General features: G+C 42.8%; 59 protein-coding genes, 1 tRNA gene and 1 other RNA gene (2 of these 61 only partly in view). 47 read left to right on the top strand and 14 right to left on the bottom strand.

Going from position 1 to position 57,671, the window contains the following annotated elements; translation table 11 throughout:
- Positions 1-169, bottom strand: the 5' end (the start) of a protein-coding gene (locus tag PNK_RS09790; protein WP_059061773.1) for a hypothetical protein. 1,256 nt of this gene lie to the left of the window's left edge; the window shows 169 of its 1,425 coding nt (coding positions 1-169); it begins with the start codon at positions 167-169; the stop codon falls past the left edge of the window.
- A 939-nt stretch (positions 170-1,108) separates the two neighbouring features.
- On the opposite strand from PNK_RS09790, the gene PNK_RS09785 reads away from it, so the two are divergent.
- From PNK_RS09785 to PNK_RS09730, 12 genes are all read left to right on the top strand, one after another.
- Positions 1,109-3,538, top strand: a complete 2,430-nt coding sequence (locus tag PNK_RS09785; RefSeq protein WP_059061771.1) for a D-alanine--D-alanine ligase family protein — start codon at positions 1,109-1,111, stop codon at positions 3,536-3,538.
- A 63-nt stretch (positions 3,539-3,601) separates the two neighbouring features.
- Entirely contained in the window at positions 3,602-5,314 is a 1,713-nt protein-coding gene (lnt, locus tag PNK_RS09780) for an apolipoprotein N-acyltransferase (protein ID WP_158021779.1), read from the top strand.
- Between the two features lie 187 nt (positions 5,315-5,501).
- The gene (gene lpxC, locus PNK_RS09775) at positions 5,502-6,383 is read left to right on the top strand and encodes a UDP-3-O-acyl-N-acetylglucosamine deacetylase (protein WP_032123903.1); all 882 of its coding nucleotides are present in this window, start codon (positions 5,502-5,504) and stop codon (positions 6,381-6,383) included.
- On the top strand, positions 6,383-6,847 hold the full coding sequence (gene fabZ / locus PNK_RS09770; RefSeq protein ID WP_059061770.1) for a 3-hydroxyacyl-ACP dehydratase FabZ: 465 nt from the start codon (positions 6,383-6,385) through the stop codon (positions 6,845-6,847). Before lpxC ends, fabZ begins: the two co-directional genes overlap by 1 nt.
- 46 nt (positions 6,848-6,893) lie before the next feature.
- A complete protein-coding gene (lpxA, locus tag PNK_RS09765) occupies positions 6,894-7,751 on the top strand; it encodes an acyl-ACP--UDP-N-acetylglucosamine O-acyltransferase (protein WP_059061768.1) in 858 nt (285 codons plus the stop codon).
- A 119-nt stretch (positions 7,752-7,870) separates the two neighbouring features.
- A complete protein-coding gene (gene fmt / locus PNK_RS09760; RefSeq protein WP_059062422.1) occupies positions 7,871-8,827 on the top strand; it encodes a methionyl-tRNA formyltransferase in 957 nt (318 codons plus the stop codon).
- Between the two features lie 321 nt (positions 8,828-9,148).
- On the top strand, positions 9,149-10,117 hold the full coding sequence (locus tag PNK_RS09755; RefSeq protein WP_059061766.1) for a hypothetical protein: 969 nt from the start codon (positions 9,149-9,151) through the stop codon (positions 10,115-10,117).
- A gap of 8 nt (positions 10,118-10,125) precedes the next feature.
- On the top strand, positions 10,126-10,812 hold the full coding sequence (locus PNK_RS09750; protein WP_059061765.1) for a hypothetical protein: 687 nt from the start codon (positions 10,126-10,128) through the stop codon (positions 10,810-10,812).
- A 390-nt stretch (positions 10,813-11,202) separates the two neighbouring features.
- Positions 11,203-12,240, top strand: a complete 1,038-nt coding sequence (locus tag PNK_RS09745) for a hypothetical protein (RefSeq protein WP_059061763.1) — start codon at positions 11,203-11,205, stop codon at positions 12,238-12,240.
- A 38-nt stretch (positions 12,241-12,278) separates the two neighbouring features.
- Positions 12,279-13,166, top strand: a complete 888-nt coding sequence (locus tag PNK_RS09740; RefSeq protein ID WP_059061761.1) for a hypothetical protein — start codon at positions 12,279-12,281, stop codon at positions 13,164-13,166.
- Between the two features lie 109 nt (positions 13,167-13,275).
- Positions 13,276-14,295 (top strand): hypothetical protein, encoded by a 1,020-nt coding sequence (locus tag PNK_RS09735; RefSeq protein ID WP_059061759.1) that lies wholly within the window; start codon positions 13,276-13,278, stop codon positions 14,293-14,295.
- A 168-nt stretch (positions 14,296-14,463) separates the two neighbouring features.
- Positions 14,464-15,039, top strand: a complete 576-nt coding sequence (locus tag PNK_RS09730) for a hypothetical protein (RefSeq protein WP_032123911.1) — start codon at positions 14,464-14,466, stop codon at positions 15,037-15,039.
- Between the two features lie 156 nt (positions 15,040-15,195).
- On the opposite strand, the gene PNK_RS09725 is transcribed toward PNK_RS09730, so the two are convergent.
- Entirely contained in the window at positions 15,196-17,343 is a 2,148-nt protein-coding gene (locus PNK_RS09725; RefSeq protein WP_059061757.1) for a RasGEF domain-containing protein, read from the bottom strand.
- Between the two features lie 695 nt (positions 17,344-18,038).
- On the opposite strand from PNK_RS09725, the gene rplC reads away from it, so the two are divergent.
- The 23 genes from rplC to rplQ all read left to right on the top strand — a co-directional run bounded on the left by rplC (position 18,039) and on the right by rplQ (position 31,022).
- Entirely contained in the window at positions 18,039-18,698 is a 660-nt protein-coding gene (gene rplC / locus PNK_RS09720) for a 50S ribosomal protein L3 (RefSeq protein ID WP_032123913.1), read from the top strand.
- A 26-nt stretch (positions 18,699-18,724) separates the two neighbouring features.
- The gene (rplD, locus tag PNK_RS09715; RefSeq protein ID WP_032123914.1) at positions 18,725-19,408 is read left to right on the top strand and encodes a 50S ribosomal protein L4; all 684 of its coding nucleotides are present in this window, start codon (positions 18,725-18,727) and stop codon (positions 19,406-19,408) included.
- Positions 19,409-19,422: 14 nt separating this feature from the next.
- Complete coding sequence (rplW, locus tag PNK_RS09710) at positions 19,423-19,758, top strand: 50S ribosomal protein L23 (protein ID WP_032123915.1); 336 nt, start codon at positions 19,423-19,425, stop codon at positions 19,756-19,758.
- 18 nt (positions 19,759-19,776) lie between these two features.
- Positions 19,777-20,622, top strand: a complete 846-nt coding sequence (gene rplB / locus PNK_RS09705) for a 50S ribosomal protein L2 (protein ID WP_032123916.1) — start codon at positions 19,777-19,779, stop codon at positions 20,620-20,622.
- Positions 20,623-20,624: 2 nt separating this feature from the next.
- The gene (rpsS, locus tag PNK_RS09700) at positions 20,625-20,888 is read left to right on the top strand and encodes a 30S ribosomal protein S19 (protein WP_032123917.1); all 264 of its coding nucleotides are present in this window, start codon (positions 20,625-20,627) and stop codon (positions 20,886-20,888) included.
- An 11-nt stretch (positions 20,889-20,899) separates the two neighbouring features.
- Entirely contained in the window at positions 20,900-21,235 is a 336-nt protein-coding gene (rplV, locus tag PNK_RS09695) for a 50S ribosomal protein L22 (protein ID WP_032123918.1), read from the top strand.
- 11 nt (positions 21,236-21,246) lie between these two features.
- Entirely contained in the window at positions 21,247-21,891 is a 645-nt protein-coding gene (gene rpsC, locus PNK_RS09690; protein WP_032123919.1) for a 30S ribosomal protein S3, read from the top strand.
- A 2-nt stretch (positions 21,892-21,893) separates the two neighbouring features.
- Complete coding sequence (gene rplP, locus PNK_RS09685; RefSeq protein WP_032123920.1) at positions 21,894-22,313, top strand: 50S ribosomal protein L16; 420 nt, start codon at positions 21,894-21,896, stop codon at positions 22,311-22,313.
- A gap of 6 nt (positions 22,314-22,319) precedes the next feature.
- Positions 22,320-22,541: a 50S ribosomal protein L29 gene (gene rpmC, locus PNK_RS09680; protein ID WP_032123921.1), complete on the top strand. Its 222-nt coding sequence runs from the start codon at positions 22,320-22,322 to the stop codon at positions 22,539-22,541.
- A 2-nt stretch (positions 22,542-22,543) separates the two neighbouring features.
- Positions 22,544-22,792, top strand: coding sequence for a 30S ribosomal protein S17 (gene rpsQ, locus PNK_RS09675; protein WP_032123922.1), 249 nt, complete (start codon positions 22,544-22,546; stop codon positions 22,790-22,792).
- Between the two features lie 243 nt (positions 22,793-23,035).
- Complete coding sequence (rplN, locus tag PNK_RS09670) at positions 23,036-23,404, top strand: 50S ribosomal protein L14 (RefSeq protein WP_032123923.1); 369 nt, start codon at positions 23,036-23,038, stop codon at positions 23,402-23,404.
- Positions 23,405-23,423: 19 nt separating this feature from the next.
- Complete coding sequence (gene rplX, locus PNK_RS09665) at positions 23,424-23,774, top strand: 50S ribosomal protein L24 (RefSeq protein ID WP_051981735.1); 351 nt, start codon at positions 23,424-23,426, stop codon at positions 23,772-23,774.
- A 13-nt stretch (positions 23,775-23,787) separates the two neighbouring features.
- Positions 23,788-24,345: a 50S ribosomal protein L5 gene (gene rplE / locus PNK_RS09660; protein ID WP_032123924.1), complete on the top strand. Its 558-nt coding sequence runs from the start codon at positions 23,788-23,790 to the stop codon at positions 24,343-24,345.
- Positions 24,346-24,359: 14 nt separating this feature from the next.
- Entirely contained in the window at positions 24,360-24,761 is a 402-nt protein-coding gene (gene rpsH / locus PNK_RS09655) for a 30S ribosomal protein S8 (protein WP_032123925.1), read from the top strand.
- Between the two features lie 21 nt (positions 24,762-24,782).
- On the top strand, positions 24,783-25,325 hold the full coding sequence (gene rplF / locus PNK_RS09650) for a 50S ribosomal protein L6 (protein ID WP_032123926.1): 543 nt from the start codon (positions 24,783-24,785) through the stop codon (positions 25,323-25,325).
- Between the two features lie 16 nt (positions 25,326-25,341).
- Entirely contained in the window at positions 25,342-25,713 is a 372-nt protein-coding gene (gene rplR / locus PNK_RS09645) for a 50S ribosomal protein L18 (protein ID WP_032123927.1), read from the top strand.
- Positions 25,714-25,747: 34 nt separating this feature from the next.
- Positions 25,748-26,251, top strand: coding sequence for a 30S ribosomal protein S5 (gene rpsE, locus PNK_RS09640; protein ID WP_032124339.1), 504 nt, complete (start codon positions 25,748-25,750; stop codon positions 26,249-26,251).
- A 9-nt stretch (positions 26,252-26,260) separates the two neighbouring features.
- Positions 26,261-26,713 carry a 50S ribosomal protein L15 gene (gene rplO / locus PNK_RS09635; RefSeq protein WP_059061755.1) on the top strand — a complete coding sequence of 151 codons (453 nt, stop codon included), beginning with the start codon at positions 26,261-26,263 and terminating at the stop codon, positions 26,711-26,713.
- A 294-nt stretch (positions 26,714-27,007) separates the two neighbouring features.
- Entirely contained in the window at positions 27,008-28,375 is a 1,368-nt protein-coding gene (secY, locus tag PNK_RS09630; RefSeq protein WP_420885366.1) for a preprotein translocase subunit SecY, read from the top strand.
- A gap of 139 nt (positions 28,376-28,514) precedes the next feature.
- Positions 28,515-28,883, top strand: coding sequence for a 30S ribosomal protein S13 (gene rpsM / locus PNK_RS09625; RefSeq protein WP_032123929.1), 369 nt, complete (start codon positions 28,515-28,517; stop codon positions 28,881-28,883).
- A gap of 18 nt (positions 28,884-28,901) precedes the next feature.
- On the top strand, positions 28,902-29,309 hold the full coding sequence (rpsK, locus tag PNK_RS09620; protein ID WP_032123930.1) for a 30S ribosomal protein S11: 408 nt from the start codon (positions 28,902-28,904) through the stop codon (positions 29,307-29,309).
- Between the two features lie 155 nt (positions 29,310-29,464).
- Complete coding sequence (locus PNK_RS09615) at positions 29,465-30,583, top strand: DNA-directed RNA polymerase subunit alpha (RefSeq protein WP_079992895.1); 1,119 nt, start codon at positions 29,465-29,467, stop codon at positions 30,581-30,583.
- A gap of 10 nt (positions 30,584-30,593) precedes the next feature.
- Positions 30,594-31,022 carry a 50S ribosomal protein L17 gene (gene rplQ, locus PNK_RS09610; protein WP_032123932.1) on the top strand — a complete coding sequence of 143 codons (429 nt, stop codon included), beginning with the start codon at positions 30,594-30,596 and terminating at the stop codon, positions 31,020-31,022.
- Positions 31,023-31,210: 188 nt separating this feature from the next.
- On the opposite strand, the gene PNK_RS09605 is transcribed toward rplQ, so the two are convergent.
- Entirely contained in the window at positions 31,211-31,597 is a 387-nt protein-coding gene (locus tag PNK_RS09605) for a hypothetical protein (RefSeq protein ID WP_059061753.1), read from the bottom strand.
- A gap of 515 nt (positions 31,598-32,112) precedes the next feature.
- Between PNK_RS09605 and gap the strand changes: the two genes are divergently transcribed.
- The 9 genes from gap to PNK_RS13700 all read left to right on the top strand — a co-directional run bounded on the left by gap (position 32,113) and on the right by PNK_RS13700 (position 42,560).
- Positions 32,113-33,138, top strand: coding sequence for a type I glyceraldehyde-3-phosphate dehydrogenase (gap, locus tag PNK_RS09600; RefSeq protein WP_032124341.1), 1,026 nt, complete (start codon positions 32,113-32,115; stop codon positions 33,136-33,138).
- Positions 33,139-34,092: 954 nt separating this feature from the next.
- Positions 34,093-35,307, top strand: a complete 1,215-nt coding sequence (locus PNK_RS09590) for a hypothetical protein (RefSeq protein WP_059061752.1) — start codon at positions 34,093-34,095, stop codon at positions 35,305-35,307.
- Between the two features lie 101 nt (positions 35,308-35,408).
- A tRNA-Leu gene (locus tag PNK_RS09585) sits at positions 35,409-35,492 on the top strand.
- 216 nt (positions 35,493-35,708) lie between these two features.
- Complete coding sequence (locus PNK_RS09580) at positions 35,709-36,176, top strand: GNAT family N-acetyltransferase (protein ID WP_059061750.1); 468 nt, start codon at positions 35,709-35,711, stop codon at positions 36,174-36,176.
- A gap of 137 nt (positions 36,177-36,313) precedes the next feature.
- Entirely contained in the window at positions 36,314-37,126 is an 813-nt protein-coding gene (locus PNK_RS09575) for an alpha/beta hydrolase (RefSeq protein ID WP_059061747.1), read from the top strand.
- 345 nt (positions 37,127-37,471) lie between these two features.
- Complete coding sequence (locus tag PNK_RS09570) at positions 37,472-38,179, top strand: TraB/GumN family protein (protein WP_059061745.1); 708 nt, start codon at positions 37,472-37,474, stop codon at positions 38,177-38,179.
- A gap of 27 nt (positions 38,180-38,206) precedes the next feature.
- Positions 38,207-38,488: a hypothetical protein gene (locus PNK_RS09565; protein ID WP_059061741.1), complete on the top strand. Its 282-nt coding sequence runs from the start codon at positions 38,207-38,209 to the stop codon at positions 38,486-38,488.
- A gap of 277 nt (positions 38,489-38,765) precedes the next feature.
- Positions 38,766-42,065 carry a coiled-coil domain-containing protein gene (locus PNK_RS09560; RefSeq protein ID WP_059061739.1) on the top strand — a complete coding sequence of 1,100 codons (3,300 nt, stop codon included), beginning with the start codon at positions 38,766-38,768 and terminating at the stop codon, positions 42,063-42,065.
- A gap of 96 nt (positions 42,066-42,161) precedes the next feature.
- On the top strand, positions 42,162-42,560 hold the full coding sequence (locus PNK_RS13700; protein ID WP_059061737.1) for a hypothetical protein: 399 nt from the start codon (positions 42,162-42,164) through the stop codon (positions 42,558-42,560).
- Between the two features lie 87 nt (positions 42,561-42,647).
- Here the strand turns inward: PNK_RS13700 and PNK_RS09550 are convergent, their stop codons facing one another.
- Together PNK_RS09550 and PNK_RS09545 are read right to left on the bottom strand one after the other, a co-directional pair.
- Positions 42,648-43,421, bottom strand: a complete 774-nt coding sequence (locus PNK_RS09550; RefSeq protein WP_059062420.1) for a cyclase family protein — start codon at positions 43,419-43,421, stop codon at positions 42,648-42,650.
- Between the two features lie 102 nt (positions 43,422-43,523).
- Positions 43,524-44,435, bottom strand: a complete 912-nt coding sequence (locus PNK_RS09545; protein WP_059061735.1) for a hypothetical protein — start codon at positions 44,433-44,435, stop codon at positions 43,524-43,526.
- A 518-nt stretch (positions 44,436-44,953) separates the two neighbouring features.
- Here PNK_RS09545 and PNK_RS09540 point away from each other — a divergent pair.
- Positions 44,954-45,706, top strand: coding sequence for a CPBP family intramembrane glutamic endopeptidase (locus PNK_RS09540; RefSeq protein WP_059061733.1), 753 nt, complete (start codon positions 44,954-44,956; stop codon positions 45,704-45,706).
- 451 nt (positions 45,707-46,157) lie between these two features.
- On the opposite strand, the gene PNK_RS09535 is transcribed toward PNK_RS09540, so the two are convergent.
- The 5 genes from PNK_RS09535 to PNK_RS09515 all read right to left on the bottom strand — a co-directional run bounded on the left by PNK_RS09535 (position 46,158) and on the right by PNK_RS09515 (position 51,532).
- Complete coding sequence (locus PNK_RS09535) at positions 46,158-47,327, bottom strand: UPF0158 family protein (protein ID WP_059061730.1); 1,170 nt, start codon at positions 47,325-47,327, stop codon at positions 46,158-46,160.
- Positions 47,328-47,707: 380 nt separating this feature from the next.
- Positions 47,708-48,514, bottom strand: coding sequence for a diaminopimelate epimerase (dapF, locus tag PNK_RS09530; RefSeq protein WP_059061728.1), 807 nt, complete (start codon positions 48,512-48,514; stop codon positions 47,708-47,710).
- 5 nt (positions 48,515-48,519) lie between these two features.
- Entirely contained in the window at positions 48,520-49,122 is a 603-nt protein-coding gene (locus PNK_RS09525) for an ATP-dependent Clp protease proteolytic subunit (RefSeq protein ID WP_059061726.1), read from the bottom strand.
- A 213-nt stretch (positions 49,123-49,335) separates the two neighbouring features.
- Positions 49,336-50,811, bottom strand: coding sequence for a glycine hydroxymethyltransferase (locus tag PNK_RS09520; RefSeq protein WP_059061725.1), 1,476 nt, complete (start codon positions 50,809-50,811; stop codon positions 49,336-49,338).
- A gap of 268 nt (positions 50,812-51,079) precedes the next feature.
- Positions 51,080-51,532 carry a CBM20 domain-containing protein gene (locus PNK_RS09515; RefSeq protein ID WP_059061723.1) on the bottom strand — a complete coding sequence of 151 codons (453 nt, stop codon included), beginning with the start codon at positions 51,530-51,532 and terminating at the stop codon, positions 51,080-51,082.
- 819 nt (positions 51,533-52,351) lie between these two features.
- Between PNK_RS09515 and cdsZ the strand changes: the two genes are divergently transcribed.
- Together cdsZ and rnpB are read left to right on the top strand one after the other, a co-directional pair.
- Positions 52,352-53,122: a zinc ribbon domain regulatory protein CdsZ gene (gene cdsZ / locus PNK_RS09510; RefSeq protein WP_032123946.1), complete on the top strand. Its 771-nt coding sequence runs from the start codon at positions 52,352-52,354 to the stop codon at positions 53,120-53,122.
- Between the two features lie 67 nt (positions 53,123-53,189).
- An RNA gene (gene rnpB, locus PNK_RS12210) (RNase P RNA component class A) lies at positions 53,190-53,558 on the top strand.
- A gap of 3 nt (positions 53,559-53,561) precedes the next feature.
- Here rnpB and PNK_RS09505 read toward each other — a convergent pair.
- From PNK_RS09505 to PNK_RS09490, 4 genes are all read right to left on the bottom strand, one after another.
- Positions 53,562-55,775 (bottom strand): leucine-rich repeat domain-containing protein, encoded by a 2,214-nt coding sequence (locus tag PNK_RS09505; protein WP_059061721.1) that lies wholly within the window; start codon positions 55,773-55,775, stop codon positions 53,562-53,564.
- A 292-nt stretch (positions 55,776-56,067) separates the two neighbouring features.
- Positions 56,068-56,760: a GTP cyclohydrolase I FolE gene (gene folE, locus PNK_RS09500; RefSeq protein WP_059061719.1), complete on the bottom strand. Its 693-nt coding sequence runs from the start codon at positions 56,758-56,760 to the stop codon at positions 56,068-56,070.
- A 10-nt stretch (positions 56,761-56,770) separates the two neighbouring features.
- Positions 56,771-57,514 carry a TrmH family RNA methyltransferase gene (locus tag PNK_RS09495; RefSeq protein ID WP_059061717.1) on the bottom strand — a complete coding sequence of 248 codons (744 nt, stop codon included), beginning with the start codon at positions 57,512-57,514 and terminating at the stop codon, positions 56,771-56,773.
- Between the two features lie 10 nt (positions 57,515-57,524).
- Positions 57,525-57,671, bottom strand: the 3' end of a protein-coding gene (locus PNK_RS09490) for an ABC-F family ATP-binding cassette domain-containing protein (protein WP_059061716.1). The gene runs 1,437 nt beyond the window's last position; only the last 147 of its 1,584 coding nucleotides appear in the window; the start codon falls outside the window, past its right edge; it ends in the stop codon at positions 57,525-57,527.

Below are 57,671 nucleotides of genomic sequence, written 5' to 3'. Positions count from 1 at the left end.
CGGATGGAGGAACGAAAGAGAGGATATGCGCAAACAGCTCAAAGGGCAAGTCCTTTCCTTGCCCCGCTAAAAGGGGAGGATACGGAGATCGAGCTGTTTCACAACTGGATGCAGTGTGTGTGCAAATGGGAAAGCATTGCTCTATTAGTGATCGAAAACGGGCAATCATTGTATTCCTATTAATTTTAATTAGTTGCTTTATTTTTAAGTGTCTTGGAAATGTAGTGTTTTATTAATGAAATTTAACTATGTAAAAAATGAATGGCATTTGTTTGCATGGTTAAAATGAAGGATAAGATTTATGTTTTTTGACTTGATCCGATCGGGTTAGGATTTTTTAAACCAGTGGGTTCGCTTGCGTTTTTTCTGTACTGTTAAAGTTTGGGAATTGACATAACAGCTTACGCGCTTATTCATTTTTAGAAGCGGGTCGAATTCGAACGTTCTTGCTCACAGGCCCCATCATGTGACCATTCCTTTTGCCGCAATACAGTTTTCAAATAGTTTGACTTTTTCCCATTTCTTCAATTCTTTGTTTAATTTTTTATTAATTAAAAAGGCATTTATTAGTCCGGCTACGTATTAGATGAAAAGATAATCATGATGAGTTCGCGAGGTAAATCTGGAAACTCCATGCGCTCTCTCGGTTTAAATTCCCTACTCTGATCGCGCAAAGTACGATCTAATTTTATTAAACATTTAAATGATCCTTTATTAAAGTTGAACTGAATGAGTATGGTTACATGTGTGTTTATTTCCAATGATTAAAAATAAAATAGTTCTATTTTAAATAATCTTTTGGGTTTTTTTGATCAAAAAATAGATTGATTGAGCAGTGAAAAGGCAGGAGCAGGCCGCAAAAAAATTAAGATAAAGGCTTATTTTTTCCAATCCAGCCCCTATTACGCGTTGGGGTCTGTGGTAAAGATGCAAAAGGGGTTTGAATGAAAAGAGCAGACACTCTAAGCTTAAATTCTCTTTAAAATGCTATGAAATCGAATTTTAAAACTTTGATTTTAAGCTTAAATGTAAATTTTAGTTGCTGTTTTTGCGAACAGTTATCTTAATACACTCATATTAAAATACATTCGTTGGTTAGGCTTCTCTCATGTTTAAGATTGCACTCATTTGTGGAGGTCCCTCGCAAGAGCGGGGAATTTCTCTCAATTCAGCCCGTTCTGTGTTGGATCATTTATCTTGCGAAGCCATTGAAATCATTCCTGTCTATGTCGACTACAACAAAAATTTTTATGCCTTGTCGTCTGCTCAGCTCTATTCGAATACACCTGCCGATTTCGACTTTAAATTGAATCAGACAGCCAAACGGTTAGATAGGCCGGAATTGGCAGATCTGCTTCGGTCGGTAGACCTTACTTTTCCAGTCATCCATGGCACGTTTGGAGAAGATGGAGAGTTGCAAGCTATTTTAGAAGACATGGGTGTGCCTTTTGTTGGAGCTAGTAGTGCAAGCTGCCGCCAGATGTTTTGCAAATACAGTGCTGGTAAGGTTTTAAAGCAAGCCGGATTCCCAACCCTTCCATCACTGCTTCTTACTTCAAATATGTCTCATGCTCTCGATAGCATTCGCGAATTTTTTGAGATGCATGGCCTGACAAGAGCCATAGTCAAGCCTTCTATTGGGGGATCTTCGATTGGTGTTTCCTCTGTTAGCACACCTGAAGAGGTCCTTCAAAAGAGCCAGGCTCTCTTTGAGAATGGGTTTGCTCAAAAAGTTCTCGTCGAGCCATTTTGCGAAGGACGTGAGTTTACTGTAATGGTCTTTGCCAATCGAGAGGGTTCTCCCGTGGCGCTTGTTCCGACTGAAATCGAAATGAGCTATCAAAACAATCAAATTTTTGACTATCGCAAGAAATACCTTCCAACCAATCAAGCAACCTACCATACACCAGCTCGCTTTGGAGATTCTATTACACAAGCGATCAGGCAACGAGTCGAAGCTATTTTTAAACTCTTCAATATGCGCGAATTTGCCCGCCTAGATGGTTGGCTCATGTCTGATGGAACGCTCTATTTTACCGATATCAATCCCGTAAGCGGCTTGGAGCAAAATAGCTTTTTGTTTAGACAGTCTTCTTTACTAGGGCTTACGCATCAACAAATTTTGTATTACGTCGTGGAACAGGCTTGTCGACGCCACCATCGCAAACCGCCGCTTTTAAAAGAGTCCTCCTCTACTAATCGCTCTGCAGTGCACGTCTTATTCGGGGGAAGCAATGCCGAGAGGCAAGTGTCGTTGATGAGCGGAACGAATGTATGGCTTAAGCTTTTGCGCTCAAGCCGTTTCATGCCAACTCCTTTCTTCTACGATGTGGATGGATTTATTTGGAAGCTTCCTTATGCCTATACCCTCGACCATACGGTAGAAGAAATTCATCAGCATTGTAATGCTGTTACGCAAGGGCGCCGGGACCTTCCTAGTTATCTTGAGGAGATTTTGCAAGCCTTAGGCATCCAATCCGAATTTTCTCAGCAGCCGGAAAAAATGTCCTTACAGAAATTTCTGCAATTTTCTTGCCAGGAAAAAGCGTTTGTTTTTATTGCAATGCATGGAGGAGAAGGGGAAGATGGTACCCTACAAAGTTGTTTAGAGGCCTATGGATTGAAGCACAATGGATCTGATTCTAAAGCCTCAAGACTTTGCATGGATAAGTATTTGACAGGCGAGGTTATCAATCTTCTATCAGATCCTTCTCTTTTATCTATTCCTAAGCAAATCTTGCAAGTTGATGAGTTGATGAGCAATCCAACACTTGATTTTGAGGCATTATGGAAATCTATTTGTCAGGATCTGAAAAGTGAGAGATTTATTATAAAACCTCGCCAAGATGGCTGTTCAGCAGGAATTGTATTGATTCAGTCTCGATTGGATTTAGAGCGTTACTTTCGTTTCGCTAAATCGAAAATCACTTCGATCCCAGCCTATTCTTTTGAGAATCAAAAAGAGGTGATCGAGATGCCATCATGCCAATCTGGTGAGTATTTGATTGAACCGTACATTGAAACAGACCGCATTACGATTGAAAATCAAGTGCTGAGGCATACTCCTAAACAAGGATGGATCGAACTCACGGTGGGAGTGTTGGAATTGAATGGAGTTTACCGGGCGCTTAATCCAAGCATTGCCGTGGCAGAAGGGGCGGTACTCAGTTTGGAAGAAAAGTTTCAAGGGGGAACAGGGGTTAACTTGACACCTCCACCAGAGTCAATTATTTCGGCGCAGGCATCCAAAAAAATTAAGCACTTGATCGAAAAGGCGGCACAGAGACTTGGGATTGCAAACTACGCGCGCATCGATGTGTTTTTTAATATTCAGACCGAAAAAATGATCGTCATCGAAGCTAATACGTTGCCCGGTTTAACGCCGTCGACTGTTTTGTACCATCAGGGGTTAGCCGAAGAGCCTCCTTTAGCTCCCGTTAAGCTATTAGAAACCTTGATTCTTTCCAGAATTGAAAAAAAAGAAGGGTGGAATCTCTCTGATAAAGTTGAAGAAGAATTGCTATCATGTGTGGATTAGAAGTCATTTAAGTGGACGGCTTTTCATGTGATACAGAAAGTCTAAGGGAGTTAGGGTAAAATAGTGATATTCCGAGAAAATCAGTTAGTTGCGAAAGAGTGTTTATTGACCACTTTTCAAAAATATGCCTTGCTGGCCGTCTCTTTTTTGATCGTCGCCTTTGGACAGCCCGTTTGGAGTGTCTGGCTTGGACTCCTTGCGGCTATTTGTGGATTCGCCCTTTTTTGGCGCGTATTGCTGGCCATTCCATCTAGAAAAGAGCGCTTTTATGTCGCAATGGGATGGTACGCGGCTGTGCAAATGGTTCAGCTCGGCTGGTTTGCTTCTCATCCATACGCCTATATTTACGGTGTCTTATTTTTCTGTGCCTGGTTGATGGGGACTCAGTTTGGGCTCTTGGCTTTGGCTATCCATCCTTCCACTTTCAGACGCCTCTCTTACTTGCTTGCCTTGGCTGGTGGCTGGACAGTGCTTGAGTGGTCTCGTTTATTCATTTTGTCGGGCCTGTCTTTCAATCCTGTGGGATTGGCATTATCGGGGGCTGTGTATCCCTTACAGCTCGCATCGGTGGGCGGTATTTATCTGCTCTCTTTTTGGGTCATTCTGACGAATTTGTGCATTTTGCGTGCGTGGCTTTTTCATTGCCGTTTTGCCCAGGTTGCAACAGCGCTTGGCTTGGCCTTTTTTCCTTATTTAGCGGGGGCCATCCATTTTCACTACCATGCAGGGCAAATGGGGCAGGATCCAAGGTCGGTTGCCGTCGTTCTTGTTCAGCCGGCATCGCCGATTGAAGAAAATATGGGGTTTCAAAGCGCTGAAGAAGCGCGTGACTTCGTACTACACGAATGGATCAATATTTTGGCGACAACGCAAAAGCAGCTCGGACGAAAAGTCGATCTCATGGTTCTGCCAGAATACGTTGTTCCCTATGGAACGTTTCATCCTGTTTTCCCCGTCGACAGTATCAAAGGGGTGTGGAGGCAGCTGTTTGGTCCGCAGGCCTTAGAGGCTTTGGCTCCGCTTGAGGAGCCTTATGCGGCCCTTTTGCAGACCGATAATGGAAAAAAATGGCTTGTCTCTAATGCCTTCATCGTACAATCGCTAGCCAATTTATTCCAAGCCTATGTAGTAGTTGGCTTAGAAGATAGCGTCTATGTCGATGAGGAGCAGAGCCGTCATGAGTCTTATAGTGCGGCCTTTCACTTTTCTCCCAACAACTTGCCGGCAGAGCGGTATGAAAAGCGTGTACTGGTTCCTATGGGAGAGTACATTCCTTTCGAGTTTTGCCGCCAATTGGCTGCTCGGTATGGCATCGCTGGCTCTTTCACCTGTGGCAAAGAGGCTAAGATTTTTGAAGGGCCAGTTCCTTATGGCGCCACCATCTGCTATGAGGAAACGTATGGTGATTTGATGAGGGATAATCGACGAAAGGGGGCGGAGCTGTTAGTCAATTTGACCAATGATGGGTGGTATCCTCATTCCCGTTTGCCAAAGCAGCATTTTGACCATGCGCGGTTGCGTACAGTTGAAAGCGGTATTCCCTTAGCAAGAGCGTGCAATACCGGGATTACGGGAGGTATTGACAGCTTGGGACAAATCGTTGGTGTCTTAGGACCCGACCACATGCAAACACAAGAACTGGCTGATTCACTGTATCTTGATATTCCAGCGTATCACTATCAAACCCTGTATGTACAATGGGGTGATCGCTTTATCTTGAGCCTCTGCAGCGTATTTATTTTGGCTGCCGTAATCATCAGAAAGAGAAATAGATAAAATTTAATAGACTTGATTTAAACTACTTGCTTCATTAACATGCTCGATCAATCTACTATTATTTCGGTTGCATTGGAAAGTTTAAACTATTTATATTCCATGAGTTTAGCTAGGCTCAGTTGTTTAGGGCGATCAGGTTTAAATAGCAATGCAGGCCTTATATTCTCATTTTTAACTGAAGGCTGATGTGGTTACGGTTAATCCCGCTTTAGAAACAATCGTTCGCAAACAACGTACGTTAAAAGAGGTTGCCGCTTTTTCTGGTATTGGCATCCATACTGGTAAAGAAGTAGGTTTGCGCTTTTGTCCTGCCAAAGAAGGGACTGGGATTGTTTTTAAGCGCATCGACTTGCCAGGGCAACCTATTATCCCGGCCACTGTTGAATATGTGCAAGACACCTCTCGCAGTACGACGATTGGGATTAAAGATGTTCGCATTCATACGGTTGAACACGTTCTTTCGGCTGTCAGAGCCTATCAAATCGATAATTTATGCATTGAAATTACAAGCATCGAGCCTCCTGTGGGGAATGGGAGCTCGGATGTTTTTGTTGAAATGATCGAAAAGGTTGGCGTGAGGGAGCAGGAGCATACCCTTCCCATTGTCAAAATACAGCAGCCTGTATATTGGTCAGAGGGGGATATTCATCTCGTCGCTCTGCCCTACGATGGCTATCGCATTAGCTATACCCTAAGCTATCCAGGTTCTTCATTTTTGCGGGGACAATTTCATTCTCTCTTAGTCACAGATGAGAATTTTAAAACAGAAATTGCCCCTTGCCGAACCTTCTCTCTTTATAAGGAGATTGCTGCTTTGATGGATCGCGGATTGATTAAGGGGGGAAGTTTAGATAATGCCGTCGTGATTAAAGATGACGTTATTCTCAGTAAAGGAGGGCTCTTCTTTCCCGATGAAATGGCTCGCCACAAGATTTTAGATTTAATAGGAGACCTTTCCCTAATCGGTTTTGATTTTCACGCGCATATTATTGCCATTCGATCCGGGCATCCTTCTAATTTTGCTTTTGCCAAAAAATTATTAAACCACATTACGATGGAGAGTCATTGATGGTTAATCTTTCAGACAACCCTCAGACATTGGACATTAATCAAATCATCAATATTTTACCTCATCGCTATCCTTTTTTACTGGTTGACCGAGTACTGGAAATGGATATTGAGAAGGGCTATATCTTAGCTCAAAAGAATGTCACGATTAACGAATCATTCTTTCAAGGCCATTTCCCTGGAGCTCCTATTATGCCGGGTGTGCTCATTTTAGAGGCTTTGGCTCAAGCGGGCGGCATCCTCGTCCATTTGAGAGGACCAGGAGATAAAATTGCGATTCTCCTAAACGTCAACAATGCAAAGTTTCGCCAGCCTGTCAAGCCGGGCGATGTGCTTCACCTGCGTGGACAAGGGCTGCACTTTAGCAGTAAAGGTGGGCGCATTAAGGCAGAAGCGCTCGTTAATGATAAAGTTGTGGCAGAAGCTGAAATAGGATTTGTGTTTGTCGATAAAAGCCAGATCTAAAAGCTATAACTAGAATTAATCATCCTTAAGTCAAGTAAAATTCGTCATGAAAAAGTCTTATCAAATTCATCCAACGGCTATCATTGCTCCGGGCGTTACGATTGGAGAGAATGTTGTCATTGAGCCGTACGTTGTCATTAATTCCCCCCATGTAGTCTTAGAAGATAATGTCGTTATTAAATCGCATGCTTATATAGATGGATATACAACGATTGGTGCGGGAACGACAATTTATCCTTCTGCAAGCATTGGTACGAAAACGCAAGATCTTAAGTTTCGCGGTGAAAAAACCTACGTCAAAATTGGTAAGAATTGCGATATCCGCGAATTTGTGACAATCAACTCTTCATGCCAAGAGGGGTCGGTAGTCGAAGTGGGCGACAATTGCTTGATCATGGCTTATTGCCACATCGCTCACAACTGTGTCGTAGGCAATCGGGTCATCATGAGCAATAATGCGACGCTTGCCGGTCATGTCACTGTCGAAGATAATGCTGTGATTGGTGGGTTAACACCGATTCACCAGTTTGTACGTATTGGATGCAATGCCATGGTTGGGGGAATGAGCCGTGTGACGCATGATATTCCCCCTTATACGATTGGTGCAGGAATTCCTTATAAATTCGGCGGCCTTAATCTGATTGGATTGAAACGGCATGGCTTCAGCCTGGAGGCGCGTCAGGAATTGAGTAAAGCGTTTAAATTACTTTATCGCTCGGGTTTGCGCTTCGAAGAAGCCTTAAATCAAATCGAGAGGGATCTCAAGTCTTTGCCTGAAGTTCGACATTTTGTGAGTTTCTGCCGTCAAACGAAGCGAGGCTTAATGGGCTTGCAAGGTGGGGATGACGATTCTTCGCAATTGGAAGAGGAAGAATCTCCTGAGCCTGTCGCTAAGCAAAAATAAATCGACCTTCAAAGAGGGTGTTTACACGTTTTGTAAATATCCTCTTAAAGGTCAGGATTTGGGTTTGTCTCTTTGCTGAAGATAAGCCCAAATTCCAAGCAAATAATGAAGAGTGCCGCATGAAAGTTGTTTTTTTGGTAACACCGCCTTTTGCAGCCCAAGTCTTGGATTTTCTTTTGCAAAATCAAGTTCAGGTGGTCGCTGTCATTTCTAAACCTGATCGCCCTAAGGGACGTTCTGGATCTCCAGTTCCTACACCTGTAAAATTAGTGGCCGAGGCTCATCAGCCTCCATTGCCCATCTATCAGCCAGAGCTTGTCTCTGCCGCTGAATTTGCCGATGTCCTCAAAGCCTATGAGGCTGATTTATTTGTCGTCGTGGCCTACGGCGAAATCATTAAGCAGCATTTGCTCGATATGCCGCGCTTGGCATGCATCAATGTGCATGCAAGTTTGCTTCCAAAGCATAGAGGAGCCGCTCCGATCCAGCGCAGTATCATGGAAGGGGAAAAAGAGACTGGCGTGACCATCATGCACATGGTCAAGAAAATGGATGCAGGCGACATGATTAAAAAGGTAGCCGTGGCCATCGGACCAGATATGACCTATGGAGAGCTTGAGACAGCGCTTTGCGAAGCTGGCAAGGAGGCATTGCTCGAAGTCATTCAGCAGTTTGAGCAAGGAGAGCCTTCAAGAGAGCCCCAAGATCATGCTTTAATGACCCTCGCTCCTAAAATTGAGCTGGAAGATTGCGAGCTGAATTGGAATGAATCGGCGCAGCACTTGCACGACCTGGTTCGTGGAGTTAATCCTCATCCCGGAGCTTGGTGCTATGTCGAGGTAAAAGGAGAGAAAAAGCGGTTGAAAATAGCCCGCACGCGCGTCGTTGAACATGCTCCTGCAGCTCCTGGCACAATCCTCAATCTGAGCCAGAATAAAGGGAACCTGCTGATCGCTACCAATGATCAAGCACTCGAGCTTGTTGACGTTCAATTGGAAGGTAAAAAGCTTATGACTTCCGAGGAGCTTACCCGAGGCATTTCCCGCACTCTCTTCTCATTCTTAGCTGCAACCTAGAGTTGTGGCTAACAATTTCTGCAAATACTTCCATAGCCAGAGGACATAACAGGTCCTCATCAATTTATTCGATTGACTCGTCCTTAATTAATTTTCTTTACAGATTCTATAACGCAGAATTTGAGGCCGGAGTTTTCCGAAAGCTCCTGATCCTTTCCAGCCACAGTGATTACCTAATACCCCATTTGCAATTTAATAAATTAGTTTGTTTTATTTAATTAAACTAATATTAAAAATTATTGTTTTATTAATATTTATGATTTATAATATTATTCTAATTAAATAACAATTACTGTTAATTAAAAATATTAGGGGAATAGTATGGTTGGTATTTTGAATACAGTAAGGTCAACTATTAATTACAGTTTAGATGCAAGTTTTCAAACTGCGAGCAGGATTGTATCGACACCGGGTTCAGCGAAGAAAGTTTTAGATTTTGCAGATAAAATCATAGCTGGATGCAATTATTATTCGGGTACTTCCTATTGCCCTGAACTCGTGAGAAGCATGAAGGGAACGACGGATTTAATCAATCTGTTCAACACGGCAAAGAATGGCATGTTTTGGTTGAACCCCTTTACTAAGGATTCGATTGATCAAGCACATTTTCAAAAAACCTTAATTCAATCTTTACCACAAGATGTAAAACTTGCCCAGCCTGAGCTTGCCAATCGGCTCGTGAACGAAGTATTCAAGGGGCCGCAAGCGTATTACTGCCAGGCCGATGTTTTTGATGCGCTGAAGCAAAGCTTAGTCGGTCATGGAATGAGTGACGAAGAGGCGGGATATATTGTTGGTCGAGTGGAGATAACGCAGAAGTCGAGGCCAATCCTGCAATTGCTGTCTACCTCCTGCTTTACACTCGTTGGGGTCGTAGGCAATATCCGAACACTCCAAAAATGGGGCCTACTCGATGGAGCTAAGATGGCAGAGATGGGGCAGCAAGCAGCTTCGATCGGCAGCCAGTCTAAGGTCTTCACGACGGTCATGCACTTTGGAGTCGATCAAGTCCTTGGCGTGATTGCAACGATTGGGACGTCGGTCAGCTTAGTTGATGCAATCATAAAGTCAGTCAAGGCTAAACAGACGTTAGATGATGCGGAGAGTAGAGAGCAGTGCGAGAAGGCGCAAGCTGCAATGACAAAGGCGCTGTGGGATTTAGGAACGACGGGATTAGACCTAATGGCTTTAGCGGTTCCCTTATTCTTTGCAGTCAGTCCTCCAGTTGCCATCACCTTGGGAATTGTTTCTAAGGGGACAGGTTTGTTCAAAATTATTTACTTTGGTTAAGAGGGCTTATGCAGTTGACACGCGCCTTTCAAACAGTTTCTGGCAAAATGATCGAATGGGCTGATAAGACCGTTTCCCATACCAATGGTTTGCAGAAAATTACGCGCGTCAATATTTCGATTCTAAAGCTTACAGGAGTGATTTTTCCAGATTACAGGGATATGCTCACTCCTGTTTTAAGTGACTTATCGGCTTTTCGCAATCTCTGTAATAGTACCTTAACCATTACAACTTTAGCAAAGATGAGCGAGGCTAAAAAAATAACTATTGGCCATTGCTTTCAATTAATCACTCATGTATCTATGACGATGCATTTTCTCTATAGTGCCGGCATTTTGTCGGTTAAGGCAGGTGCGAAAGTTGCCTCTGAGACAGGGTCTTCAGCGGGTCAGTCAGTCTTGCAAGCTGCTTGGAAGGCAGTTTCGCGCAATCCTAGAAGCACGTGGATATGCATTGGTTCCACGTTTTGCATCGCAGGACTCATTGCTGGATATTATCAAGCTAGAAACGCAGACGAGCGCAGCAAAGCGATCTCTTTCGATAAATGCCTACTTTTTGCCAATCAAGCTGGCAAGATTTTAATCATTGCCCTTGGCGGCTATCAGGTTCCCGTCTTTTTAGGTTGCTTGGATTTGGGTGTCAGTCTTGCAAGCTATGCTCGCTTTCTCATCTTACCCAGAAACACTTCTCAATAAATTTTTGGGCTTTCCTTTTTTGCCTGAATTCTTGAGTCGCGAATAAAGAACATTATTCCTCTTGGATAACGTTATTTACTAAGCCGCTTTTCCGATTCATTTCATTTTTTACTTTTTCACACAGTTCCTAAAGTCCATCGTGAGCGCGGTAAGGAATCAAAAAATAAAAAACCTCCCAAGAGCGATCGAGTGTGCGTTAGAATTACTGCTTTTCTCTTTATTAAGACTTATTATTAGAGCTCCTTTCAATTAACTATCTCGTTTCTTTTGTGGCTTTTATTAGTTTTCAATGAGCTGAAATAAAGGGAAATTTTTACAAATTTATTACTTGAATTTTATTAGTTCGATCTGACAGAATTATTTTCCTACAAAAACTGCCGGGAGTAAAAGATGCGTGTATCGGAATTTGTAAATTATTGTGTTGATAAAGGTGCTAATTTCCTTGATGGATGTAAAAGAGAAATTAAGGATGGCCTTAAAACAGTGAGAGAAGCTCGCAATAATACTGATGTTTTTCAAAAGACTTGCCAAGTAGCCTTTGCTACTATTCAATTTACTAATTGGTATAAAGATTCGAACTCCCTGTCTAAATTTTCGTTCGTTCTTTCGACTGCAAATATGCATGACTTCTATTTGATTTTTAAAGAGCCGCGCCAATACTTTTTCCCTATTACCGCAGATTTGATCAATGCTCCTGCTGTTTTGGATGATTTGGTCGCAAAATTGACTCCACAACTTCCTGATGCATCTGCAGAAGCCATCCGCACATTTGCTCAGTCGCAATTGGAAGCGCAGCTCAAGGCGATGGCGAGCAATCAAGACGCTTACCGTTCAGTAGAAGAGTTTAAAGCAGTCTTGCAAACGCGCATTCGCTCCGCAGAGTTTGCGGCTCATAACGTGGCGGCTGTCAGCTTGACAGATCTTGAAGTGGCTGTTGTATCCAAATCATTGATCGAAAGAATCACGAGTATGAACTGGATTTTTGTCGATATCGGTTGCGTCGGACTCTATTTTCAAGGCTGGAACTTGCTCGATACCGAAAAGCTTGCCAATAGCGTCGGACAATGCAAAGTATTTGGCTGGTCGTTGAACCAGAGCCGAGCATTTAACTGGTCTGTCGCTCAATCATTGGAAGCGTGGGTAAGAGGAGCTGTGTGCTTCGGATACACTCTTAAATTGTACCAAGCTAGCCGTAATTTGTTAACACAGCGCTTAACACCTGAGGCCAAAAAGAGAGAGCTTTGGGATGTTGCTACCTCTACATTTGAATTGATCTATAATGGAGCCGGTTATTTGAATAAAATTGGCGCGCTCAGAGTATCTCCTGGCTTTATTTTCTTGGCTGCTATAGCGGCTAAAGGGTTAGGCATCGTGAGCATCCTGTACAAGCCTGAAGTCAAGTATTTTCCAGCAGCGGCTGCCGCTTAATAGACATTCAAATAATTATAACGACAGAAGGATTCAATATGGGATTAATTAGCAATATTACGGGTGCGGCTCGTTGGGTGGGTAGTACAGTTGTTGATACTGGAACAGGAATTAAAAAAGGGGTGTTGTGGGCAGGTGAAGGAATTAGCCGTGGTGCTTACGACATTTATGACCTAAGAAGCGATGGATTCGAAAAGTGGACGAAATTTGGCCTTGCCAATTTAAAGTTAGTAGGTAAGATCTTCGAAATGACAGCTCTCTTTAAAGGGGTCATTGAAACATTAGAAGGGCAAAAAAACATCTATTACGCAACGAAGTTTATTGGTTCTATATGCGATTTCATGGCTATTGGTGAAGAGACTTTCAAACAAGCTACCATCATGGGTGGCGTGAAGAAATTTTTTACTCTCCCTAATTTCATTAAAATTTTCTATGGTATTGGAAATTGTTTGGATCCGCTCAAATTTGGAATGAAAATGGGATTATGGGACTTGAAGAGGGCCTCGGAGTTGGGGACACGCATTGGTAACTATCAGGTGTTCAATAGACGTTTGGAAGATATTCCTCTCGTAGGAAGCCTTTCTTATAATCCAAAAGATTTCTTCGTTTTCACAGCCTGCTGTTTAGAGCTGACTAAAATTGGTTTGGATCTCTATAAAATTGATGGAACGGATGCAGATGGAGGGAGACGACGTGGGGAGAGGATAGCAAAGCGTTGGGATTTTGTAGTCAATTTAGGATTCTTCCTCAAAATGGTTGGCACATTTGGTAAAATGGGATTAATCACTTTTGGTCGCCGCTATGGCAACACGCTGACGTTTGCCGTTTGCGATGTTGTTACCCAAAACGCTGGTTTGATCAAGTTCTGGATGGATCGTTCTAAGGCGAGAGAAGCTAGATTCTGCAATCCAGCTGTTCCGACTTAGACCATCATTCTTGTTGACCGGATGAGAAGTTCTTTTCATCTGGTCAATTCATGGCTCACGAATGGGCTTTCAAATCGACATCAATTTTCGAAGAATAAAAGGAGTTTGCATGCAGGGCTATTGCCGTGAAGCGTATGCCTATCTAGCACCCTATTGCGAAGCTGTTAAACAAGGAGCTTGCACGACGATCATTGAACTCAACGAAGTTCGGCAAGATCCAGAGGGATTCCAAAGAATTTGTTTGGTCGCCTTATCGATCCTCGAAGGGATCAATTATTACTATGGCCGCACCTATTTGCCAAAATTGGTCGCTGCTTTGGACGTTGCCAACTCGCTCGATTTTTATGGATTCCTCAAAATCCCTTACCATTTTTTCCATGTGGTAGATCCAGATAAGATTGATGAATTTCACACGCTGATCTGCTTAGAGGATATTTTATGCGAAAATTGGGGGCAGGGAATACAAAATGAAAGCGGACAGCTGCAGGATCCTGCCGTTCACGCCTTTGCCAAACAGTGCCTGGCCGACTTGCTTTCCCATATGAGCGTGAATGACTTGGCCTCTGTTGACAACGATAAATTTAAAAGAGTTCTGCAGGAATGGCTGGTTGATGAATTAGCGGCACATCCGGATCAAAGGCAGGAGGGATGGGACACAGGTTTAATCGACTTGTCTCAGCTCGAAGTTGTTCAAAAGAAAGACTCGTGGTTGGAAACGCTGGCTAACCTGGCCTTCATAGGTGTCGATGTTGGTTGTGTGCCGCTATTTTTGCATGAATGGGATTTGATCGATCTCGGTAGCTGGGCTGAAAGTCTTGGTCGCTTCCGTGCCTTCGCATGGGTGCCCAATCAGTGCCTGGATACGTTGGTGAGGGTTGGGTTGTGTGCCGGATTTTTCTTAAGATTCTTAGAAGCATGCCGTGTATTAAACGAAAAAGAAGTGGGAGAGGCAACGGCCAAGCGAGCCCAATGGGAACGCGTCTTGTCGGCGGCCGAATTTCTCTTTAACTTTTCAGTTCTTTGCAGGGCAAGCCCCCCCATTGTCATCTTCTTGACTTTCGTAGCTAAGTCGATCGGAATTGCCGCCATTGTTTACCGCCCAAACATTGGCTACTTCGAAATGAGGTAATCAATCTTGTAATGACTCGTTTTAGCGAGTCATTACGACTCTCACATAGTTGGATTAAGCTTGAATTTTCAGCAGATTTGAGATCTACGCATGCAAAATTATTGAGCATCTTTTACACTGCACTTTTATCAATAAATATTTTTGATCCTGCGTTGTGGAAAGGATGCCATGGCTCCCAAGTTGCCCGCTCACGAATGGTTAATCATCTCTCTTTTAATCATTGCTTTACTGCTGCTCTCTTTTGTTACCTTGATTTGGCGCAGAGACAGGCTTCCACCGATACAAGCACAACATGAATTGACAACAGAACTCGTTCAAGTCACTGTTCAGGGGGCTGTGGAGCAATCAGGTGTGTATGAAATGAAAAAGGGGTGCAAGTTTAAAGAATTGTGGGCGCTTTGCAGGCCGCTTCCTGATGCAAATCTCAGCCGCTACAAGCCCAATCAGTTTATTCGGGATGGGCAATTGGTTATTGTTCCACTGAAAGAATATATCACGGTTTATTTAGAGGGAGCTGTCTTTCCTCAAGGCCCTTTACGAGTGATGAAGGGGACTCAAGTAAGAGAATTAAAGGGCTTGGTCGAGCTTTTTCCGAATGCCGATCGCGAAAAATTAAATAAGATGCGTCGCTTGAAGGATCAAGAGATCATTCACATTCCTCTGAAGAATCAGTCAAAACCAAAAGGGACTCCGGGAAGCAAAAAAAAGAGAAAAGAATCCCTACGAGAGTCCATTCCAGATTGAATATCCAGATGCAGGAATTTTGAAGATCGTGCCTTGGCTGTTTTAGGCTCGAAAATCAGTCGGCAAGTGCTTTAGAAGCGGAGTCTAAACTATCGAGACTTGGCGAGTGTTTCAGCCTGCCTGATCATCCAATAGATCGAGGCAGGCAATCAAAGGTTACTGTGGCTGTTCACGCTTGGGTTCGCGTTGTTTAAAACGGGAGTAGAGATAGTCGTCGTAGGCATCCAGAGTGGATTGTCTGGCTATTGGTTCAGTAGTTGCTAGCTTGATTTCTTCCATTCTGTTTATTGTGGCGAGAATCGCATCTTCTAATTTGAATTGGCAGGCATGATTTTTTAAGCTTTGCTGGCCGGCAAGCTGCTCCTGGTGGTGATGGAGGGATTGGTAAACGGTGTCAAATAGTTCCAGTTTTTCGAAGTTCAGATGTCCATCTGCCAAAAAGTTCGGATTGCCTTCATCGATCATGAAAAGATCTTTGATATACACTTCGAGGATGGGAATAAAGCAATTGGAAGTGTTTTTAAGAGCTGCTTGCTCCAGTTTACTTCTATAAACGACGAAATTGGAGAAAGGATTGATCCATTCTTCAAGCTTCTTCTTGATTTTTTTGCTCTCTTGGGGAACAGACTCCCATGTTAAATGCAGGTATTGGATAGATGGCTTATTAAAGGCTCCCAAAATGGCATAGGCACCTGCAAAGTTACCTAATTGAATGGATTGGTATGCGCTGTGAAGGTAAAACTGGCATTGAAGGGCACGTTCTACCTCGGTCTTGGGTTTTAAAATGTGGGCGGTGACAAGAGCTGTAAAGGCATTTGTGCGCTCCAAGAAGGCTTGAAAATGGGGAGAGTGGTCTGGCTGTGTCCAATTATGACTGACAAATTCTGCGTGGGGAATCGGGGCAATTAAGTTTGCATAATAAGCTTGCAAGTCCAGGGCAAATTCTTTGACGCACGTATCAAAAGAAGCCTGCTTGATTCGCGAGCTAAACTGGCTTTGCAAGGCATACATGCGCGTAGAAGGGGATTGGTTGCTAAGCGAGGGCGAAGGCAGGTCTTGTGCGTTCGTCAATTGCTGCGGCTCTTTTTGTGACAAGGTGCGAATGAAAGGAATGATTTTATCCATCACTTCCTGGCTTAAACCTTGGTAGGCATTCAGGTTGGCAAGCAAGTCATTATTAACCACTTTTCGAATGCTCATATAATCTCTGATTGGCAGCGCTCCATGAGGAAGACTTAAAAAAGATGATAGGAAGCGAAGTAAATTCGATTTCTTCTCAATGGCAAGATGGCCTTCGGTTGACTGGTAAAGCTGGCACCACGCTCCAATAAGCCGGCACGGGTTTGTCAACCATTCATGCGTCGCTAAAGCGACTTTCTGCTTATCGGGGTTAGCCGAAATGACATTCAATAGTTCTAGTTCTGTAAAGTTTTCGAGTTTCTTGTGGAACAAAACGTATAGTTCGAATGAATGAATTTCTAATTGCTTCAAAAGCGAGCGGCAAACGAAAATCTGATTACTCTCAAGGTGCTCCAGAGCAATGATGGTCATGGCAATTAAGGCTTGCTTGTTTTCGGGTGCCGGCTCTTTTCTAAATTCACTGGCAATGAATTGAAAAAGATGGGCGCGCAAATCTTTTAGGTGGCGCTGCTGCTTCATCGATTTTAAATGATTAATGACGGTTTGATAATTCTGGGGGGTCTCAAGAACGTGGGTAACGACTTGCTCTAGATTGGCCGTTTGAGACATGGTTGCCAATTTTGAATAAAAATCAGTGAAGATGTCTTCGCTGATTTTTATGCTCATGAGAAGCTGGGGCTTGGAAACAGGCTTTTCTTCTTCGGAAGAGGAGATCTCATCTTCATCTGACATGGCGCAGGCTAAGTGGTAAGACTCCTGGAATTGTTCAAACTCGGTCTGTGAAAGGGAAATCAATCCTGCTATGCAATGGCTAGAGGTTTTTTTTAGCTCTTTTTCGAGGCCTGATTTGAGCTTCTTTTCTTTTTTTTCCTTAAGGGGTGTATCGCTTGCTTCGATGCTTGCCGACTCTCCTTTTTTTCTAAAATGTGGTAATAGCTTTGAATCCTGAGTGTGTAGCAAAGCTCGTTTGCGAGGAAAATAGCTACCTTTAGCCACCACTTGATCATTGGGTTTGATGAGGGGAGTAGAAAGCTGTGCGCCCTCTTGCGTGTCTCGATTGAAATGCACGTGGCGTCCGTTGAAATTGGGATTGTTGGCGAGGGGCGAAGTGGAAGAGGATGAAGGGGACGCTTGATCTGATAAAGGGGAAAGAATAGGTTGCATATTAGCCTTTAAATTATAGATTTCATTAACTTTGTAAATTTTTTATTAATAAATTCTAAATTTTAATTAAAATTATTTAATTTGTCAAACTATTGATAATTAGTTGAATGAGTATGATTGCGTAGTTAAATCTTTCTTTATAGGAGTGGATGAAGCGGGGGATGTGTGGAAAAGAGGGGTAAGTAGAAGAATCGCTTGTTCTTTTAAACCTGATGTGTTAATAATTAAAGGATTCAAGCTTCAAACTAAAAAGTTGGTGGCTTGAAAAGCTTTGTTGAATAATTTAAATTACTCATCTTCAGATGTTTTGGCTGATCCCAAAAAAAGATGCTCTTGCAGATAGTTCATAGTCATGCGCTTCCTTCGCAGAATGTCCGGTTCACGTTAAATCTTCCACAGTCTGAGTCATTTGGATTTTTTCGATTGAGCTTTGCGAAGTGTCACATTGTGACAAAGTTTTAATGAAATAACAGAATTTAGCTTGTAATAAAATACAGTGATTTGTTAATCTCGCTGTTTTAGCTTTCCAAAAGATGGCTGACCATTCAAAATTGCTTCGTTAGCCCTGGTGAGAACGTATTTCGTGCGTAACTTTCCACATGCGTCGGAGCCGCAATTTTATGTATTTTAGATTAACAGCAAGCTTAAGTTTGTTGAAGAATAGCGGATCATTAATTTGATTAAGGATTGATTATATGGCGCTTACAATGATGGGTAAAAAGCGTGGCATGATTCAGCTTTTTGATGAAAAAGGCAATGCAGTCGTGTGCACTGTGATCCAAGCTGAGCCAAACGTTGTCACTCAGATCAAAACCAAAGAGACAGATGGGTATACAGCTCTACAGCTTGGATTTGAAAAAGTGGCTGGTAAGACACAGCAGACAATTGAAGCGAGAACAGGAAAGCCTCGGTTAGGTCATTTTAAAAAGGCTGGGGTGGAGTCTCGACGTTTCTTAGTGGAGTCCCGCATGGACTCAACGAATGAGTATACATTAGGCCAAGAGATTGGTGTTGATGTTTTTAATGGTGTTGAATTCGTTGATGCGACTGCTATCTCAAAGGGTAAAGGTTACCAAGGGGTTATGAAGCGTCACAACTTTGCTGGTATGCCTGCTTCTCACGGTACTGGTCCTACACATAGACATGCTGGATCTACAGGGATGCGTTCGACTCCAGGTCGTGGATTGCCAGGTGGAAAGAAAGCTGGTCAAATGGGTAATGAAAGGGTAACCGTTCAGAATCTACGCGTTGTGAAAGTTGACGCTGAAAATCACGTGATCGTGGTAAAAGGCCAAGTTCCTGGTCCACGCAATGGTTTGGTATATTTTACTAAAGCCAAAAAGAAAAAGTCATAAGAAATAAGATCTTCTGGAGTTAAATTGTGGCTACACTTAAAAAGTACAATCTTGCTGGTAAAGAAGTTGGTCAGGTCGCTATTGACGACGCTTGGATCAATGTCGAAGCCAACGGGCAGATGATTAAAGATTATATTGTTGCGCTGAGAGCAAATGCTAGACAATGGTCAGCCAACACAAAGACTCGTGCTGAAGTTAAGCACACAACAAAGAAGGCTCAACCTCAAAAAGGTCAAGGCCGCGCCCGTCACGGGTCAACTGTTGCTCCTCAATATAGAGGGGGTGGTCGCGTGTTTGGTCCAAAGCCTAAGTTTGATCAACATGTTCGCATCAACCGAAAAGAGCGTAAGGCTGCTATTCGTTTTCTTTTAGCTGAGAAGTTGAAAGAAAATAAAATAAAGCTGATCGAAGATACAGCGATGGATGCTCCTCAAACTAAAACTCTGGCTCAATTCCTTAAAGGTTTTGATATGAGAGGGCGCGTCTTATTTTTAGGCGAAAGCGCTTTTACAGAGATAGAAACGGAAGGGAAAGTTCAGCGTGTTAGCGTAAGTACGGATAAACACAATCATTTTATTAAGAGCATGCGTAATTTGCCACGTGCAAATTTTATGTTGGCTTCTAATATCAATGGCTATGATGTCATGATCGCTCGTGAGATCGTGTTAACAGAGTCAGCGCTGAATGAATTAAATCAGTGGTTGAATTGAGGGAGTAAAGGTCCATGACAAAAAAGAGCCCGTACCAAGTAGTGAAACATCAATATGTGACTGAAAAGTCGATCGTTCTTCAGCAGTTAAAGACGGCTGAAAGCAATCCGTCAGTCAAGCGTTGTGAATCTCCAAAATATGTTTTCATTGTTGACCGTTCAGCCAATAAAGAAGAAATTGCGCAAGCGGTAGAAGAAATTTACAAAAATGAAAATGTAAAAGTGATGGCGGTAAACACGATCAACGTCAAAGCTAAAGCAAGACGCGTTCGCGGAAGAGCTGGTTTCAAGAATGCTTTTAAAAAAGCGATTGTTACGCTTCGTGCTGGCGATAGCTTAGACAACGTATAATAGGAGCTTTGAGAGTAGATGTTTAAAAAATATCGACCCGTAACACCTGGAACTCGTCAGCTAGTATTGCCAACTAATGAGCAATTGACACGTCCATGTGAAAATTCACGTGCCACTGTTAAACCCACGAAATCGCTCTTACTACCAAAAAGACGCACGAATGGGCGCAATAACAATGGTCACATTACCTGCCGCCACAAAGGTGGTGGACACAAGCAACACTATCGTATCATCGATTTCAAACGTGATAAAGAGAATATTCCTGCTAAAGTTGCATCGATTGAATACGATCCAAACCGTACAGCTTACATTGCTTTGTTAAACTACGCTGATGGAGAGAAACGTTATATTTTAGCTCCACAAGGCCTAAAAGCCGGCGATACTGTTCAAACAAGCGACGAGCCACCTTTCCATGTTGGCTGCTGCATGAAGCTGAAGTTTATGCCATTGGGTTCTGTTATTAGTAACATCGAACTCTACCCAGGACGCGGCGGCAAGCTCGTTCGTTCTGCTGGCTTATCTGCTCAGTTAATGGCGCGTAGCGGCGGTTATGCCACTATTCGTATGCCATCTGGCGAAGTGCGCATGATCAATGAAAACTGTCGAGCCACTTTTGGAGCCGTCTCTAATCCTGAGCGCAATTTGCGCGTTGAAGGAAAAGCTGGTCGTATGCGCTGGAAAGGCGTGCGTCCAACAGTTCGTGGTACTGCTATGAACCCTGTCGACCACCCGCACGGTGGTGGTGAAGGTAAGCATAAAGGTAACACACCGCAGACTCCTTGGGGTCTCTATACAAAAGGACTTGTTACAAGATCCAATAAGAAGTCTAACAAGCTTATCGTGAAACGTCGAAGGAAGAAGTAGTTATGGCAAGATCGTTGAAAAAAGGTCCTTTTGTTGATCATCATCTGCAAAAAAAGGTGGACGTTCAAAATAATGAAGGAACAAAGAAGCCGATCAAAACGTGGTCAAGACGTTCGATGATTACTCCAGATATGGTCGGACACACGTTTGAAGTGCATAATGGCCGCAAACATCTCACTGTATTCGTCACAGATAACATGGTTGGCCATCGTTTGGGTGAATTTTCTCCCACGCGTACATTTAAAGGACATCCAATTAAGAAGTAAAGGTTGCTAAGATGAATTATGCTAAAGCAATAAGCAAATATATACGCATTAGTCCTCGCAAAGCTCGTTTGGCAGCAGGATTAATTCGCGGACTATCCGTTTCTGAAGCTTCCGTTCAACTGACGTTTAGCAATCTAAGAGCTGGGCGTCTGTTAAAGAAGACATTGGATAGTGCTGTGGCTAATGCGGAAACACAATTAGATATGAGACGTGAAAATCTCAAAGTCGTAGAAGTTCGTGTAGATGAGGGTCCAACATTGAAGAGGGCAAAGCCTAAGAACCGTGGTGGACGCCATCCAATTATGAAAAGAACAAGCCACTTTACTGTGATCGTAAGCAATCTTTAAGGAGTCATGGAATGGGACAAAAAGTCAACCCAATAAGTTTCCGCCTCGTTCGAACACGTGATTGGCGTTCCAAGTGGTTTGCTAACAAGAAAGAGTTTGGAGATCTGCTCATTGAAGATCAGATGATTCGTGCTTACTTGTTGAAAAAACCCGCGTTAGTAGGTGTTTCAGCGATTAGAATTAAGCGTATGAGCGGAAAAGTAGAGGTCACAATCGTGACAGCGCGTCCAGGTCTTGTGATCGGGAAGAAAGGTGCTGAGATCGATGTACTGAAAGGTGAACTCAGTAAACTTACCGGAAAAGAAGTCTGGGTAGCTGTTGAAGAAGTTAAGCGTCCTGATGTGGATGCTAAAATCGTAGCAGATAGTATCGCTAAGCAGTTAGAAAGACGTATTCCTTTCCGTCGCGCAATGAAAAAGGCGATGCAATCTTCTTTAGATGCAGGCGCATTTGGAATTAAAGTTCAGTTGTCTGGCCGTATTGGTGGTGCAGAGATTGCTCGTACAGAGTGGTATAAAGAAGGAAGCACTCCTCTTCATACGCTACGCGCTGATATTGATTATGCGACAGGTCGTGCTGAGACTACTTATGGTAGCATCGGTGTGAAAGTTTGGATCTATCGCGGTGAAGACAACTTAGCGAAGAAGGAGGCCTAATCATGCCTTTAATGCCAAAAAGAACTAAACATCGCAAGATGCAAAAGGGGCAATTTGCTGGATTAAGCAAAGGTGCCAATTTCGTTCACTTTGGTGAATTTGGAATTCAAGTTTTAGAAAGGGGTTGGATTACCAACCAACAGATCGAAGCTTGCCGCGTTGCTATTAACCGCTTCTTCCAAAGACGAGGTAAAGTCTGGATTCGTATTTTCCCAGATAAGCCGATCACAAAGAAGCCTGCTGAAGTGAGAATGGGTAAGGGTAAAGGTGCCGTTGATCACTGGGTCGCTGTAGTAAGACCAGGCAGAATTCTTTTCGAAGTGGCTAATGTGCCCAAAGAAATGGCTCAAAGTGCTTTACGCAGAGCAGCAGCTAAATTGGGATTAAAAACACGATTTGTTGAACGCGTAGAACAAGTTTGAGGAATTATGTATAAAGCGAAAGATTTAAGAGATCAAAGTTTAGAAGAACTCGAAGCGACCTACGACGAGTCTTGCAGAAAGCTGTTTGAACTCCAAAATGAGTTTCGCTCTCAGAAAAAGAGAGAAAACCCACACGAGATTAAACACGCTCGCAAAGACATCGCTCGCTTGTTGACAGTGATTACAGAGAAGCGTCGCGGAAATCAAAATCAGACCAATCGAGGTTAATCATGGAGCAGCAAGAAGAAAGAGGAAGCCGCAAAGTTAAAAAAGGCGTCGTCGTCTCCAATAAAATGCAAAAGACTGTGATCGTAAAAGTCGAGCGTACATTCAGCCATCCAAAATATGGCAAGATCGTAACGCGCGGTAAAAAATATTACGCTCACAACGAGTCTGGCGATTTACAAATCGGTGACGAAGTGAAAATTATGGAAACACGTCCTTTATCAAAATTAAAGCGTTGGCGTGTAGTTGCATAGGGCCTCAGGTCCTATGAATGTTCAATCCACAACGTTTAGGTAAAACTTACTTGGTAAGAGCAATGGGGAATTTTTGATTATCGTTATCAGCCTTCTCCCCATTCCTTAGTATCAAAAAGTAGAGCCTAAAAGTTGAAACAGGTGAAGACGACAAGTTACACCACACAAGAGATGTTGTAAGGGTACCTGAGGGTACATCTTCTCGACATCTTAAAAGACAATTATCGTTGGAGTTTGTAAGTCATGATTCAACAAGAAACCGAGCTCGAAGTTGCTGATAACTCGGGTGCAAAGCGGGTAAAGTGCTTTAAAGTATTAGGTGGATCAAAGCGTCGCTATGCCCATGTTGGGGACATCGTCGTTGCCTCTGTTCAAGACGCTCACCCAGAAGGAAGCGTAAAGAAAGGGGACGTTGTAAAGGTCGTCATCATCAGGACAAAGTCTTACATCAAGCGTAAAGACGGAACAAAATTGCGTTTTGATACTAACAGCTGTGTCCTTATCGATGATAAGAAGAACCCAAAAGGGACTCGTATCTTTGGACCAGTAGCACGCGAAGTGCGCGACAGAGACTTTTTGAAGATTAGCTCTCTGGCTCCAGAAGTGATTTAATTAAGAGGCTATGACGAAAATGGAAAATATGCCAAGTGGATCAAAAAAAATTCGCAAGGGTGACACTGTTGTTGCTATTTCTGGTAACAATCGTGGTCAGATAGGCACTGTTCAATCACGTAAGGGAGACAAAGTTATTGTTCAAGGCCTCAACGTGCGCAAGAAACATGTGAAACGCAGCCAAGATGCTCCTAAGGGCAGAATTGTAGAAATTGAAAGACCTATCCACGTTTCAAACTTGAAAGTTTGTGTGGAAGGAGAGTCTGCGGCTAAGTTGAAAGTTCGTACTAATGAACAAGGACATCGCCAGTTTGTTTATAACAAAGGCGATCAAGAAGTAGTCTACCGTTCAGTCAAAAAACCTAAGTGAGTAGAAAAAGCCAATGTCCAGGTTAAAGAAAAGATATTTAGCTGACGTTAAGCCAGAGTTGCAAAAGAAATTTGCCTATCAGAACCCAATGCAGGTTCCTGGTTTAGTCAAAGTCGTGATCAATATGGGTATTGCGGAAGCATCTAAAGACAAGAATTCTATTCAGGATTGTGTCAAAGAAATGACTATGCTTTCAGGTCAAAAGCCTGTTGTCACAAAAGCCAAGAAAGCGATTTCTAACTTTAAACTTCGTGAAGGTCAGCCAATCGGCGTAAAAGTGACCTTGCGCGGTGAAAGAATGTATGATTTTATTGACCGTTTTGTTAACATCGTTTGTCCTCGTATCCGCGACTTTAGAGGTTTTCCTTCTAAATGCGACGGAATGGGAAATTACACTTTAGGTTTGGATGATCAGCAAATCTTCCCAGAGATCAATCTAGACGAAGTTAAAAAAACGCAAGGAATGCATATTACGTTTGTGACGAGCGCTAAAACAGATGAAGAATGTGTTGAGCTCTTGAGATTACTAGGCGTTCCATTTAAAAACTTACCGATTTCGGTAGCAGCTTAATAGGAGAAGGAATCATGGCAGTCAGTGACCCAGTAGCCGATTTCCTCACAAGGATTCGCAACGCCACCAAAGCTCAACATCGCTATGTAGATGTTAATTGGAGCAAAATGAAGCAGACCCTTGCTGAGATCCTCAAAAATCAAGGATTTATCGAAAATTATCTGGTAAAAGTTGATGAAGGTCAGAGGGGAACGATTCGTATGTTCTTAAAATATACAAACGGTCGTCGTCCTGTTATACAGGGCCTAAAAAGAATTTCAAAACCCGGCTTACGCAAATATGTTGGGCACCAAGACATCCCACGCTTTTACGGCAACATGGGCTTATCCATTGTCTCGACTTCTCAGGGAGTCATGGCAGGCAATGAAGCGACTCAGCGTGGAATCGGTGGTGAACTTCTGTGTTTGATTTGGTAAAGATCGAAGGAGAAAGTGACAATGTCTCGTAAAGGTAAACTTCCCATTCCTCTTCCTAATGGTGTTGAGGTTAAAGTTTCTGACACAGAAGTAGCTGTTAAGGGCCCAAAAGGCGCCTTAATACAAAAGCTTGTTCCTGGAGTTAACGTTAATGTAGAAGGAAACGAGATTCTCGTTTCCTTAGCCGATGAAGAGGCAGACCTTGCCCATTTTCATGGCCTCTATCGTACACTCATCCATAATATGGTAGTTGGAACAACAGAAGGCTTTGAAAAAAGACTCGAGATGATTGGTGTCGGTTATCGTGCTTCGGTGCAAGGTGACCTGCTAGATCTGCAATTAGGTTTATCTCATCCATGCAAATTGCCAATCCCAAAAGGATTGACAGTGAAAGTGGATAAGAATACCCAAATTCTCATTTCTGGCTTTGACAAGCATCTCGTTGGCCAATTTGCCGCTACAGTACGTAGCCAGCGCCCACCAGAGCCTTATCAAGGTAAAGGTATTCGCTATGTAGGGGAATATGTACGTAAGAAAGCAGGTAAGGCTGCTGCTAAGAAGTAATCGCTGAAGGAACGATATGATTAATCAAGCTAGTAAAAACGCCAAGCTTCGTGTAAAACGAGCTATTAGAGTGCGTAAGCAACTTCGTGGAACAAGCGTAAAGCCTCGTCTATGTGTCGTGAAAAGCAATAGCCATATTCAAGCGCAATTGATTGATGATGAAGCAGGCATCACGCTCGGTGGAATAGCAACTTTCGCGAAAGAATATCGCAACACGGAGTTTTGCAAGAAGAATAAAGCATCTGCTCGCAAATTAGGCGAACAGATTGCTGAAATTGCCAAGAGCAAAAATATTAAAGAAGTGGTCTTTGACCGTGGATCCTCTAAGTATCATGGTATCCTAGCCGAGCTAGCTGACGCAGCGCGAGCTGGCGGTCTCCAATTCTAAAGGGGTTACAATGAAAAAAGATGAAGGAAGAGTCATGGCAAAACACAATGAGTCTCCAAGAAAAGATAAAGAGAAAGTAGAAAGCGATATCACTGAAAAAGTGTTATACATCAACCGTTGCTCGAAAGTTGTCAAAGGTGGACGTAAATTCAGCTTTTCTGCACTCATCTTAGTCGGCGATGGTAAAGGACGTGTCGGATATGGATTTGCTAAGGCAAATGAATTGACAGACGCAATCCGCAAAGGTGGCGAAGCGGCTCGTAAAAATATGGTTATTTGCCCGATCGAAGGGACGACCATTCCTCACGAAGTCATTGTCCACTGGGACGGAGCAACAGTCTTGTTGAAGCCTGCTCCAGCTGGTACAGGTGTCATTGCAGGTTCTAAAGTGCGGGCAGTTCTTGAACTAGCTGGCATCAAAGACGTAATGGCGAAGAACCTAGGTTCTAGTAACCCGATTAACCAAGTTAAGGCCACCTTCGAAGCGATCGAGCAATTGCTGCCACGTGAAGAAATTAAGCAAAGAAGAGGGTTATAAAGGATAGTTATGATTACTTTAAATACACTCAAAGATTCAACACGTAAGCGTAAGCCACGCAAGCGCGTTGGCCGCGGCATAGGTTCTAAGCACGGCAAGACTTGCGGACGTGGTGAAAAGGGAGCAGGATCTCGCTCTGGCTACAAGAGACGTTTAGGAAAAGAAGGCGGTCAGATGCCTTTGTTCATGAAATTGCCTCTTCGTGGATTTAGCAATGCTCAGTTCAGACGTGCGTATGACGTTATCAATTTAGATCAAATTGAAGCTGTCTTCCAAGATGGTGAAACAGTCAACGAACTCTCTCTGAGAGAGCGTGGATTTATTAGTGGAAAGACTAATGGAGTAAAATTGCTGGGTAACGGCGAGCTTACGAAAAAAGTTAAAATTCAAGTTCATGCAATGTCTGAAAGTGCGCGCGAAAAGCTGACACGTGCCAAGATTTCATTTGAAATTGAAAAATAAGCTGATTTCGCTTAAATAGCGCTCATTAGTTCTATAACAGACCAAGGCCACAAAGAGTACAAAGATTAAAGCACCATTAAAGATAAACTCTCTATCAGGTGTCTTTGTACTCTCTGTGGTTTTATACCAAAGAAACACGAAAAATTTGTATTGGCTTAGCAATACTTTATGCAGGTTCAAATGCGAATTATTCAAGTTTCTTCGGTATATCTATCGAAAGAACCATCAAATCACGCAAAAGAGTTACTCTTTTGAGGAAAAAAAAGCAACCTATTACCCCAAGATATAGAGATGCTGAACGGATTAAGACGTGTTTTTCAAATACCTGAGCTAAAGTCGAAAATTCTTTTAACTCTTCTTCTGCTTGCCGTTTGCCGCGTTGGAAGTTTTATTCCAGTTCCCGGGATCAATGGAGAAGTAGCGGTTGGCTTTTTTAGACATGCCACAGGTGGAAGCCAAAACCTCTTCCAAATGGTAGATATTTTTTCTGGCGGTGCTTTTTCTCAGATGACTGTGATTGCCTTAGGCGTCACGCCATACATCTCCGCTTCGATCATTATGCAGCTGTTAGTTGCCCTGATTCCAAGCTTTCAGAGAGATTTGCGAGAAAATGGCGATGCTGGTAAACGTAAGGTTAATCGCTGGACTCGCTTTTTGACGATTATTCTTTCCTTTTTGCAATCAGCCCTGTTTGCTAAATATGCTCTCCAAATGAATTTATCAAGGCCCGGTATTGTGGCAGGAGAGTTATTAGACATTACAGCTTTCGGATTGCCCTGGCTTTTTTATTTAATTACGATCGCTACCATGACAACTGGAACCATGTTTCTGATGTGGGTAGGAGAGCAAATTACGGAACGAGGAATTGGAAACGGAATTAGCTTGATTATCTGCTTAGGTATTCTATCTTCGATTCCAACTGCCCTGGGTCTCGTATTCCAGCAGTTGAACTTGGACTCGCAAGAGCCAGGTCAAATGAATTTCTCAACAATTTTAGTGCTCGCTGCTGTATTTGTTGTCGTGACGATTGCCACCATCCTGGTGATTCAAGGCCATCGCCGCATTCCGCTTCAGCATGCAAGACGTGTTGTTGGAAGAAAAGAAGTTCAAGGGGGGAGTTCTTACATTCCGCTTAAAGTTAACTATGCGGGTGTCATTCCCGTCATCTTCGCTTCTTCTCTGCTCTTGTTCCCGGCGACCCTCGGAACATTTTTAGGGACAGGAAACTGGTTAGGCGAAGTGGCAGCTTGGTTGTCTCCTGGCGGTCCTCTTTACTTTGTCTTCTTTGTTGCTCTAATTATTTTCTTCACCTATTTCTGGACTGCGACTCAGTTTCGTCCTGATCAGATTGCATCCGATATGAAGAAGAATGGAGCTTTTATACCCGGTGTAAGACAAGGTAAGCCCACACAAGACTATTTAGAAAGTACAATGAATCGCATCACTCTATTAGGTGCCGTATTCTTGGCCCTCATCGCAATTTTGCCAAACCTGGTTGGACGCTTATTAGGCGTGCCTCAAACAATCAGCTACTTCTTCGGGGGTACAGCCCTCCTGATTTTAGTTGGTGTGGTATTGGATACAATGAAGCAAGTTGAGTCTCATCTTTTGATGAAGCGCTACGATGGTTTCATGAAGAAAGGGCGAGTGAGAGGACGTTAGAGTTACGTTAATGATATAAAGGAAGTCTAAAAGGGATAAGGTGTCTTTTAGACTTTCTCTACTAGTGAAATAGAGTTGCAATAAAAAGAAAAGTTCTATACAATTTACAGTTCGTTTTTGGAAAAATTAGGAGAGTTCAATGCCTAGAGTCATAGGTATCGATATACCAGATAACAAGAGATTAGAAATTAGTTTGACCTATTTGTTCGGAATAGGCCGTCATTTGTCTAATGAGATTATCGCTAAGTTGGGTTTAGATCCAAACATGCGTGCTCATAAGCTTACTCAAGATGACTTAGCCCGTTTAAACGGTCTACTCACATCTGAATATGTGGTAGAAGGTGATCTTCGCCGTCAAGTTCAGAACAACATCAAGCGTTTAATTAGCATTCACTCTTATCGTGGAACACGTCACCGCCTCGGCTTGCCAGTTCGCGGACAGCGTACAAAAACAAATTCTAGAACGCGCAAAGGTCGTCGCAAGACTGTTGCTAATAAGAAAAAATAAGAATAGGAGTTCTCAGCTTTGAGTAAGCAACCTGCCACCAATAAAAAGCCTGTAAAGACTAAAAAGAAAGTCCTTCAGAATGTCCCATCGGGCATAGCACATGTTAAAGCGACCTTTAACAACACAATTATTGCCATTACTGATCCTTCAGGAAGAGTGATCTCCTGGGCATCTGCTGGTAAGGTAAATTTCTCTGGATCTCGTAAATCTTCTGCTTTCGCAGCGACTGTAGCTGCTCAAGATGCAGCCAAAATTGCTGCTTCTCTTGGAATGAAAGAAGTTGAAGTTAACTTGAAAGGTCCAGGCGCTGGCCGCGAATCGGCTGTACGAGGATTGCAAAGTGCTGGTTTAACTATTACGGCGATTAGAGATACTACGCCTGTGCCGCATAATGGATGCCGTCCACGTAAACGTCGTCGCGTATAAAGATAAACTATTATGAGCGACTTGGTATAGCCTCTGACCAATTGACAGTCTATTGGCTGCGGGTCACGAGGTTTATTAATGAACTGTGCATTTGCTTCGTACGATCAATTGCCAAGCGCTCATAATTCTCAACTATTACTATTAGGAGTCACTTCATGGTAAAATACGGCAAATTTGAAATGCCTCAAAGGATTACAGTTGACCAAGATTCTCCTGAATCCAATTATGCCCGTTACGCGGCTGAACCTTTTGAAAGAGGATTTGGACATACCATAGGTAACACATTGCGTCGCGTAATGCTGACTTCTTTGGAAGCACCAGCTATTATATCCGTACGCATTGAAGGAATTCCTCATGAGTATATGGCCATTGAGGGAATATCTGAAGATATGACCAATATCGTTCTGAACTTCAAAGGCGCTTTATTACGCAAACTTCCCATGGAGGACACTCCTAACTCCAGAGAAACTCGCATTCTGACGAAAATTGTCGAAGTAACACAAGACGATTTAGACCGCAATCAGGGGCAGTATAGTGTTACTTTAGGGGATGTTGTTCTAGAAGGAAACTTCGAAGTTGTCAATCCTGAGTTGCACTTGTTTACTGTGACAAAGCCAATGCGCCGTCAAGTCGACTTAAGAGTTGCATTCGGGCGAGGATATGTTCCTTCTGAGCGTCACGTCGTTCGCGATAAAACCTCAGACGAGATCTTAGTTGACTCAGCATTTTCACCCGTTCGCTTGGTCAATTACTTTGTCGAGAATACGCGTGTAGGTCAGGATACCGACTTTGATCGCCTCATCATGGAAGTGACGACAGATGGTCGTATTACACCTGCGGAAGCCTTAAGTTTTGCTGTTCAAATTGCTCTTAAGCACTTTGAAGTGTTTAACCAATTTAATAACTTCGCCCTTTCTTTTGATGAGAAGGGTGGTGATCGCGATGGTGATCAAGATGAGTTAATGGATAAGCTCTCTTTAGGGATTGATGAAATCGAACTTTCTGTCCGTTCGGCTAACTGCCTGACTGGCGCTAACATTGAAACACTCGCGGAATTGGTTTGCATTCCTGAACGTAGAATGTTAGAATTTAGAAACTTCGGTAAAAAATCCTTAAATGAAATTAAAGCTAAATTGCATGAAATGGGGTTGCACCTTGGCATGGACTTAGGCCGGTTTGGAATTTCACCTGACAATGTCAAGGAAAAAATCAAGCAATACCGCGAAGAAAAGAAAAAAAAGAAAGAATCAACAAAACACGAAGATGCTAAGTAGGTAAACAGTTATGAGACACCTAAATCAAACATGTAAGCTTGGCAGAACGACGTCTCATAGACGTTGCATGTTCGCCAACATGTTAAAATCTCTAATTACGAATGAGCGCATTCAAACAACGGTGCCTAAAGCAAAAGCATTGCGTCGCTACGCCGACCAGATGATCACTTTAGCTAAGAAAAACACCCTTGCTGCACGTCGCCAAGCGATTGCTGAGCTCATGATTCGCTTTAATCCTTTGACACCAAAGGAACAAAGAGCAGCTAAAGAAGGCAATACATACGCCTATAACGATGACCGTCTTGTCATTGGCAAGTTGTTTGACGAACTTGGAACACGCTTTGCTCAGCGCAATGGCGGTTACACTCGTATCGTTAAGCAAGGTCACCGCGTTGGCGATAATGCGCAAACATGCATTATCGAGTATCTTGCTGACTAATTATCTAAGACTTAAGCCAAAATTCCTTTTGGCTTAAGTCTTTTCTTTTTCACTCTTTTTCTCCTTACAGTACAAAGACCTCAATGCGTCAAAGAATGCCTCGAACAAATGCTTCTTGATTGATCTGTGGTAAGCAAGCTCCGCTAAGACATCAATAAGGTCGATTTCAACTGTTTGAAGCCATCCACTTATTTGGTCGGAAAGGCGGTAATGATTTCTCCCTTAGGACTTGTTACGACGCGCAACGTATGGGCTCTTTTGCCATTCGTCGCCCTGCCAATCGGCTTGTTAAACGTATATTCGTGCACTTTTTTTCCATTGACTGACGATTGGTTACTCCCTTGCTGAATCGCTTTAGTTGCCATGCTATTGAGTTTACTAATTGTCATCGACCGATTAAAACGAGAGGTTGGAGGCGTCGCTTGCGCATTGAACCAATGTCTGTCCTTGATATGCTTAATGCCGCCCGGAACAAACGGTGTCGTTTTTTTCCAAGAATGATTTTCGCTCTTGGCTTCTACTGAAAGCGAAATTATTAAACTTAAACTTAATAAAATTAGAATAAACCTTTTCATGACTCACCCTCTTAAAATTGAATTTTTAATATTAAGTCAGATTTGTGAATTTAAGATTAATAGCATGTGAAACAATCTTTTTGACTGGAGTGTCCCTAATTAAAGCCAGTCCTTGCAAAACTTTCAAAACCTGATTAAAGAAAAGGGGAGGTGAAGCCTCTTTCCTCAATGCTTTCACGAAGCGATAACCTATATAATTTGTGGAGCAAGGAAGGTTGAAGGGCGCGGATTTTGAAGTGGGGGGCGGTCAGTTGTATGCGGCATTGATTGAATGGGAGTTGGAGCAGATTGGGGGCATGGGCGTCTATTATGCTCCTCGCTCAAGCTGAGAGCCGCGATTATCACCTGTTTAAGTTTGCATGATCCATTTTCAGTAAGGCTATTTTATGCGAAAGAGCTGTTCTATCTTGAATAAGATGGATCCTCTTGATTTTTCCGATCAAATACTTGAGACTTTTCCTTTACATTCGACAAAAGATATTCTATTTTCAAACCAAATTATGAAAGGAGGCTTTATGACAATAAACATCGCCATCAACGGATTTGGAAGGATAGGAAGATTAGTCTGTCGCCTTGCTAGTGAGCGAGAAGACATCAATATTGTTGCTATTAATGACATTGTTCCTGCAGACAACCTTGCTTATTTATTAAAATACGATTCCATTCACGGCCGCTTTGAAGGAGAGGTCAGTGCTCAAGAAAATGCCATCATTGTGAATGGTCGCGAAATTCTGGTCTTTTCCGAAAAAGATCCCCAAAACCTGCCTTGGAAAGATTTGAAAGTAGACTACGTGATTGAATCGACCGGATTGTTTACGACACCAGAAACGGCTGGCAAGCATTTAACAGCCGGTGCACAGCGGGTCATCATTTCGGCTCCGGCAAAAGGCGATGTGCCGACGCTAGTGTTAGGAGTCAATGAAGAGTCGTACAATCCAGAGAAAGACCGCATTGTTTCCAATGCTTCTTGTACAACTAACTGTTTGGCTCCTATCACTAAAGTACTGCTCGACAAGTTTGGCATTGAAGAGGGATTGATGACGACTATTCATGCCATGACAGCCTCTCAGCCTACGGTCGATGGACCCTCTAAAAAAGATTGGAGAGGTGGAAGAAGTGCCGGGCAAAATATTATTCCAGCATCGACTGGCGCGGCTAAAGCCGTAGCTCTTTGTTTGCCGCAAGTTAAAGGCAAGTTAACGGGTATGGCTTTCCGCGTGCCGACAGCTGATGTATCGGCTGTAGACTTGACAGTCCGCTTAAGCCGTCCAACAACGTATGAAGAGATTTGCCAAGCCATGAAGGAAGCGGCGGAAGGTCCTATGAAGGGAATTTTGGCTTATTGCGATGAACAGGTCGTTTCGACAGACTTTATCAGCAGTACTTATTCGGCCATTTTTGATAAGGATGCGGGAATTGCCCTCAATCCAACTTTCTTCAAGGTAGTGGCTTGGTACGACAATGAAATGGGATATGCCTCCCGGGTTGTCGATTTAGTGATTTATATGGCTTCACGTGAAAGGACATTTGCCATCAAATAGGCAGACTTGTAAACTGAAGGTGAGTCTTATTTGGGTTTACAGAGAAGCGATAGGAATTTGATAGATGCCTTTTAATCCATTAAACTGACTTCTTTTTCTCTCTTTGCTTTCGCTGTAAACGCTTTTTCGCTGGAAACCCAGCAATGATGCGTATTAAACCCAACTGAAAAGGTGTTTGCTTTAGTCTTAAAAGACATCCGAACCGATTTGATTGTATGAAGGGGGTGTTGGCCAAGTTAGCTGCTTTAATTTAAGAAATTGCAAAATAATATTTAGCAGGATAGAGGGCCCATTTTAAAATTGGCATGACTATCTGTTTTGAAGAGTGCAAAACAATTAAGCAGGCTATGACTTGTGTCTCCTCTTGAAGAAGCCCGAGCAGATGCTTGAAAGGTAAACAGATTAAGTAATGGAAAAACTCAGAAGAAGGTTGGAAAACCGCTTGCAAGCTGAATTAGGCTGATCAATCAGCTCTTTTTTGGATTGTAGCGATTAGCTCAATTTTTAGATGAGATCCTTTGGAGGATGTACTCACTCATGAGACATGAATTGGCAAAACTCATTTATGGTCAGAACAAGGGTTTTAAGATCGATTTCAATTCAATCGAAATGCCTTGTCTATTGTAAACGAGCATGAGTGACCATACGGTCAGTGAATAAGCTTCAAAGCATTGCTTTGAAGGGATTAAAGATGTTAATCTTTTTGAAGATAGATTGCCATTAATACAGTCCATTAATGGCGTGTTTTACGTTAAACAGATCATTGAGATAAACAGTCTTTACCGGCCGTACAGTACAGTTCAAATTCCATTTTCCTTTTTTACAATCCCTTTCAAGGATAGATGCTTCGGCATTGGTCTTTTAGTCTATTCTATCCACCTTGTTGAGTTGGCTGAATAAATCTGAAGTTGTCTATGTATGATAGACGAAACACTTAACAATGGATGAATCAACGTGGATTTTACTCGAGAACCCATTATAGAAACGATCATTACTCCCAAGGAGGGGTATAAGCTAGTTGTCAGAAGCAGTAAAGGGACGGCTCAAGAAGAGTATTTTGTCGATGCAGTCGAAGTTGTCTCATTTGGTCATGCCTTATTTTTCCGTTCGATGGAAAGGCCTAAATCTTTTCTCGTACCCGTTGCTGACTATGAGATTTTAGAAGTTAGAGAAGCGCGCATGGTCCTGAAAAATGCAGGACTTGACCGCTCTATTAAAATTGGCGGTGGTAGAGAAGGCAATCTAAAAGCCAGCCGCGAAGCAGACAAGGGCGAAGTTGCCGTTGCCGAAGAAGAAGAAACAGTTGTAGAGCAAGAGGAAGCCCATCCTCAGCCAGCAGAAGCGGTTGCAGAAGCAAAATCTGATACACGCCTTGACAAAAAAAGGGATCGCCGACGCCATTACCGCAAGCGCCGAGGCTCAAGAGGTGAGGAACGAGAAGACGCACCTAAAGAGGAAGGAAATCCAGAAGTGGCACCACCTTCTATTCCACCACTCGAAGATGAAAAAATTCACATTCCTCCTCCAGAAGAAGGTGCTGAAGCGCAAGGAACGGCTCCTATGTCGTCAAGCCTCCTGTCTTCGCTGTTACAGCCTCCTCCAACGCTGATTTCAGAGACTATTAACCGCTATCGTGAAAATGCTCTCTTTAAAAATGCCTTTTTCTTGACCGAAGAAGAGCAATATAAACCTCATGACAAAGTGCATGAACTGCTCAATGAAGATGATGAAGAGGACTTCGCTCCTCCATTGCAAGAACCAACTTTTGCAAAAGAATCAGAGGTTGAGGCATCCACTGAACTAGCCTCTGGACAGGCTGACAATGCTCATTTTGAGCCTATGCATGAGCCGATGGAAGAAGAGGCTGTTCACGCTGAAGAAGCTGTAGAAAGCGAATCGATTATTGTTGAAGAAGTCTTCGTTTCTACGGAGCCTGCTTTTCAATTCGAGGAGATTCACCACGTGAGTCCGCACGTTGAAGAAGAGGAAGCCGTTAAAGATGCAAAAGAATCTCAGGCTGAACAAATGAGCCTGCCTCTTTTTGCCGAAGAAGAATCAACTGTAGAAGAGCCTACTTTTGCGGAAGATACAACTTTTAAAGAGGAAGAGCCGGATTCGGAAGAGCCTGTTCAAGCAGAAGAGAAAAGAGAAGAACACCCTTCTCATTGATTCTAAGGGGCCTTTTTCAGCAAGATTAAAAAAATGAAAAATCTTGCTGAAAAAGGGCTTGACTGTTTATTGCCTAAACGGTTAGATTATCCCTTCAATTTGCCCGGGTGGTGGAATGGTAGACACAAGAGACTTAAAATCTCTTGCTCTCTGTGGGCGTGAAGGTTCGAGTCCTTTCCCGGGCATGTTTAAGGCCGTTAGCGAACTAACGGCCTTTTCTTTTTCTTTTCTTTTCTTTTCTTTTTCTTTTTATCTCATACCCAACGTTTAGGTTCGTAACCTTCAAAAACTTCACTTGCCATTCAAAGATGCAGTATGAGGGGAAGTCTAGATGAAAGAAGTGTGTACTTCTTCTAATCCGCGGTAACCAATAATGTCTTTTTAAGGATGAGTTTTTAAACATGATGAATGGTAAGCTTGTCATACGCGCTGCAATGCCTGAAGATGGTAAGCAAATCGGGCAGCTTATTTTTGATACCGTTCGCACGATTAATTGCAAAGACTATAATCAACAACAAGTAGAGGCTTGGGTCCCGGATCCATTTATTTATGCTAGCTTTGAAGAAAGAGGAGCTTATGTAGCCGATTTAGAGGGACGAATTGTCGGTTTTGGCAACTTGACTATGGCTGGCTATTTGCATCGCTTCTATGTCCACAAAGATTTTCAAAGACAGGGTATTGGCCTTTTATTGCTAGAGGCATTGGAAGCTCGAGCACGGGCATTAAAATTAAAAGAGATGACAACTGAGGCAAGCATTACAGCGAAGTCTTTTTTTCTTGCGAGGGGTTGGAAGATACAAGCAAAACAAATCGTTGTATTGAGAGGCATCTCATTTATTAACTACAAGATGAGCAAAGCTCTGAGTTAATTTTTTCTCCGGCTCGTTCCGCTTTGATTTTTATGACATAGAATCATAGAAACCAAAACGATTGATCTTTAAATGCATGAGATCTTATGAAACCTGCAATAGTTAAATAAGAGCCTGAACGTTTGAGTTAAGAGAGTATGAGAGTATTATTCGCATTTTTTATCGTTCTATCATGCTATATCATGCTTTTGCTTGGACTCTTTCTTAAACAGAGAGAGCTTCTTTATTTCCCAAGTCAATTGTTACCAAGTCCGGCCGAAGCGGGAGTGGCTGAAATGAGAGTGGTTTCATTAAAGACGAGTGATGGATTGACTCTTAAGGCTTGGTACCGCCGCGCCCAAACAGCCGGATACCCGACGATTCTCTACTTACATGGAAATGCCGGCCACATTGGTAATCGAGGCCGAAGCGTCAAACCTTTCTTGAATGAGGGATATGGCGTGTTGCTTGTCACTTACCGCGGCTATAGCCAAAATCCAGGCGAGCCTTATGAAGAGGGATTCTATCGAGATGGCCGAGCGGCGCTCAAGTTTCTAAACGACCTTGGGATCGACGATCAACACATCATTCTTTACGGAGAATCAATTGGAACGGCCGTTGCCATTCAGCTGGCTTCTGAATATCAAGTAGCTGCTCTGATTTTACAGTCTCCTTTTTCTTCCCTGGCCGATGTGGCGCAGTTTCATTATCCTTACTTGCCGGTCAGGTGGTTACTCAAGGATCGGTTTGATTCAATCCAAAAAATCACGCGCATCCAGGCTCCCACATTAGCGATCTATGCAGAAAATGATGAAATCATTCCTCCTTCTCTCTCAAAGCAATTGATTGGAATGCTCAAGACAAACAAACAGATCCTATCAATTCCCAACGTAGCCCATAATGACCTCGAGTCAGATCTTGCAGTGCCCTTCATCAGGCAATATGTGAACAGTCAAAGACCACTTCGCTAATGCTCTATAGCTATGGCATATGACTATTTACAGATCTAAGAAACACTTAATTAGCGGCTATTCCAATAAGAAGATATTTGTTCTTATTGTTTGATTAATAGAATGGATTTTGAATGTTTAGTAAACAATGGAAATAATTACATCTTTATAATCGATTGAGTAAATAACTCTAACGATGATGTAAACAGTTTGATGCTTTAGAGGAGTCCTCTAAATATAGTTGAAGGTCGAAATATACTTGGATTAAACAGGTGCACCATTCTTCCTAAATTAAATAGGTCTTAAATAGTTGATTTGTTATATTGTTTTATTTGATTTAATTTTAAAAAATAATTGCGAGATAATATGTCTTTTCCATCCCTTACATTTTCTGAAAATAGCTCGGTTGCAGAGCTCGTAAGAGCTTCGGAGCGAGGCGTTCTTTTTTTTCATGCCCATAATCATCAAGGCTCTTATCAGCTGCTGACTTGTTCGATGAAGGAGCTCCATGAAAGCGGCGTTCGCCATTTTTACTTAGAAGTTCCTAAATTTTTAAATGAAGTATTTGAAGCCCACCGCAAAGGCAATCTGAAGCCATTCGAAGCCTGTCTTCTTAAATTCCAGGATGAACTCGTTCGGCGCGAGATCAAGGCTCTGGTAGAAGCTGCACACCACACAGGTATTAGTATCATCGCCGTAGATGCCAATGAGAATGTCAATACGGGAACAAAAATTGGGGAATCCAAGCAGACGAAGAAATTGATAGCTAAGCGGTTGAGCAATCCTGAGAAAATGGCGTCTGTGATTCAACATTTTGCTGGCATGCTCAAGCCCCAAGAAAAATTCTCAGGTCTATTCGGCAGTAATCATGTCGCTATCTGCCACCAGAAACCAAGCTTTCCATCGGTCTCAATCCTCGAACATAATCAGCTACCACCTTCTACTACCCATATAAATTATTCCCCGGAAGCCATCGAAGGTTTTAATGAACAAACCAACCGGTATTTAAAACAATTCAATGTAATCATGCTTGCTCCATCCAGCTTAGGCCAAGACGAGATCGATTTTACCTAGGAAGCGGCCCCTTCGAGCCTGAAATTCTTGAATCAACTCCTTGAAAGCTATCAATTAACCGCGTGCAAGGCTTATAAACACACGAAATCAGAGCAAATAGATGCAGTGATGGAATTCTCTTTGAATGAAAAAGAGTCTGCAATTAAAGCCTGGAAAAAAATTTGCGTTGAAATGGATCCCCTCCCAAAACTCGTAGCATTTGAATCTGATACAATTCGAATCATCTTTAAAAGTCTCGAAACAACAGCTGTTCTCAGACAGTTAGTTGCGGCAGTTATCGAATTAAAGAAAAAAGAGATGACCAACTAATATCTTCTATCTTTTATCTTCTATCTTTCGCCTCTCGAAATAATTATTTTGCGAGAGGCGAATGTTTATTCATCTTCTATAGATTTTTTTTATTTCCATAATCTTTATTCGTTTTCGATATCAAATAAGTTTTTATCAATCTTTTGTTTGATACTAATAAATCAGTGTTTTTTATTTTTAATATTTCTGTAATAACTGAATGTGTTAATATTGGGATAGATGGTTTTTTTAATTATAGATAAATTAATTTAATAAATTGCTTAAAAAAGGTGACTTTATGCCAGTTTCTAAAATTGGTTATAATTTTAATCAAACAGAGCAATTAAGTACTCTCCCTTCGCATCATCAAGTCAGCTTAGGATCTCCTTCTTCCGTTAATCCCCAGAATCTTTCTATTCAGCAGTTGTCGATGGGAACGTTTAAAAATCAAGAGCAGATCAGTAAGGCTCGCTTAAACCTCAAAGAACAGTATGCGGGTTTAAAGCAGAAGAAAATTTGCCTTGAAAAGAATCTGCATGAAAAGATGGGCGAGCTGGAGCTTGGCAAAGACAAGAAAGCTGGCCTCGAGCAGAAGTCTAAACTATTAGAAGTCGTTGTGGAAGAGCTTGAAAAGAGTGCCGGACATCTTGGGCAGACTCTTGAAGAAAAGAGCGTTCTCCATCAAGAGGAAAAAGAGCAGCTCAAGTTTTTGAAGGGAGAGCAAAAGGGAATTCGGGGTCAAGCGGCTGAGGCGCGTCAAGAAATGGATCTATTAAGAGAGCAGGTTCGAGGCATTCCTGTCAGGATAGAAGAGTGCCAAAAAGCCAGACGAGAATGTATGGAGGAAATCGATCTATTAAATGAAAGGCTTAGTGGAATACGAGAGACTCAAGCTGGGATCGAACAGGCGTCTAAGGAAGGGGAACCATTCAGGTTAACAAATGAATTGAAGCAGCAAACGAGCGAGCGCGCAGCTCTTAAAGATCAATTGGATGTACTTCAAGGCAAAGTAAAGGGAGAGAATCGTTGGTTTTCATCCATTCCAGTCATCAGATCGATCGCTAAGTTTATTCTGGGAATTGTTCATCGACCAGCTATTAGAGACTTGGAGAGCAAGCTTCAAGCCATTGATTCCAGACTGGTCTGCATTCAGCAAGCTATGGCTGAAAAAGAAAGAGAATTGACTGAGCAGCTCAGCATCATTAATACAGATATAGAGCATTTCACTGCATTGATTGAAAATAAGCAGCATACACGCGATCAGTCTGAAACCCAGCTTGGAGTTTTAAATTCCCAGTTGAGAGAAGCGAATGGAAGGGTTCATCACTTAGAAGCTTCTTTAGTCAGATTGACAACGGCTGAAGAAGAAGCCGGGAAAGAGATAAAAAATGTTAAAGGCAGATGTGACCGCTTGAATCAATCACTTGCCCAGCTGGCTCAAGATTTAAGCCTTGTGCAAACTTTTCTTGAAGGCAAAAGCGCTGCCTTAGATGAGAGCAAGCGTCACGTGAAGCAGCTTGATGAACAGGTATTAATTGAAGAGGGGATCGTTGAGCAGCTCCAGGCAGATGTCACTGTAGTTGAAAAAGAGCTCGCAGCGATAGAAGAGGGATTCCATGCTCTGGATGCAATCGAAAGGAGCTTGTCTCAAGAGGCGAAACCCTTGCAGTTCTCTTCCAAGCACGTTGCAAGGCAGGTCGACCAGAAGGCCACAACAGAGTTATCTCATGCGGCTCAGTTGGCAACCACAGTCTTGGAATCCAAGCCTGTACAGACAGCCGTGCCTACAGCGCCGATTGACAAGGCTTTTAAGGAATTAGGGGTTACGCTTTCTCACACGCCGCCAGTTGATGAACATGAACCACCAACCCCTTTGCAGCGCTTCGAAGCTCCTCAATTGCGAGCTATGGGGCATGATCCTGGGCGCCTTATTTCTTATGAATATAAAAACAAGCTGAGTGGTGCTGTTTATGGGCGCGATGTCGTTGAAAGAGAAGACGCAATTAAAGATTTGAATGCCAATCTTCTTCAGCAATTAAACCTGCTTAGAAGTGATTTGGAGATTAAGAAGGCTTCCTTTAAAGAAAATTCTTCTATACAACTGAGTGAAGCAATTGCTGATCTAGAGGCCGAAATTAAGTTGTGCGAACACTCTTTGAAAAATGCACAACAAGCGAAAGGGGAATTTGTTGGATCTCAATTTTTCCGAGATGAATTGCAAAACGTTGCCGATCACAGTACGGGCCAAAAGGATTATGCAGATCGCCTCAATGCCATTTGCTTGGGAGCTCCGGTTAACTTCCGTTACCAGAAATATGAGGGGGATGAGCGAGAGATTGGATTCTTTCGTCTCGGAGTGATGACCGATTTAAGAAATGGTTTTACAAATCTTGCTGAGCTAAAAGTGATTCATGCCGAATTGAAGAGCGGCCTCTCTTCCCCAACTCTCGAAAAGAAGTTATCTAAGCTTCGTGAAATGAGAAAAGAGTTGGCAATGCAGCCAGAAAGCAATAAAGCGAAAGTGTTGGCCATTGACTATGCCATCGAACAGCTTCAGCCTGAATATGTACGTCAAACCATACAGGAGAGACGCCATATTTTAAATAATCAGATGCTTCAGCTTGTCCAGGGACAGGTCGCAAGACAGCTGGTTGGCGTCGTAGGCAATCCCTCCCAAACCACATTCAGCGTCACACATTTGGGGCTTTTGAATCGAAAGACCGATAAGCAGGACCAGACGGGTTGGGCCCACAATGAAGCCTTTCAAATGACCGATATGCATGAGATTTTTGCCGAATTTGCAGGCAAGACATTGATTTTTGATGGTAAAGGGCCTGCCATCGATGCCGATGGACATGTGCACCTGGCACAAACACTTATTGATTTGTCGGGAAATCCCAGAAAGTTAAAGCTCGAAACCTCTTTTGTCAACATGACAGTTCAAGGCCATACGAAAAATGATGGCATCCAGCAAGAGATCAATAAAAAGAATATGACCAAGTTGCTTGAAGCAGCTGAAAAACAAGTCTTGAATAACCCTGGTGATAAAGAAATCCAAGAAGGGTTGGAGCTCCTCAATGCTGTTCAAAAGCAATTAGAGCAAGGAGAGTCTTCCTATTTGATGGCCGAAGCATTCAGTATCGCACTCATTAAATTAAAGTTTCCACTTTCAATGGGCTGTTTAAGCGCCAAAGATCGTACAGGTATGGTTGGAGGGCGTACAATCCTTAACTTTGTCAAAGAAAGCATGTATAAGGATCCCGCCTTGCAGTCAGAGGTCATGCCTAAAGGACTCAATAAGAAAGAACAGCTTCGCTTTAAGAAGGCCCAAGAACGAAAAGCCCAAATTCTTAAAGAACACGAGAAGCAGTTTAATAAAAAAATTATCAGCAAGTCGGGTTGTGCAGCTCTTGTTATTTATGACAACACGGGAATCAAAGTTCTGAAATGTAGCGCAGCTTACCTGCCAGGTATTACTGATGGGGCGGAAGGAAAGGCTCTTCGCTTAATCTATTATGTACAACAGGCAGGAACTGCTAGCAAAGGTGTGGCTAAGCTCTTAAGCAAATTGGGTGTTAAAGGAGTAGCGGTTCATTAAATAGCCTTAAATCAGTACGAATTGAATTCATTGTCGCTGTTTTCTGTTTCTTTAGTTTGTTTTTAAGCATTTTATTGAATAAAGCAAGGGGGACATATGTTACAGCTTAAAACATGGATAGTTGGATCAGTTGCCGTCGTCTCTTTGTCGAGCTTATGGGGTTTGCAGGCTGTAGAAGCCGTAGTTGAGCCAGTACCTCAAGTCATTGAAAAACCTGTTGTGATTCAACCCGTACCTGTTGAGGAAGGCGTCGTTCGAGAGGTGCCTTATGGTACAAGTGGTTCATTTGAGGAAGGCGTCATCCACCATGGGGATTGGCATGATGGCCATCACTGGGATCATCACGATGGAGGGCATTGGGATCGCCACCACGATTGGGACCACCATGATGGAGATCGCCATCACGGAGATCGCCATGACCATCACCATTCAGACCACCATGGTCATCATGATCATCATGGTCATGGACATCATGGAGACGGCCACCATAAATAAGAGTAGTCTATAAATAAGGCTATTCTATGGCAATAAGGGCTAAATGGGAGACTTGATTGATTAGAGTGTCCCGTTTGGTCCTTTTTTCTATGTTGTCGTTTTGGGGCAAATGGCAAAAACGCGGGCTGGAAATCCAGACGAGCGGGCAGGTTTGGGAAAGGAGCAAATGACGATGGCTCCTTTGGGTGGGCAGCGATCTAAATTCGTTAGCAGCTCGATTTGGTAGTGGTTGAGATTGAGAATGTAGCGTTCGCAAGCCCATTCGGTATCTCTTGCGTTATAGCCGGGATCTGGATCGATTGTCTCGTGTCCAGTAGCTGTGATAAGGCATTCTTCGTATAGGTAGGAAAGAGCTCCTAAACTCCATCCTGGAGTATGTGGAACACCCGTTTCATCGCAGTTGTGCATGGCTGCATTATTGGGCCAGCGTTTGCTCCAGTCTGTTCGCAGCGCCACAAAGGCTCCGCTTGGAATTTTACCGTACTCGTCTTCCCAAGTTAACAGATCGTTGACGTTGACAGCATAGTCTGGATTTTTTTTCACTTTGTCATGGATGTCGATGACGACTAATGGAAGAATCATTTCTTCAATAGGTATCTGACAAACTGTGCGCTGCCCTTGGCAGAAGTGTGCAGGAGCATCGACATGCGTTCCCCATTGACCTTCAAAGGAAAAGCGTTGGACCCAAATTCCATGTTCTTTGTGCAGGCTGACATCTTTGACTTCAAAGGGAACTGCAGTCTCAAAGTGGGGGCTATCGGCATCGAAGGCATGGGTCAAATCGACAAAAGTTCCCTCGTTTAGCTTCTGAAGGAGCGGCCAAAAAGAGGTGCTGGTTTCGAAAGATGAATGAGCTGTCATCAAGTCCTCCGTTAAAATCTTGATTAACTTGATCTTGAATGACAAAGGACTTTTAGCGCAATACATTAGAAGGAACTCAAAGAGTTCCTTCTTTTATGCTGTCTACTTGTATTTTTCGCCTTCAACAATCATTTTTTGATAACCTTCATTGATTAAACTGTACCAGATGATGGCCAGTGCGATGCGTGTATTGCGGGCCCCTAATCCTTGGTAGGAAGAAAGCCACTGTGTTTTTGGAACCCCTAATTTAGCTTGAGTATTCCATGTATCGAATGGATGAGAGCAGGTTCCACCTAACACTCCAGCCATGCCGCCGCCCAAAATGGTAGCGATCAATTGGTTTTCTATCCCTATCTCTTGAAATTTTTTCTTGAAATAAGGGGAAAAAGTGCCGTAAGAAGCAGTGAAAAAGGCTTCGCGTATGGCTGTATGTCCCAAACCTTTTGTGAACATTCTCCAATTTTGCATCTTCCATAAATGGGCAATGGTAGAGCTATAGGTAGGCTTTGATTCCCGATTCTTAATGGCTTCAGCTACCCTTCGGTTTTGGTGCATCATGATCATTTCACTGCAACTCAAGGGAGAGGTCAAAATGCCTGTCGCAATTGAAGTGAAAAGATCTTGCGTGAACGTCAGGGATTGTTGATTGCCGTGTGCAGTCTGAATCCTTCTCAAATAGTCAAGCGTAAACATATTTGCTCCCGCAACGCAGGCTTGACCCGTTGCATTGGCTCCGGCTCCCGCCCACAATTTCTTGAAAAATTCTCTATTGAACTTCAACGCATGCGATGTTCCCATGTTTGCTTGAAGCTCATTTTTAACGGTCACGAAGGGCTGATCTAAATACACCTCAACGACGCCAGAGAATATTCCTTTGCCAAGCTCTCGATAAGGATTGTTGCCAATAAGAGTGACCATCCACTGCAAGTAGGGGCGGTTTTGATTGTCTTTAGAAGAGGATGATGGAATGTGGGGGCTATTACCATTTGCTGAGCCGACCGGGGACGAATTCATAAAAATCTCCGTGATTATATAAATATTTTTAATCCAGCAACTGATTCGACAATGTTTCAATTCATATCCAAATGGATATAGACTAAAAAAAAATCAAATAACTAGTATCAGATTTTTTTAGATAAGGGAAAGAATAAAAGAAAAAACGAGAATAAAAGAAGAAAAAGAAAAGATAGAGTGGGCATCAACCTGAGGGAAAGCCTCAGAGACAGCAAAGCAATTGTCTTGCATGTGGCACCTGCTAAAGCGGTTTTGGCTAGTTCAACAATGTGTGGATAACGGCTATCTACCCTTTGTTTGACATCCTATTAAGTGTATTGAAGCCGCAATACACAAGCCTATACTTAAAACTCTCAAAGAAGACTAGCGAATGATGGAAATAGTGTCAATGATGGAAATAATTTAAAGTCTTATTGTTTTGATTAGTGATTTTTTATTTATTGAAATTAATATTTGTATGCAATAAAATGATTTAATTGTTATTTAATAATCTTTAATTTTTAATAAAAGGAATAAAAATGGAATATAATCCGGAACCGATTATGCCACCTGCTCGTCCCTTTATGGAGCGCTATGTGGGATCTGTGATCCACCATCCTGTCAGTCAATTTGTTACGGCTACTGTGGTAGAGTTAGTTAAAATTGTAGCAGCTAAAATGTTTTTGGAGATTTTGCTGGAGAGGGCGTTGGGTCAGGCAAAAATGCCTGTGAAAGCTGTTTGGACAATCGCTGTAGCAGCGCCTGTTATTGAAGAGATTATTTTTCGAGGTGTCCTTCAACGAGGAGTTGGTTTAGTTCAAAAGGGGTGGAATCATTTTGTTACTCAAAGAGAATTGAGTCAAGAGGAATTAGCCGTTCAAAGGACTTGGCGTATTCAGATCACCGCCATTGTTTTTGCCGCTGCCCATTTAATGAATCCTCATTCGAGTACGGCCGCTAAGTTGACGCAGTTTACTTGGTGTTACGTAGGAGGCGTGGCTTATGGTTATTTGAGCGATAAGTACAAGACTCTTTCTGTTTCAATTTTAGCGCATGGATTCAATAATATGTTAGCTCTTTGTATAGCAACCTATGCTGATCCAAGAGTCACCCTCGTATGTCTAGCGGCCGTTGTGATCAATCCAATTGCATCCTATACCTTGGGTAAGCCGGAGTGGGTGCAAAACACGGCAACGAGCATAAGGGAATTCAGCAATGTTTGCCTTAGCATGCCTTACCGTGTCTTCAACAGCCTTAACTTAGTCCGTACGCCGGTCCCAGAAATGGTTTAAGATGAGGCCTCCCAGCGTTTGGGAGGCTTTAGATGATGATCGATTTTTTCTTTCTTTATCCCATCTACCCACAGTTCTCCAGGCGCTCACTTTGGGTAGGGGGGGATAAAAAACAATAAGAGCCTGGAGAGCAGCTGATTGCTTATTCAGTTCTACGAAGCATATAACAACTGGCTTAGCAAAACACAATACACTGGAAGCTCTTCTTGGATTGCTTTAGGAGATCTAAATAGTACAGAATTATATATTGCTTAATTATAATGAGATACGTAAATTAGCTTTACTTTTTATGTCTTTACTAGCTAACGGGTTGCGGGTGGGTTTTACGGCTAGTAAGCCAAAGCAGCCTTCTAACAGCAATACGAACCTATGCTATGGAGAGGGGAATAAATTAAGATCTAAGGAGGGATAAGAAGCATGCATTCCTTATCCCTTGAAGAGTAATCGAGGACTATTTAGTTATACGACCTTTTTTAGGAATGATCTTTTTCAATCCTTTTGTCTTCGTTGGCGCGGTTTCTTTTTTTACTTTTGGCATGATTCGCTTGGTTTTTGGCTTTTCGGGCTTAGCTGCTTTGACAGCTGCTTTAGCGGCCTTAGCTGGCGCCTTTGCTTTCGGTTTAGCTGCTTTAGCTTTCTTTGATTTTTTGTCGCTGAAGTCGTCATCAAAGTCATCATCGTCATCGTCATCATCGTCGTTAAAGCTGTTATCCATCGCATAAGGATTCTTTTCAGACGAAGGTTCAGGCTCTAACCAGCGGCTGGAAAGAGAGCGCAACGAGGCCAATTTTTGGCTGAATGAGGCATCTGTGTCAAAAGATTGACGGCGGCTTGCAAGCAGGTCTTCTTCCGAATCAAACTTAGACGAGAAGGCTGAGAAATGAGAAGCTTGAAGGTCTGGTGTGAAAAGGAATGGGCGGACCGTTGGTGGAACAGTTGTAAAAATATCTATCGTGACTTGTGGTTCAATATCTGGCTTTGCCGCTTGCTTGGGTGGACGACCGCGCTTTGGACGGGGATTTAATGCTTCGTTAGAATAATAAGTCTTCGCCTTAGCAAACAGGTTTTTACGTGCTGTCAAGATGTCTTTGCCAACTTTTGTTTGGAAAAGAGAATGCTTGAGCTTTTCGACCAATGGACGAGGCAAATCTAAGTCTTCTTCGAAGACGAAGTGGAAGTGATTGAGCCGCAGCCATTCAATGATGCGAATGCGTGAGCGTTCTTGATAAAACTGCTGCCATTTTTCTTGCTCGGCGTGGTGATCGTAAATAAATTCTAAAAAGTTTTCACGTGCTTCTTTGGATTGAATAATGTCTAACAATTTTTCTTTGGTATCGATGTCGTACACTTTTTCATTCACAAACCCTTCCATGATTTTTTTTGTCTCATAGAAAGAAAGCTTGGGAATCTGGCAATAGCGGTCAGCATTTTGTTCCAACTCTTCTTGCAAGGCATCTAATTCGGCTTGGGGTTTATCGAGATCAATGTAAATCAAAAAGCCTTCTAAGCGATCGATGTAAAAATCTCTTTCATCGTCGGATTTTGCAAATGCTTCCATTAAACGATGGCAACGGAGAATGAGGGGATTTTGGGCCTCTTGCTTCATTTTATTGGCACACATGTATAGTTACATCCTCAAGTAGTCATAAAGGTTGAATAGAAATGTTCACCTTATCAAAAAAAATCTTAATGCCGATAGGAATTTCTATCGCTTTGACAGGCAATTGTCGGAAAAGATTAATTAGACTTCTTTCGAAACTTTATTTGCTTGCTAAACTTCACCCATGATGAATGCCTAGACCCTATGCAGGCCAATGCTTCATCAATAAATCTGTTCAAAAATCTGTGTCAAAGCAAAACACATTTCGAAAAAGGTCTATTGTTCGAAATGGACTAAAGAATGGGTTATCTTGGCTTCTGGCCATTCCTTGTCTATTGAGCTTTCGATTGTATCGAATAGGTTGAGTTACAAGCAACCGAAAAACCAAATTTTCAAGGGATTTATGGATAGAGGTCGACTTCCCCTTGAAAGATTTTAACTGCGGGTCCTGTCATGGTCACATCTGTAAACTGCCCGTTTTGAAAGGAAAAATGAATATCTAGGCAGTCGCCTGAACGGGTCTGCATCCTTAACGGTCCCTGTAGCTTAAATTGGTGGGCGGCTGCCAGCGCAGCTGCGGTGGCCCCCGTTCCACAAGCCAGCGTTTCGTCCTCGACGCCTCTTTCAAAAGTGCGAATGGCAAAAGTCATTTCGTCTAGCTGCTTGACAACTGAAAAATTTGTTCCTTTTGGGCTCCAATAGGGATGATGGCGGATGAAGGGTCCCAGTTGCTTGAGATTGGCTTCTATATCTGAAACGAAAAGAATGGCGTGGGGCACACCCGTATCGAGGGAGTGTATTCGAAGACTAGTTGATTCATGATCGATTGGAACATTCCACTGTAGATGTGTTGGAGAACCCATCTCAATGCGCACGTCTTGACCAATCACCCATGCCTTTAACAGGCGTTGCATGGTTTCGATGCTATAAACTGTTTGGGAAAAGCCCAAAGACTGCATCCAATGCACGAGGCAGCGGATTCCATTTCCGCACATTTCTGCTTCGCTTCCATCAGCGTTAAAAATGCGCATGCGGGCATGAGCTTGAGTAGATAATTCTAACAAGATGACCCCATCTGCGCCGATTCCCCATTGGCGATGGCATAATTTTTGAAAAAGCCGTGGGGATTTTGGAAAATCCCCGCGACGATTATCAAAAAGAATAAAGTCATTGCCGCAGCCAGCGTATTTGGCAAATAACCAGCGCATGGATCTTAAGCGGCAGGCTGGATATCTTCAAATGAATTGACGACGCGGTCTAATAAGCCGAATTCCAAGGCTTCTTTAGCCGTCATCCATGTGTCACGGTCAATGGCTTTTTCGATTGTTGCGAAGTCTTTACCTGTTGCTTCCACGTAAATTTCGATGAGGCCATTGCGCGTTTTCAGCATCTCTCTTGCTTGAATCTCTAAGTCTGTTGCTTGCCCTTTAATCACACCTGACAGTAAGGGTTGGTGGATCATGATCCTTGAGTGAGGGGTCGCAAAGCGGCGGCCAGGTGCTGCGCACAAACTTAAAATCGATCCCATTGAAGCTGCTAAGCCAGTCACAAGCGTTGTAACAGGCGATGTGATCATCTTGACTTGGTCCCAGATGGCAAAACCAGAATCAACGGCACCGCCTGGACTGTTAATGACGAATAAGATGGGCTTACCGGGATCTGTCAGTTCCAAGTACCATAATTTGCGAATAATCTCATTCGCAGTGTGACTATCGACTGCGTCGGAAATAAAAATGCGTCGGGCTTCTAAAAGCGAATGTTCAATTCGATCGGCCATTTTTGAGGGAATCGTACTTTTATTATCATGTCTGGGCATGGAAATCTCCCGAGTAAAAACTCTGTCTATTTTCAGGTTGTTAACCTAAATTTCAGGCGTTTGGCCCAAAACTCAGGCGGTTTTAGAGAATTTTATTCTATGTCTTTTGCTTTCCTTTTTCAAGCTCTAAGAGGGGGGCTTTAATGTTTCCCTTAGAGTATACCTGCAAATATGATTAGGCTGCTTTGCTGCTAAAAACCGTCTAGAAAGCCCTTAAATTTCAATTTCAGGATAAAGAGGGAAGCGACTCAATAAGTTTTTAACGCGCGAGCGGGCCTGATCCATGATTGCAGAATCGGTAATGATCGAGGCTTTGCTTGGCTGTCCTGTTTTTTGGACGACTCCAGCCTTGGTGTTTGACAAGACTGAGAAAATGATTGAAGCGATTTCTTTCATCTCTTCTTTGCCCATTCCAAGTGTTGTCAATGCAGGGGTGCCCAGGCGTATTCCCGAGGTGTACCAAGGGCCTTGAATGTCATTGGGGATGGCATTTCGATTGACCGTGACATACGCTTCGCGAAGGGCTGTTTCTGCCTGTCTGCCGGTTAAGCCAAATTTGGATAGATCTAAAATCATCAGGTGATTCTCTGTTCCGCCAGTCACTAGACGGACGCCTTCTTGAAGGAAGCAATCGGCCAAGAATTGAGCATTATCGACGATTTGCCTAGCATACGTTTTAAACTCTGGCCTATTAGCTTCTTTGAAAGCAACGGCTTTGGCTGCCATCACATGCGGCAATGGACCGCCGAGCACAACAGGGCAGCCTTTGTTGATGGCTTCACTGTATTCTTGCTGGCAAAGCACAAATCCACCTCGAGGTCCTCTCAGCGTCTTATGGGTGGTCGATGTGACAACGTGAGCGTAAGGAATAGGGTTAAACTCGCCTTGAAAGACCTGGCCTGCGACAAGGCCGGCAAAGTGGGCCATGTCGACGAGCAAGACGGCGCCTACGCTGTCTGCAATTTCGCGCATTTTTGCAAAGTTTAAGCGGCGTGGGTGAGCTGAATAGCCTGCCATTAAGATGGTTGGCTTTTCCAGCTGTACCTGCTTGGCTAGAGCCGCGTAGTCGAGGAGTTCCGTCTTTGGATCGACATCATAAGCTACTGAGCGGAGCATTTTAGACGAAATGTTGTGGCGATAACCGTGAGTAAGGTGTCCGCCCGAATTGAGCGACATGCCCATCATTTTTTGGTTAACTAGAAGTTGGCGTACGCTCTCGTATTCTTCTGGCGTCAACTCATCCAATGTTTTCTTGCCGAGTTTTTCAATTTCGGGATTTTGAATTTTATGCAGTAAAATTGCCCACAAAGCGACGAGATTGGCGTCAGCACCTGAATGGGGTTGAACATACGCATGGTCGCATCCAAAGAGCTGGATGAGCTCTTGGGCTGCAGCCTCTTCAACGGCATCGACATTGTCGCAACCAGCATAAAAACGGTGGCGCGGATATCCTTCGGCATATTTGTCGGTCAATAGGTTGCCCATGGCTAGTTGCACGGCCAGCGATGAAAAGTTCTCGGATGCAATCAGCTTGAGGTGGGAGCGCTCATCTCGCAGCTCCTGGATAATGCTGGCCGACACAGAAGGGGAGGTTTTTTCGATATGGTCAAGCGCGGCTAAATAAGCGATGGCAGCGGAATGCTGCTCATTTTCTGGTTTGGATGTTAAGTAATTTTTTAGACGAGACATGATGAAACCCTCCTTCCTGGCAAACAGTGAAGGTTATTGTGTCTAACCTGCGGGTTTTGTGCAAGTCATACCACCAATCACTGGATTTTTCTTTCTAGCTACGCTCATCTGCACGAGTCGAATAAAAAAATTCTAAATAAGGAGAAGCTTGAGTTGCGAAAACGTGTTTGGAAAGCACCAACTTCTAGTGATTGTGGCGAGCTGTGTTGAAAACGAGAATTAGGGATGAATAAATAGAGAGCGTTTTCAACACAGTGTGACTAGGCGATTAGTGAAAATGAGGAGTGTAAATGACCGACGATCCGCAATTGATCAAATGGTTTTCTCCGCTTTCATAGTCGGCATCATTGATTAAGACTTTGAACTCGCACTGCGAAAATTGGGCTTCCGTCTCCCAAACCCATTCGTCTGCTTTCACATTTTTTAAGGGCTGTCCTTTTTCCCAGCTTAAATGGGCCCCTTTGCCCCGAATGTATAACTGGTTATTGAAACCTACATCATACTTGATGATGATGCGCGTTTTGCTATGAGGCTTGCGCTGTAATGTATGAGAGCAATGGTCGTTGCAAGCATGTGGACTCTTTGAGTGGCTTACTTTGGCTGGCTGCTGGGTAGGTGCTTTGGCCAAAGCATAAGAGTCTGATTGGGAAGCTTGAGCTGTCGTTTTTGAAATTTTAGTCATTTTTGGTGTGTTTTTAGGAGAATCTTTTTTGGTTAACATGATAGACCTCAGGGGTAACTGGTTTAAAATGCTTACTATAATCTGAACGCTTGGTTACTATAGCGAAGTGGCTCCAAAGATTGGATTTTTGACTTCGTCAAAACTTTCTGAGGGAACGGCTTAGGAATAAAAAAACGGTCGTTTACCAATTAATGTTTTTGCAGTCCAAAGCCAAACTATGAAGTCACTTCTGTAGAGGTGTTGACAAGCTTTAAATGGCTAGATTGTGTCAATCTAGACGATTTCACGTTTGTCAATACCACTCATGTATTGACATGTGACGAAATCTGTGTCAACAAAAAACTTGGGCTTACTAGATACTTCTGGAGAACTTAAAAAGGAAAGGTTTGGGCTTGGAGAAGAGGAGAATAGAGCCAGAAATTTTTTAGCAAAAGTTTGAGGAGATCTTCTAAGGATATTTTAATTGAATATTAACCCCCAACAAGATATGGTATTTATATCATTTATAATTTAGCGGCATTACTTGCTGCTTTCTTTTTTTTCATAAACCCTTTTTAATGAGATAGCTCAAGCGTTCAATTTAACCTGTTAATCCATCTCTTCGTTTAATTAGTGACGGTTTTAGCCCTCTTGTCAGTGATGCAAAGGAGATGTATTATACACAAAACACCCGAAATTTGGCTTTCGGACAAACGCTGAAGCTCCTGAATTTAAACGATCGTAACGATTCCTATATAAGTCGTATAGCATCCATTACGATTGTTTAATTGCAAAGCCTGAAGCAGCCGAAAATTAATTTTCAGGCGTTTTGTGTATAAAACAGATGAGAGAATCTCACCTTTACCTTAAGGAAAAACTATGCTAGATGCCCTTAAAGTGATTTTAGAAATACAAGAATTAGATATGAAGATGATTCAGTTGATGCATTTGAAAAGACAAAGGCAGAAAGAATTAGATCATATCAATCATAGCAAAGAATCCCTTCGTCACCGCGTGACCGATAAAGAAACCGAAATTTTGGAAATGAAAAAGATGATTCGCTTGACAGAAGGCGAACATGCTGAAGTCTTGGCGAAGATTAAAAAATTGGAATCTCAGCAGAATGCCATTAAGAAAGTCGACGAATACAATGCCATTACCCATGAAATTTCTGGTGCTGACCGCGAACGCGTTGCTAAAGAACAGCGTTTAAGTGATTTATACGATAAATTAGCGGCTGAAGAAGATATGCTCAAGAGCTTGAATGAAGCCTCAGACACGACAGTAGACAGCTCTAAGGTTGTTGAGACAGAAATTCACGAAAGCATTCATCAGATCAATGAAGAAGGAAAAGTTCTTAAGGCTGAGCGCGATGAATTGGTTGAACAAGCCGATTCAGAAGTATTTCAAATCTACGAGCGCCTTTTACGCAATAAGAAAGATCGTGTTGTAGTGCCTTTAGAAAGTCGCTGTTGCAGCGGGTGCCATATTATGTTGACAGCGCAGCATGAGAACCTTGTGCGCAAAGGTGAGCGCTTGGTTTTCTGTGAACATTGTTCTCGCATCCATTACTGGCAAGAAAGCAAGGCTTTAGAAGATACAGTTGTGGCAACGAAGCAGCGCCGCCGTCGTACGACTAAATCGGCTTAATTCGCACATTCCATACAAGTCAACCAATGCAATTATTGGTTGACTGTTCGTCAAAAATTCGCGTTGTCTGGGAAGAGAGGTAATCGCTGCCCTTCTGCAAGGAAGGGGAGAGGAAAGTCTGGACTTCACAGGAGAGGATACCAGTGAAAGACTGGGGGTCGTAAGGCTACGGAAAGTGCAACAGAAAATATTCCGTTGCCAAGAACTTTGTTCTTGGCAAACAGGGTGAAATGCATCGTTTTATGAGCGATGCCTGATTTGAGGAGACTCAAACGGTGGCAAACCCTATCCGAAGCAAGGCCAACAAGGGCGTTTTCTGACTCCGCAGAGCCCTTAAGAGTCGCTTGAGGATGTCGGTGACGGCATCCCTAGATGAATGATTACTAAGCTAACATTTGTTAGCTGACAGGATCCGGCTTAAAATCTTCCCAGACTTTTTTTAATCCACTTCGATCAAGGGTTTGTTATTAAAGGAAAATAAGCGTTCTTTTCGTTTAGTTTTGGTTAGATCTAAGGTTAAGGGAGCTAATTTTGTAAACGTCAGTTTTCTATTCATTCGCAGATGTACTTGTGCAAATAGATGGTCGCAAAGAGAGGGGCAAAAAGAGAGATTGAGAGACCGAAGAGTGCGACTGAACCCGGCCTCCAACAAGCAAGAGGCGGTTATGTCGGTACTTTGCAAGTTCAAGTCAATCAGCTCTGTCATGTTTGAAAAGGCTTGAGCTAGATTTTGTTCATTCAATTGTTTGCAATTCTGCAAAGAGAGCTCTTTAAGATACTTCCTAAAACCTATGTTGATTAAGCTTGAGCCATTGATCTCTGTATTATTCATGGTGAGTTTGTTTAGATGCATAAGCTGGCTCAGCGAGGGGGATAGGAAATCTTCATTTAATTGCCAGCAATGATCTAAATCTAATTCAAGTAGCGTGCGATTAAATCTGCTTTTAATAAAGCATGAGGCAGTTATTGCCGTACTGGCAAGTCTGAGAGTTATTAGGTTCTGGAACTGACTAAAAGATTGATCTAAAAATTCCTCATTGAGATGCCTGCAACGCATTAAGTAAAGCTTTTGAAGTGCTGGTTTAAAACCTGTGTTGACTAGGCAGTCGCCCGTTATGAATGTATCGCCTAAGTCTAGCTCGGTAAGTGTTGTGAATGATTTAAAAGCCTGCATCAGTTGATTTTCATCTAAGTGCTTGCAACTTTGCAGATAGATCTTTCGAATCGATTCTTTAAAACCTGCTTGTGTCAAACAAATGGCTGTTAGCGCAGTTGATGCAAAATTAATCTCTGTAATGTGTGCATAGTCCTTAAAGGCTTGCAAAAGAAGAGTCTCGTTTAATCGGCTGCAATGAGAGAAGTTTAGGTGAAGAATGCTTTGATTAAAACCCGCTCGTACTAAGCAAGCCCCCGTTATTCTGGTATGGCCTAATGAAATCATCCCAAGACTTCTGTATTGCACAAAGGCTTTGCTAAGTACGTCTTCGTTCAATCGAAAGCAGCGACTAAGATTCAGTTTTTGAAGGGTTAGCGTAAAACCTGCGTTTTTGAGACAAGATCCGCATAGTTCTGTTTGCGAAAGATCGAGCTCTGTAAGCGCCTTCATCTTCGATAAGGCTTTAACAAGGGCTTTTTCAGACAGATTTATGCATCGATGCAGATTAAGCTCTTGCAGATGCGCAAAAGATGGGCTTTTAAGCCCGCGGCCGGTAATAGGTGTGCCTGATAGGTCTAGCTTAGTTAGCTTTGGAAAGGCTTTTAGGAGCATTTCCAGTTGGCCATCATCCAGGCTGGAATTTGACAAGTAGAGGGCTTTCATGAGAAGAGAGATGTTAACCGCTGTCAATAGCTTCAGCTCATGCGAGAGATTTTTTGTTACTAGCGCCTTGACTAATCGCTGGCTAATGGCTTGATAACAAGCTTCTTTTAATTCATTTGTAAAGTGTCCGAGAAGGCATTCATCTGCTTCTAAAAAATCCTTTAATAGGCTTAAATCGTCTGTTTCTATGAGTTTTTCTTTTAGGGCTTTGGCAAAAGTTTCTTCCAGTTTGGGGCAGAGAAGCGCTTTGGCAAGATCGAACATCTTCCAGAGCGATGCATCCGCGGCATCAGAAAAGCCAGCCAAGAAGTCGCTAAATTCATCGGCATTGAATCCTAGGTTTAGCAAGCTTAGATCGATGACGAGTTCTTCTTCTTCAATCTCTTCGGATAAATCTTTGATGTAGCCGGAATGACGAGTCAAGCGATTGTATTCTTTTTCATTCAAATCGATTAGCTGATCTTGGAACTGAATGGATCGATAGGTTTTGAAATCTGCTATCTCAACTTTTTTCAATAGAGAAGCAATTGGAGCGGCTGGCATACATTCTCTAATCAGCTCGTTCACTTCTTGGATCTTGCTTGCTTGTTCTGAATCACCTTGATCTAATAAGCGAATAATCTTTAACGAGAGATCTCTTTTTAGCCACTCCTCCTCTTTCTGCGAAGACTCAAGACAATGTAAACACTGCGATCTTAAGATCGAAGACTGATTTAAAAAAAGCTTTGCCACAATTCTATGTTGCAAACTACCTTGTAAGACTTCAACCATTTCTTGTCGAAAAGAAGGCTGTGATTGCAAATGATATGTCGATCCAAATTCTGCAATAGGCATTCTAAACCTAAAAAATGCTTATTCTCAGGAAAAGAATGTATTGTTGGAAAGTATTTTCTTGAGAATTCCGGTTGGAAGCTACTCTTTTGCTTATTAAATATAATCATCATTTGATTTCTATAGACATGTATAGAGCTGTTTTTAGGCGAGTGATCGTAAAAGCAAGGAAATAAAAAAATTATTTATTTGCTTTTTGAAAATGGCTCGAATGGCAAAGGGTTATGAGTTGGCGGCAGAAGAGATTGCTTTGATCATTTTGCCGTTCCTTTTTGCAGGCTGTCATGGAAGAGTTTTAATCCAGATCCCTTCGATTGATCCCTTCAAAAAACTCTCTCCTTAAATTGGCATTGATTCCAAACTGGCCTCTCAAGACATTGGTGATTGTATGGCTGCATTCATCTTGAATGCCTCTTGCGATGACACAAGAATGCCGGGCAGTGATTGAGACTGCCACATTATCTGTATTCAAAAGAAGGGCTAGGGAGTCTGCTATCTGAGCTGTCAGCCTTTCCTGTACTTGCGGGCGCCTAGCAAAATAGCGCACGATGCGGGGGATTTTAGATAAGCCGATTAATTCGCTTTCTGGAACATAGGCGACATAGGCAAAGCCGGTCATGGGAACGAAGTGATGTTCACAAAAGCTTGTAAAGCCAACTTTTACAAAAACCATATTAGCTTTATGTTCATGATGAAGCTCATCCTTAAAGAAGCTGATAGAGGGGAAGTTTTTCTCATCTAACCCTGAAAAGACCTCTTCAACATACATTTTGGCAATTCGGTAAGGTGTGCGAGTGAGCGAGTCATCTTCGATATCGAGCCCAAGCGTTTCTAGAATGTCTTTGAAACGATCTGCGATCAAATCGATTTTTTCTTCGTTCGTTAGCTGTTTTTTTGGTTTGCGGATAGGCGAGGGAAAATTCGTGACAGCAGGTGAGGGGGCTTTCTTCTTGCTCGGTGCTTTACTTTGCGTTGTTTTTTTTGTCATGATGAACCTGCTACTGCTTAAATCTTTTTTGCCTATTAATTTCGCTGGCCGCGATTGCAAAGGCGTTGGCCACATTCAAGGAATTTTTTCTTCCTCTCAATGGAATTTCTATCAGATAATCAGCCAAGGCTAAGGTTGTATCTGAGCAACCATATTCTTCATTGCCAACGACTAGAGTAAAAGTTGCTGGGAAAATAAACTCGTTCAGTGAAATGGCTTCATCAGACGTTTCTAGAGCAATGATGGGGCGCCTTAAGGCCTCTAGTTCGATGTTTTGATGGCATGTTACCCATTGGTGGGTCCCCATGGAGACATCTTGCACCTGCTTGTTGTTGGTGAAAGGTGTTTGCGAAGAAAAATATAAACTGCCCAATGCAAAAGCCTCTACTGTCCGAATGATGCTACCGACATTGTGTGCTGATCGCAGCTGATCCAGGTAAATGGCAATGGGCCATACCTCTTCTCCTTGCGGCCGATCATTTGTTTTCACGGTGGGCAAGAAGTCGTGCTCTTTTTTAAAAACCCTGGCTTGCTTGAGATGGCAGTGGTAGCAATTGGCAAGTGTTTTGGCCGATAGTTCGTTTAAAGGAGGTAGGCACATCCAATTCAGTAATTGATTATAGGCGGCTAATCCTTCTTGGATTGAGCCGCCTTGAAGACCTAGTTCATACAAGCTGCGAACGATTTCGGCGCATTTCTTGTGCTGTCTTTCTAAAGGAAAGCTTAAGAATTTTCTTTGCGTAAAATCATGCATGCAGGTGCTACTAGGAATTTTTGCGAGCTAAATACTCTTCCAAATTCCCTTCAAAGAAATGAATGCCATCGGCTTCGAAGGCAATAATCTTATTGGCAACTGTTGAAATGAGATCGCGGTCGTGGCTAGCTACGACGACTGTTCCTTTGTATTCTGC

This window comes from Candidatus Protochlamydia naegleriophila, from assembly GCF_001499655.1.
Lineage (GTDB): Bacteria > Chlamydiota > Chlamydiia > Chlamydiales > Parachlamydiaceae > Protochlamydia > Protochlamydia naegleriophila.
Note: the sequence above shows the minus strand (reverse complement) of the source record. Positions and strands in the feature narration are given on the sequence as shown.

Coding starts and splice junctions, on each gene's coding strand:
- rpsH (WP_032123925.1), top strand. CDS start 24,360: ATGGCAGTCAGTGACCCAGTAGCCGATTTCCTCACAAGGATTCGCAAC.
- folE (WP_059061719.1), bottom strand. CDS start 56,760: ATGACAAAAAAAACAACGCAAAGTAAAGCACCGAGCAAGAAGAAAGCC.
- rplO (WP_059061755.1), top strand. CDS start 26,261: ATGATTACTTTAAATACACTCAAAGATTCAACACGTAAGCGTAAGCCA.
- rpsC (WP_032123919.1), top strand. CDS start 21,247: ATGGGACAAAAAGTCAACCCAATAAGTTTCCGCCTCGTTCGAACACGT.
- PNK_RS09520 (WP_059061725.1), bottom strand. CDS start 50,811: ATGTCTCGTCTAAAAAATTACTTAACATCCAAACCAGAAAATGAGCAG.
- PNK_RS09515 (WP_059061723.1), bottom strand. CDS start 51,532: ATGTTAACCAAAAAAGATTCTCCTAAAAACACACCAAAAATGACTAAA.
- PNK_RS09550 (WP_059062420.1), bottom strand. CDS start 43,421: ATGACAGCTCATTCATCTTTCGAAACCAGCACCTCTTTTTGGCCGCTC.
- rplC (WP_032123913.1), top strand. CDS start 18,039: ATGGCGCTTACAATGATGGGTAAAAAGCGTGGCATGATTCAGCTTTTT.
- PNK_RS09525 (WP_059061726.1), bottom strand. CDS start 49,122: ATGCCCAGACATGATAATAAAAGTACGATTCCCTCAAAAATGGCCGAT.
- PNK_RS09750 (WP_059061765.1), top strand. CDS start 10,126: ATGCAGTTGACACGCGCCTTTCAAACAGTTTCTGGCAAAATGATCGAA.
- rpsM (WP_032123929.1), top strand. CDS start 28,515: ATGCCTAGAGTCATAGGTATCGATATACCAGATAACAAGAGATTAGAA.
- rplE (WP_032123924.1), top strand. CDS start 23,788: ATGTCCAGGTTAAAGAAAAGATATTTAGCTGACGTTAAGCCAGAGTTG.
- rplN (WP_032123923.1), top strand. CDS start 23,036: ATGATTCAACAAGAAACCGAGCTCGAAGTTGCTGATAACTCGGGTGCA.
- PNK_RS09575 (WP_059061747.1), top strand. CDS start 36,314: ATGAGAGTATTATTCGCATTTTTTATCGTTCTATCATGCTATATCATG.
- cdsZ (WP_032123946.1), top strand. CDS start 52,352: ATGCTAGATGCCCTTAAAGTGATTTTAGAAATACAAGAATTAGATATG.
- PNK_RS09535 (WP_059061730.1), bottom strand. CDS start 47,327: ATGTGTGCCAATAAAATGAAGCAAGAGGCCCAAAATCCCCTCATTCTC.
- PNK_RS09605 (WP_059061753.1), bottom strand. CDS start 31,597: ATGAAAAGGTTTATTCTAATTTTATTAAGTTTAAGTTTAATAATTTCG.
- PNK_RS09725 (WP_059061757.1), bottom strand. CDS start 17,343: ATGCAACCTATTCTTTCCCCTTTATCAGATCAAGCGTCCCCTTCATCC.
- PNK_RS09615 (WP_079992895.1), top strand. CDS start 29,465: ATGGTAAAATACGGCAAATTTGAAATGCCTCAAAGGATTACAGTTGAC.
- fabZ (WP_059061770.1), top strand. CDS start 6,383: ATGGTTAATCTTTCAGACAACCCTCAGACATTGGACATTAATCAAATC.
- PNK_RS09730 (WP_032123911.1), top strand. CDS start 14,464: ATGGCTCCCAAGTTGCCCGCTCACGAATGGTTAATCATCTCTCTTTTA.
- PNK_RS09735 (WP_059061759.1), top strand. CDS start 13,276: ATGCAGGGCTATTGCCGTGAAGCGTATGCCTATCTAGCACCCTATTGC.
- rpsS (WP_032123917.1), top strand. CDS start 20,625: ATGGCAAGATCGTTGAAAAAAGGTCCTTTTGTTGATCATCATCTGCAA.
- PNK_RS09785 (WP_059061771.1), top strand. CDS start 1,109: ATGTTTAAGATTGCACTCATTTGTGGAGGTCCCTCGCAAGAGCGGGGA.
- PNK_RS09755 (WP_059061766.1), top strand. CDS start 9,149: ATGGTTGGTATTTTGAATACAGTAAGGTCAACTATTAATTACAGTTTA.
- rplR (WP_032123927.1), top strand. CDS start 25,342: ATGATTAATCAAGCTAGTAAAAACGCCAAGCTTCGTGTAAAACGAGCT.
- lpxA (WP_059061768.1), top strand. CDS start 6,894: ATGAAAAAGTCTTATCAAATTCATCCAACGGCTATCATTGCTCCGGGC.
- rplP (WP_032123920.1), top strand. CDS start 21,894: ATGCCTTTAATGCCAAAAAGAACTAAACATCGCAAGATGCAAAAGGGG.
- rpsQ (WP_032123922.1), top strand. CDS start 22,544: ATGGAGCAGCAAGAAGAAAGAGGAAGCCGCAAAGTTAAAAAAGGCGTC.
- PNK_RS09560 (WP_059061739.1), top strand. CDS start 38,766: ATGCCAGTTTCTAAAATTGGTTATAATTTTAATCAAACAGAGCAATTA.
- rplX (WP_051981735.1), top strand. CDS start 23,424: ATGGAAAATATGCCAAGTGGATCAAAAAAAATTCGCAAGGGTGACACT.
- PNK_RS09570 (WP_059061745.1), top strand. CDS start 37,472: ATGTCTTTTCCATCCCTTACATTTTCTGAAAATAGCTCGGTTGCAGAG.
- rpmC (WP_032123921.1), top strand. CDS start 22,320: ATGTATAAAGCGAAAGATTTAAGAGATCAAAGTTTAGAAGAACTCGAA.
- PNK_RS09580 (WP_059061750.1), top strand. CDS start 35,709: ATGATGAATGGTAAGCTTGTCATACGCGCTGCAATGCCTGAAGATGGT.
- rplV (WP_032123918.1), top strand. CDS start 20,900: ATGAATTATGCTAAAGCAATAAGCAAATATATACGCATTAGTCCTCGC.
- rplQ (WP_032123932.1), top strand. CDS start 30,594: ATGAGACACCTAAATCAAACATGTAAGCTTGGCAGAACGACGTCTCAT.
- PNK_RS13700 (WP_059061737.1), top strand. CDS start 42,162: ATGTTACAGCTTAAAACATGGATAGTTGGATCAGTTGCCGTCGTCTCT.
- rplW (WP_032123915.1), top strand. CDS start 19,423: ATGACAAAAAAGAGCCCGTACCAAGTAGTGAAACATCAATATGTGACT.
- PNK_RS09545 (WP_059061735.1), bottom strand. CDS start 44,435: ATGAATTCGTCCCCGGTCGGCTCAGCAAATGGTAATAGCCCCCACATT.
- dapF (WP_059061728.1), bottom strand. CDS start 48,514: ATGCGCTGGTTATTTGCCAAATACGCTGGCTGCGGCAATGACTTTATT.
- PNK_RS09740 (WP_059061761.1), top strand. CDS start 12,279: ATGGGATTAATTAGCAATATTACGGGTGCGGCTCGTTGGGTGGGTAGT.
- PNK_RS09745 (WP_059061763.1), top strand. CDS start 11,203: ATGCGTGTATCGGAATTTGTAAATTATTGTGTTGATAAAGGTGCTAAT.
- fmt (WP_059062422.1), top strand. CDS start 7,871: ATGAAAGTTGTTTTTTTGGTAACACCGCCTTTTGCAGCCCAAGTCTTG.
- gap (WP_032124341.1), top strand. CDS start 32,113: ATGACAATAAACATCGCCATCAACGGATTTGGAAGGATAGGAAGATTA.
- rplF (WP_032123926.1), top strand. CDS start 24,783: ATGTCTCGTAAAGGTAAACTTCCCATTCCTCTTCCTAATGGTGTTGAG.
- rpsE (WP_032124339.1), top strand. CDS start 25,748: ATGGCAAAACACAATGAGTCTCCAAGAAAAGATAAAGAGAAAGTAGAA.
- PNK_RS09540 (WP_059061733.1), top strand. CDS start 44,954: ATGGAATATAATCCGGAACCGATTATGCCACCTGCTCGTCCCTTTATG.
- rplB (WP_032123916.1), top strand. CDS start 19,777: ATGTTTAAAAAATATCGACCCGTAACACCTGGAACTCGTCAGCTAGTA.
- PNK_RS09505 (WP_059061721.1), bottom strand. CDS start 55,775: ATGCCTATTGCAGAATTTGGATCGACATATCATTTGCAATCACAGCCT.
- PNK_RS09495 (WP_059061717.1), bottom strand. CDS start 57,514: ATGCATGATTTTACGCAAAGAAAATTCTTAAGCTTTCCTTTAGAAAGA.